The 57,671-nt window shown below is 50.0% G+C and carries 49 protein-coding genes and 1 riboswitch (2 of these 50 only partly in view); of the genes, 31 read left to right on the top strand and 18 right to left on the bottom strand.

What is annotated here, in order from left to right; genetic code table 11:
- Nucleotides 1-524 carry the 5' portion of an aminofutalosine synthase MqnE gene (gene mqnE / locus JSQ80_RS17085; RefSeq protein WP_206096104.1) on the bottom strand. It extends 583 nt beyond the left edge of the window, so 524 of the gene's 1,107 nt are visible here — the first part of the coding sequence; the start codon lies at nucleotides 522-524; the stop codon falls past the left edge of the window.
- Nucleotides 525-824: 300 nt separating this feature from the next.
- On the opposite strand from mqnE, the gene JSQ80_RS17090 reads away from it, so the two are divergent.
- Entirely contained in the window at nucleotides 825-1,184 is a 360-nt protein-coding gene (locus JSQ80_RS17090; RefSeq protein WP_087435954.1) for a HesB/IscA family protein, read from the top strand.
- 583 nt (nucleotides 1,185-1,767) lie between these two features.
- Here the strand turns inward: JSQ80_RS17090 and JSQ80_RS17095 are convergent.
- From JSQ80_RS17095 to JSQ80_RS17110, 4 genes are all read right to left on the bottom strand, one after another.
- A complete protein-coding gene (locus JSQ80_RS17095) occupies nucleotides 1,768-2,166 on the bottom strand; it encodes a DUF2871 domain-containing protein (protein ID WP_087435955.1) in 399 nt (132 codons plus the stop codon).
- Nucleotides 2,167-2,254: 88 nt separating this feature from the next.
- A complete protein-coding gene (locus JSQ80_RS17100) occupies nucleotides 2,255-3,637 on the bottom strand; it encodes a sensor histidine kinase (RefSeq protein WP_206096105.1) in 1,383 nt (460 codons plus the stop codon).
- On the bottom strand, nucleotides 3,634-4,314 hold the full coding sequence (locus tag JSQ80_RS17105; protein WP_087435957.1) for a response regulator transcription factor: 681 nt from the start codon (nucleotides 4,312-4,314) through the stop codon (nucleotides 3,634-3,636). The genes JSQ80_RS17100 and JSQ80_RS17105 overlap by 4 nt, the downstream gene beginning before the upstream one ends.
- 111 nt (nucleotides 4,315-4,425) lie before the next feature.
- On the bottom strand, nucleotides 4,426-4,683 hold the full coding sequence (locus JSQ80_RS17110; RefSeq protein WP_240463701.1) for a hypothetical protein: 258 nt from the start codon (nucleotides 4,681-4,683) through the stop codon (nucleotides 4,426-4,428).
- Between the two features lie 157 nt (nucleotides 4,684-4,840).
- Between JSQ80_RS17110 and JSQ80_RS17115 the strand changes: the two genes are divergently transcribed.
- Both JSQ80_RS17115 and sda read left to right on the top strand, forming a co-directional pair.
- A complete protein-coding gene (locus tag JSQ80_RS17115) occupies nucleotides 4,841-5,503 on the top strand; it encodes a YheC/YheD family protein (RefSeq protein ID WP_087435958.1) in 663 nt (220 codons plus the stop codon).
- 284 nt (nucleotides 5,504-5,787) lie between these two features.
- A complete protein-coding gene (gene sda / locus JSQ80_RS17120) occupies nucleotides 5,788-5,937 on the top strand; it encodes a sporulation histidine kinase inhibitor Sda (protein WP_087435959.1) in 150 nt (49 codons plus the stop codon).
- A 370-nt stretch (nucleotides 5,938-6,307) separates the two neighbouring features.
- On the opposite strand, the gene JSQ80_RS17125 is transcribed toward sda, so the two are convergent.
- Nucleotides 6,308-7,315 (bottom strand): NAD(P)/FAD-dependent oxidoreductase, encoded by a 1,008-nt coding sequence (locus JSQ80_RS17125; protein ID WP_206096106.1) that lies wholly within the window; start codon nucleotides 7,313-7,315, stop codon nucleotides 6,308-6,310.
- 525 nt (nucleotides 7,316-7,840) lie between these two features.
- Here JSQ80_RS17125 and JSQ80_RS17130 point away from each other — a divergent pair.
- From JSQ80_RS17130 to JSQ80_RS17140, 3 genes are all read left to right on the top strand, one after another.
- The gene (locus tag JSQ80_RS17130) at nucleotides 7,841-9,037 is read left to right on the top strand and encodes an NAD(P)/FAD-dependent oxidoreductase (RefSeq protein ID WP_087435961.1); all 1,197 of its coding nucleotides are present in this window, start codon (nucleotides 7,841-7,843) and stop codon (nucleotides 9,035-9,037) included.
- A gap of 3 nt (nucleotides 9,038-9,040) precedes the next feature.
- Entirely contained in the window at nucleotides 9,041-9,283 is a 243-nt protein-coding gene (locus JSQ80_RS17135) for a hypothetical protein (protein WP_087435962.1), read from the top strand.
- 220 nt (nucleotides 9,284-9,503) lie between these two features.
- Nucleotides 9,504-10,925 (top strand): MFS transporter, encoded by a 1,422-nt coding sequence (locus tag JSQ80_RS17140; protein WP_206096107.1) that lies wholly within the window; start codon nucleotides 9,504-9,506, stop codon nucleotides 10,923-10,925.
- A 48-nt stretch (nucleotides 10,926-10,973) separates the two neighbouring features.
- Here the strand turns inward: JSQ80_RS17140 and JSQ80_RS17145 are convergent, their stop codons facing one another.
- Entirely contained in the window at nucleotides 10,974-11,852 is an 879-nt protein-coding gene (locus JSQ80_RS17145) for a LysR family transcriptional regulator (protein ID WP_206096108.1), read from the bottom strand.
- Between the two features lie 140 nt (nucleotides 11,853-11,992).
- Here JSQ80_RS17145 and JSQ80_RS17150 point away from each other — a divergent pair, with 140 nt between their 5' ends.
- The gene (locus tag JSQ80_RS17150) at nucleotides 11,993-13,159 is read left to right on the top strand and encodes a 2-methylaconitate cis-trans isomerase PrpF family protein (RefSeq protein WP_206096109.1); all 1,167 of its coding nucleotides are present in this window, start codon (nucleotides 11,993-11,995) and stop codon (nucleotides 13,157-13,159) included.
- A gap of 142 nt (nucleotides 13,160-13,301) precedes the next feature.
- On the opposite strand, the gene hemQ is transcribed toward JSQ80_RS17150, so the two are convergent.
- Nucleotides 13,302-14,054, bottom strand: coding sequence for a hydrogen peroxide-dependent heme synthase (gene hemQ / locus JSQ80_RS17155; RefSeq protein ID WP_087435966.1), 753 nt, complete (start codon nucleotides 14,052-14,054; stop codon nucleotides 13,302-13,304).
- 260 nt (nucleotides 14,055-14,314) lie between these two features.
- Here hemQ and JSQ80_RS17160 point away from each other — a divergent pair, with 260 nt between their 5' ends.
- The 5 genes from JSQ80_RS17160 to JSQ80_RS17180 all read left to right on the top strand — a co-directional run bounded on the left by JSQ80_RS17160 (nucleotide 14,315) and on the right by JSQ80_RS17180 (nucleotide 20,002).
- Nucleotides 14,315-14,608 carry a YuiB family protein gene (locus JSQ80_RS17160; protein WP_087436126.1) on the top strand — a complete coding sequence of 98 codons (294 nt, stop codon included), beginning with the start codon at nucleotides 14,315-14,317 and terminating at the stop codon, nucleotides 14,606-14,608.
- Nucleotides 14,609-15,094: 486 nt separating this feature from the next.
- Nucleotides 15,095-16,834, top strand: a complete 1,740-nt coding sequence (abc-f, locus tag JSQ80_RS17165) for a ribosomal protection-like ABC-F family protein (protein WP_206096110.1) — start codon at nucleotides 15,095-15,097, stop codon at nucleotides 16,832-16,834.
- Between the two features lie 161 nt (nucleotides 16,835-16,995).
- The gene (locus JSQ80_RS17170) at nucleotides 16,996-18,513 is read left to right on the top strand and encodes a replication initiation and membrane attachment family protein (protein WP_206096111.1); all 1,518 of its coding nucleotides are present in this window, start codon (nucleotides 16,996-16,998) and stop codon (nucleotides 18,511-18,513) included.
- A 42-nt stretch (nucleotides 18,514-18,555) separates the two neighbouring features.
- A complete protein-coding gene (gene dnaI / locus JSQ80_RS17175) occupies nucleotides 18,556-19,512 on the top strand; it encodes a primosomal protein DnaI (RefSeq protein ID WP_087435969.1) in 957 nt (318 codons plus the stop codon).
- 94 nt (nucleotides 19,513-19,606) lie between these two features.
- Nucleotides 19,607-20,002, top strand: coding sequence for a hypothetical protein (locus tag JSQ80_RS17180; protein WP_087435970.1), 396 nt, complete (start codon nucleotides 19,607-19,609; stop codon nucleotides 20,000-20,002).
- 140 nt (nucleotides 20,003-20,142) lie between these two features.
- Here the strand turns inward: JSQ80_RS17180 and JSQ80_RS17185 are convergent, their stop codons facing one another.
- Nucleotides 20,143-20,292 carry a YqzM family protein gene (locus JSQ80_RS17185; RefSeq protein WP_206096112.1) on the bottom strand — a complete coding sequence of 50 codons (150 nt, stop codon included), beginning with the start codon at nucleotides 20,290-20,292 and terminating at the stop codon, nucleotides 20,143-20,145.
- A gap of 248 nt (nucleotides 20,293-20,540) precedes the next feature.
- Between JSQ80_RS17185 and trxA the strand changes: the two genes are divergently transcribed.
- From trxA to JSQ80_RS17210, 5 genes are all read left to right on the top strand, one after another.
- The gene (gene trxA, locus JSQ80_RS17190) at nucleotides 20,541-20,861 is read left to right on the top strand and encodes a thioredoxin (RefSeq protein WP_087435972.1); all 321 of its coding nucleotides are present in this window, start codon (nucleotides 20,541-20,543) and stop codon (nucleotides 20,859-20,861) included.
- Nucleotides 20,862-21,032: 171 nt separating this feature from the next.
- Entirely contained in the window at nucleotides 21,033-23,084 is a 2,052-nt protein-coding gene (gene uvrC, locus JSQ80_RS17195; RefSeq protein WP_272491140.1) for an excinuclease ABC subunit UvrC, read from the top strand.
- Nucleotides 23,085-23,295: 211 nt separating this feature from the next.
- Complete coding sequence (locus JSQ80_RS17200) at nucleotides 23,296-24,495, top strand: phosphoenolpyruvate hydrolase family protein (RefSeq protein ID WP_206097643.1); 1,200 nt, start codon at nucleotides 23,296-23,298, stop codon at nucleotides 24,493-24,495.
- Between the two features lie 106 nt (nucleotides 24,496-24,601).
- Nucleotides 24,602-25,810 (top strand): Tm-1-like ATP-binding domain-containing protein, encoded by a 1,209-nt coding sequence (locus JSQ80_RS17205; protein WP_206096113.1) that lies wholly within the window; start codon nucleotides 24,602-24,604, stop codon nucleotides 25,808-25,810.
- 20 nt (nucleotides 25,811-25,830) lie between these two features.
- A complete protein-coding gene (locus JSQ80_RS17210) occupies nucleotides 25,831-26,664 on the top strand; it encodes a phosphoenolpyruvate hydrolase family protein (RefSeq protein WP_206096114.1) in 834 nt (277 codons plus the stop codon).
- A 104-nt stretch (nucleotides 26,665-26,768) separates the two neighbouring features.
- Here JSQ80_RS17210 and JSQ80_RS17215 read toward each other — a convergent pair whose 3' ends face one another.
- Nucleotides 26,769-27,407, bottom strand: coding sequence for a hypothetical protein (locus tag JSQ80_RS17215; protein WP_206096115.1), 639 nt, complete (start codon nucleotides 27,405-27,407; stop codon nucleotides 26,769-26,771).
- Nucleotides 27,408-27,805: 398 nt separating this feature from the next.
- Nucleotides 27,806-29,494, bottom strand: a complete 1,689-nt coding sequence (locus JSQ80_RS17220) for a CPBP family intramembrane glutamic endopeptidase (RefSeq protein ID WP_206096116.1) — start codon at nucleotides 29,492-29,494, stop codon at nucleotides 27,806-27,808.
- A gap of 237 nt (nucleotides 29,495-29,731) precedes the next feature.
- Nucleotides 29,732-29,891, top strand: a riboswitch (cyclic di-AMP (ydaO/yuaA leader).
- Between the two features lie 58 nt (nucleotides 29,892-29,949).
- On the opposite strand from JSQ80_RS17220, the gene JSQ80_RS17225 reads away from it, so the two are divergent.
- Nucleotides 29,950-31,308 carry a TrkH family potassium uptake protein gene (locus tag JSQ80_RS17225; RefSeq protein ID WP_087435979.1) on the top strand — a complete coding sequence of 453 codons (1,359 nt, stop codon included), beginning with the start codon at nucleotides 29,950-29,952 and terminating at the stop codon, nucleotides 31,306-31,308.
- Between the two features lie 38 nt (nucleotides 31,309-31,346).
- The gene (locus tag JSQ80_RS17230; RefSeq protein ID WP_087435980.1) at nucleotides 31,347-32,015 is read left to right on the top strand and encodes a potassium channel family protein; all 669 of its coding nucleotides are present in this window, start codon (nucleotides 31,347-31,349) and stop codon (nucleotides 32,013-32,015) included.
- An 82-nt stretch (nucleotides 32,016-32,097) separates the two neighbouring features.
- Here the strand turns inward: JSQ80_RS17230 and JSQ80_RS17235 are convergent, their stop codons facing one another.
- Nucleotides 32,098-32,934, bottom strand: a complete 837-nt coding sequence (locus JSQ80_RS17235) for a hypothetical protein (RefSeq protein ID WP_206096117.1) — start codon at nucleotides 32,932-32,934, stop codon at nucleotides 32,098-32,100.
- Between the two features lie 83 nt (nucleotides 32,935-33,017).
- Nucleotides 33,018-33,932: a LysR family transcriptional regulator gene (locus JSQ80_RS17240; protein ID WP_206096118.1), complete on the bottom strand. Its 915-nt coding sequence runs from the start codon at nucleotides 33,930-33,932 to the stop codon at nucleotides 33,018-33,020.
- A gap of 329 nt (nucleotides 33,933-34,261) precedes the next feature.
- On the opposite strand from JSQ80_RS17240, the gene JSQ80_RS17245 reads away from it, so the two are divergent.
- The 4 genes from JSQ80_RS17245 to JSQ80_RS17260 all read left to right on the top strand — a co-directional run bounded on the left by JSQ80_RS17245 (nucleotide 34,262) and on the right by JSQ80_RS17260 (nucleotide 38,349).
- The gene (locus tag JSQ80_RS17245) at nucleotides 34,262-34,936 is read left to right on the top strand and encodes a succinate dehydrogenase cytochrome b558 subunit (protein WP_206096119.1); all 675 of its coding nucleotides are present in this window, start codon (nucleotides 34,262-34,264) and stop codon (nucleotides 34,934-34,936) included.
- Nucleotides 34,937-34,952: 16 nt separating this feature from the next.
- Nucleotides 34,953-36,734 (top strand): succinate dehydrogenase flavoprotein subunit, encoded by a 1,782-nt coding sequence (gene sdhA / locus JSQ80_RS17250; protein WP_206096120.1) that lies wholly within the window; start codon nucleotides 34,953-34,955, stop codon nucleotides 36,732-36,734.
- A gap of 2 nt (nucleotides 36,735-36,736) precedes the next feature.
- Entirely contained in the window at nucleotides 36,737-37,501 is a 765-nt protein-coding gene (gene sdhB / locus JSQ80_RS17255) for a succinate dehydrogenase iron-sulfur subunit (RefSeq protein WP_087435985.1), read from the top strand.
- Between the two features lie 497 nt (nucleotides 37,502-37,998).
- Entirely contained in the window at nucleotides 37,999-38,349 is a 351-nt protein-coding gene (locus JSQ80_RS17260) for a hypothetical protein (RefSeq protein WP_254912333.1), read from the top strand.
- 180 nt (nucleotides 38,350-38,529) lie between these two features.
- Here JSQ80_RS17260 and JSQ80_RS17265 read toward each other — a convergent pair whose 3' ends face one another.
- Complete coding sequence (locus JSQ80_RS17265; RefSeq protein WP_206096121.1) at nucleotides 38,530-39,900, bottom strand: aldehyde dehydrogenase; 1,371 nt, start codon at nucleotides 39,898-39,900, stop codon at nucleotides 38,530-38,532.
- A 907-nt stretch (nucleotides 39,901-40,807) separates the two neighbouring features.
- On the opposite strand from JSQ80_RS17265, the gene JSQ80_RS17270 reads away from it, so the two are divergent.
- Nucleotides 40,808-41,560 carry a metallophosphoesterase family protein gene (locus JSQ80_RS17270; protein ID WP_087435988.1) on the top strand — a complete coding sequence of 251 codons (753 nt, stop codon included), beginning with the start codon at nucleotides 40,808-40,810 and terminating at the stop codon, nucleotides 41,558-41,560.
- Nucleotides 41,561-41,718: 158 nt separating this feature from the next.
- A complete protein-coding gene (locus JSQ80_RS17275) occupies nucleotides 41,719-42,693 on the top strand; it encodes a DMT family transporter (protein WP_087435989.1) in 975 nt (324 codons plus the stop codon).
- A 176-nt stretch (nucleotides 42,694-42,869) separates the two neighbouring features.
- On the opposite strand, the gene JSQ80_RS17280 is transcribed toward JSQ80_RS17275, so the two are convergent.
- Together JSQ80_RS17280 and JSQ80_RS17285 are read right to left on the bottom strand one after the other, a co-directional pair.
- Nucleotides 42,870-43,682 (bottom strand): histidinol-phosphatase, encoded by an 813-nt coding sequence (locus JSQ80_RS17280; RefSeq protein WP_206096122.1) that lies wholly within the window; start codon nucleotides 43,680-43,682, stop codon nucleotides 42,870-42,872.
- A gap of 10 nt (nucleotides 43,683-43,692) precedes the next feature.
- Entirely contained in the window at nucleotides 43,693-44,595 is a 903-nt protein-coding gene (locus JSQ80_RS17285) for a LysR family transcriptional regulator (RefSeq protein WP_206096123.1), read from the bottom strand.
- A gap of 325 nt (nucleotides 44,596-44,920) precedes the next feature.
- On the opposite strand from JSQ80_RS17285, the gene JSQ80_RS17290 reads away from it, so the two are divergent.
- Nucleotides 44,921-46,231 carry an MFS transporter gene (locus JSQ80_RS17290; protein ID WP_206096124.1) on the top strand — a complete coding sequence of 437 codons (1,311 nt, stop codon included), beginning with the start codon at nucleotides 44,921-44,923 and terminating at the stop codon, nucleotides 46,229-46,231.
- 104 nt (nucleotides 46,232-46,335) lie between these two features.
- Here JSQ80_RS17290 and JSQ80_RS17295 read toward each other — a convergent pair whose 3' ends face one another.
- Complete coding sequence (locus JSQ80_RS17295; protein WP_206096125.1) at nucleotides 46,336-49,038, bottom strand: calcium-translocating P-type ATPase, SERCA-type; 2,703 nt, start codon at nucleotides 49,036-49,038, stop codon at nucleotides 46,336-46,338.
- Nucleotides 49,039-49,419: 381 nt separating this feature from the next.
- On the opposite strand from JSQ80_RS17295, the gene JSQ80_RS17300 reads away from it, so the two are divergent.
- Nucleotides 49,420-51,177, top strand: coding sequence for a glycoside hydrolase family 13 protein (locus tag JSQ80_RS17300; protein ID WP_240463703.1), 1,758 nt, complete (start codon nucleotides 49,420-49,422; stop codon nucleotides 51,175-51,177).
- A gap of 53 nt (nucleotides 51,178-51,230) precedes the next feature.
- Here the strand turns inward: JSQ80_RS17300 and JSQ80_RS17305 are convergent, their stop codons facing one another.
- Nucleotides 51,231-52,208, bottom strand: a complete 978-nt coding sequence (locus tag JSQ80_RS17305) for a zinc dependent phospholipase C family protein (protein WP_206096126.1) — start codon at nucleotides 52,206-52,208, stop codon at nucleotides 51,231-51,233.
- A gap of 204 nt (nucleotides 52,209-52,412) precedes the next feature.
- On the opposite strand from JSQ80_RS17305, the gene JSQ80_RS17310 reads away from it, so the two are divergent.
- The 4 genes from JSQ80_RS17310 to JSQ80_RS17325 all read left to right on the top strand — a co-directional run.
- A complete protein-coding gene (locus tag JSQ80_RS17310; protein WP_087435997.1) occupies nucleotides 52,413-54,155 on the top strand; it encodes a sensor histidine kinase in 1,743 nt (580 codons plus the stop codon).
- Complete coding sequence (locus JSQ80_RS17315) at nucleotides 54,152-55,762, top strand: response regulator transcription factor (RefSeq protein ID WP_206096127.1); 1,611 nt, start codon at nucleotides 54,152-54,154, stop codon at nucleotides 55,760-55,762. Before JSQ80_RS17310 ends, JSQ80_RS17315 begins: the two co-directional genes overlap by 4 nt.
- A gap of 348 nt (nucleotides 55,763-56,110) precedes the next feature.
- Nucleotides 56,111-57,442: an extracellular solute-binding protein gene (locus JSQ80_RS17320; RefSeq protein WP_087435999.1), complete on the top strand. Its 1,332-nt coding sequence runs from the start codon at nucleotides 56,111-56,113 to the stop codon at nucleotides 57,440-57,442.
- A 127-nt stretch (nucleotides 57,443-57,569) separates the two neighbouring features.
- A protein-coding gene (locus JSQ80_RS17325; protein ID WP_206096128.1) for a carbohydrate ABC transporter permease crosses the window boundary here: on the top strand, nucleotides 57,570-57,671 show its start. It continues 783 nt past the right edge of the window; 102 of the gene's 885 nt are visible here — the first part of the coding sequence; the start codon lies at nucleotides 57,570-57,572; its stop codon lies beyond the right edge, outside the window.

The following is a 57,671-nucleotide window of genomic DNA, read 5'->3' on the forward strand; positions in this document are numbered from 1 at the left end:
CCCGCATCCATCAATTGGCGCAGCACTTCCTCGATGCTCAAGCCGCTAATGCGTGTATAGAAATCAATTTCCGCCGCAGTATATGCCTTGAGCGTCACATTCGGATAGGTCTGATTGAGAATGCGCAAGGAGTCCACATAGTATTGGAACGGAACGTGCGGGTTGTGTCCGCCTACGATGTGGAATTCGCGCACGTCAGGATGAATATGCTGATCCACATAGTTGATCATTTCCTGTCCGGACAGCGTGTACGATCCGTCTTCGCCTTGATCACGGCGGAAATTGCAAAATGCGCAGTGCGCTTCGCAGACATTCGTGAAGTAGAGCGACATATTTTCTATAAAGTACACTTTTTTACCGTTTTTGCGCAGATTCGCAAGGTTGGCCAATTGACCTAAGGTTAACAAATCGTCTGTCTCGTATAAATAGACGCCGTCTTCCAGCGTCAAACGTTCACCGCGTTCGACTTTATCCGCGATTGCAGCCATGCGGGCATCCGCATGTCGTGTCATGACTGTGGTCATACACAGGCCTCCTTTGTTATTCATGCCTTGCATAGGTGATGGCAAATTTGCGAATGGCACTATGAAGCATGTCCGGTATTCGTCTTTGGTCTCCAAACAAAATAAAAACTCCGCGGCGGAGACGTTCCGTCGGAGATTGCAGTGAAACGTATCACATTAGCTAGTCATTTCCATTATACTCTTGCCTCTCAGATGGGGCAATACATGAGAGGATCTGGTAGGGTGTATTTTCCATAAACTTCGTTCTCTTGTATCTGCCAAGCCGGATGGTTATACTTAGAAATACGAGGAGGGATTAGAATGATTACAATCAGCGATACTGCGGTTGAAAAAATACAAGAAATGCTGGCTCAAGAAGAAAATGAGGGACTGTTCCTTCGTCTGGGCGTGCGCCCGGGCGGTTGCAGCGGCTTCTCCTACGGAATGGGCTTTGATGACGAAGAGAGCGAAGCGGACGTTCATATGGAAGTGAGCGGCATGAAAATCGTCATTGATAAAGAAAGCATGCCATATTTGAATGGCCTCGTTATTGACTTTAAAGAATCCGGCATGTCGGGCGGATTTACGATCGACAATCCGAACGCCATTGCAACATGCGGGTGCGGCTCAAGCTTCCGTACGGCGAAGGACGAGGGCAAAGCGGAGAAATGCGACGATTAAGCGCGGGACAGTTAATGGCAGACCTCTCTAATGGTTAATGTTGATATTAATCATTAGAGAGGTTTTTTAATTTGAATAGCATATGGTCTCGTGTTCTATAATAAGTTGAACTATTGAATTTCTTGATTAAAGTTTTCCCCTTCGGTCAGTAACAACGATTCAGCATCGCCAGGACGCTCTATGGTGTGGTCGAATGGTTGTTATAATAGCGGGAGGGAGGGTCTCCAACTGCAATTATGCATTTGAGAGTACCTTACTCACGCCGTTCGTCAAGCTGGACTGCAATCGTGCAGTTCATTTTCATATAATTGCATAGATAGTGGTAGTCTCCTCGCTTTGCAATGCACATTTGCAGTTCAAACGCCGAAAAAGGCGGTATTTCGCCAAAACAACTGCACATTAGCAGTTCGTCGGCTTGTTAACTTGCGTCTCTGCTTGCTTGCCCAGCATCTTCGGTTGTTCTGCCGCTTTATTGCCGAGCAGCCTGCTGCGAGTCCAGTGAAATCTTTGTCATAGATTCAGATAACGCTGAAAGCTTACATTATAATGCTTGCGAAAGAGGAAACCCGTTAGTGAAAACCTGCTATTCTTTTATTTTTTTGCCAAGCAGCACCATAAACCAAATGATAGAAGCGCCTAGTATAGCGTGCCCCAAGCCCGCGATGTGGCTCAATCCGTTCATATCCGTTCCGTTTACTTGCAGGATGCCGCGGACCGTCATGGCGATTAAAGTAATCATGAGACCGCCATTATATACGAGATACCACGGACCGAATGAACGAGTTTCATGGACGCGGAAGCTTTTGGCGAGCAGCGTGAGGATAAGAAAGAAAATGAATCCCAACACCAAAATGTGAGTATGCAACGGTTTGAGTGTCGTGTATGCCGTGAAATCGTTTATTTTAGTAAACTCGCGAAAAAAGATACCTGCCACTAATCCGAGAATGGCATAGACAAAAGAAGTTACATATAGTTTTTTCAACGTGATGCTCTCCTTTTCAATTTCATGCGATTATGTATCGCTTGTATGGAGTATAGTCGAGAACTGTGAACTGAAGATGAATGGACGGTTACAAATCCGGAAGCCTGACTGTAAATGCCGCGCCCGCACCGGCATTGTTAGTCGCACTAACGGTTCCTTCGTGCAATTCAACGATTCGTTTCACGATAGACAATCCGAGTCCGGTTCCGTGGGTATTTCCCTTTCGTTTGTCGTACTTGTAAAAACGGTCAAATAAATAGGGAAGCGCCTCAGCGGGAATTCCTTCGCCCGTATCCGAAAATATCACCTCTACTTCATGCAGCAGTTTTCTACATTTTATATGGAGCTGTCCTCCGGGTGCAGTGAATTTGATCCCATTGCTGAGCAGATTGCTCCAGACTTGATGAAGCAGGCCCGCATCACCTGGAATGATGACTTCTTCAAGCTCCAAGTCCAGCTGTAAATCTTTCTCGCTCCATAATGGCTCCTGAACGATTATGATCTGTCTCAGCTGCTCATCCAAGCGAAAGGGGGCGCGCTTCAACGATTCTTTTCCCCGCTCCAGCGCAGCAAGCGTCAAAAGCTGACGTCCCAGACCGGACAGCCGCGAGCTCTCATCGTCGATAATCTGCAAATACTTCCGCTCTTGCTCCGGCGGGAGCGGATGATCCAACAGCTGTCGGGCCAAGCCTCGAATGGAAGTGAGCGGAGATTGGATTTCATGTGACACGTTCGCCACGAATTGCTTCTGCATGGCGTCCACTTGTCCCAGTACGGCTGCCATGCGGGTAAATCTGCGCGCCAGCACGCCGATTTCATCTTTGCGTGTAATGTCGAGCCGGACGTCATAGTTTCCATTTTCCAGCTTCATCGTCGCGTCGGTGAGCCGATGGAGGGGACGCACGAGATATCGCGTTTTGATGGCGATCAGCACAAGGCTGATGACGAAGGTGCCGATGAGCAGGACAGCGACTAGTATGCGCACTTCTTCGGTCTGCTGCACCATATCAGGCCGCACGAACAAGGCATGTCTTGCGCCAGCGAGCTCGACCGGAGTTCCATAGCTTAGCTCGAGACGGTTCTCGAATACGGTTGGAACAAACCAGCTTTGCTTGTGGATACGCATGCCTTGATAGGTGCCGCCTTGCAACACGGTGTCGATAATTGCGGGCGACAAAGATACGTTATCGAATGCTCTTCCATACGTCTTGATGTGTCCGGCCTCGTCGATGACATAGAGCTGATACCCGAGCTTCGACAATGAACCGAGCAGTTCGTCGACAGAAGAGGGGCTGCCGGTCATCTGTTCGCCTAGTTCGGAAAGCGCAGAACCGACTTTTTCCATTTTTTGTTCGTAATTATCGGTTAGGGTGTGGCTATATGCAAAATTAGCTGCGAAAAAGGCGGCGGTAAAGCTGACGATCACGATGACGGCGGAAAACAGGACAATGCGCGTATATAACGTGTTCATGCATCGCGTACCTCCAATTTGTATCCTAATCCCCGGATGGTGACGATGTGAAAGTCGCTGCCGCTGTCGTGAAACCGTTCGCGCAGCCGCTTGATATGTACGTCAATCGTGCGGGCATCGCCCTCGTAGTTGCTGCCCCATATCCAATCGAGCAATTGATCCCGCGTAAAGATACGGCCAGGGTAGGCGGCCATTTGGGCGAGCAGCTCAAATTCTTTGCGCGGCAGCACGTGCTCCTGCCCGTTTACCATTACGGTATAACTCAGTCTGTCGATTACGGTATGCGGAAATCGTATCATCGAATCCGACACAATCTGATATCTTCGCAACAAGGCTTTCATGCGGAAAAGCAGTTCTTTCGGTTCAAATGGCTTGACCATATAGTCATCGGTTCCTGCCGCAAATCCCGTTTCTTTATCTTCCAGCTCGCCCAAGGCGGTCAGGAGAATGACGGGAATATCGTAGGACGTCCTAATTTCAGAGCAGAGCGCCCAGCCGTCTTTAACCGGCATCATCACATCGACGATCGCGATATGGACGGTCTCCCGCTGCAAGATGTCCGCAGCCGCCTGTCCATCGGCTGCTTCGAGCACATGATACTGTTCCGATTCAAGAACGAGGCGCAGCAGGGCACGGATATTCGGATCGTCGTCTGCTGCTAGCACATTGATTTTCATATATTACAACCTCCTGGAGAATACAATCTTATGATATCCGCCGCCAACTGCGGTTATAACGAATGAAATCCTTGCTATCCACAAGCGGATACCAAGGATTTCGGGACGTAGCTACATAAACGTCTTATTAATCATGATGGAGATAAGATAGAAGCAAAATAAGGAGAAGAGCCAGCAACCTATCCCCAAAACTCGTTTCTGCTTCTTCCAAAATTGAAATCCGATCGCCAATATCCCCACATTCACGAGCACTAACACAACGGACATGGATACGATGGCTATCCAATATAATACTTGAAATACAGCTGCGGTAGTCATGACGGTCGCTCCCATCTTCATAAATGCGTAACTCATCATTTCTTCATTCATCTTATACGATACCATCCGAAACTTGGAAAAGACAAGCATCAAAGCTTCTCATTCTACTCTAGTCTATTGAAATAAGGCTGAAGCCGTGGACAATCATACAAGAATAGCGAAAGTCCTGTGAGTATGTATAAGTATAATGACGAAAGGGGATGTGCGCATGGAAAGCAGACAACTGGCCAGCAAGTGGCTGAAGACCGAGGCGCTATTGTCGGATGCCCGCGCGGCCGCCCATATTCCGGCGACACGCATATATAATTCATCCAACCTGCACCAAATGCTGAATCAGTACGGCTTTGTCGTCATCAAGCCGGTCGTGGGCGGCGGCGGGGCGGGTGTCATTAAAGTGACAAAGGAAGGAGCGACCTACCGGCACACATACATGTCGCGTACCAAGTCTTTTAACGACTTTGACGCCTTGATGCGCTCGTTAGCTTCCGTAAAGAGAAAGCGAACGTATTTGATTCAACGCGGCATTCAGTTGGCGGCAGTCGGCGGCCGCCCTATCGATTATCGCGTCAAAGTTGTCAAGACGAACGGACAATGGGTATTTCGCTCCATGGTAGGAAGAGTGGCGCGGAAGGGGCTATTTGTGACGAACTTGTGCAAAGGCGGCTCGATGCTTACTGCGGCCCAGGGCATCGGGCGTTCGCTATCCGGACGTCAAGTGCGCTCGAAAAAAAGCGAAATGCGGCAGTTGACCCGGTTGTGCACAAGTATTTTGGAAGGCAAGTATCCGGGAATCGGACAGCTCGGGTTTGATTACGGCATCGATCGCTCGGGCCGAATTTGGATATTTGAAGTGAATACGCGTCCACAATAGCGGTGTTGTCAGGCAAATCTAGTTTGCTATTACTATATGATAGATTCCATTTGTTGTGCTAGGCTAATTGATTAAAGATTTTTATTATAGACACGCCAAAAAAGGGTGTGCATAAGCATATCCACATCATCCCCATTGGTATAAAACGATTTTCGACGGTTATCAACAATTTAACCACAATTTTTCCACAGTCGCCTGTGGATAATGGAAACGCTTGTTCTATTTTTTGCACCCGTGCTATGATGAGAACGGACAGGAAACATTTAGGAAAGGTTGTGATTGAGATGGCTTTGCTTTCCGACGAGCTGCTTATGGATTCCTATGAGCAAGCAATCCAGCTCCAATTGGACGATGAATTCATCGCTTTGCTGCTTAAGGAAATTCGAAGACGCCGCCTTCATCCGACCCTCTTCCAGAAGCCGGTACGCAGATAGAATGGCCGGAGCTTTGCCGTGACTTTACTCCCAAGCCATTCCATTGATATGCATCATGGTATGGCAATGCTCACAGTACACGATATGCAAGCATGTGTCGTTTGTAGAACCGTCTGCCTGCAATGTGAATTGAGCATCGGATCGGTCATCCGGTTGATAGGGAGCGTAAGGTCCCAAATAATCTTCCAGTTTGCCCCTGTCGATGGCTGGGTTCAAACAGTTCGAACATTGAAACGCAGGACTGATTATGCCGTTGCATAGTGGACAAACATGAAACAAGGGTATCCGCCTCCATTAAATAAAGATGTAGGAGTAGGATACCCTTTCTTTCGTTCTATCATGAAATTGGAATGCTCGTCTGCATCCTTTGTTACATCTTCATGTTGCTGCTGTGTCCCGGAGACAGCTTCGCTGTCGGATCAATGTACACTTTCGCGTTATTGATTGCCGTCGGCGCTTCACCGAAACCTACGGCGATAAGCTTCAGCTTGCCGGGATAGGTCGTCACGTCACCGGCTGCGAAGATGCCTGTAATATTCGTTTCCATACGGGAATCGACTACAATGGATCCGCCCTCAATCGTAAGGCCCCACTCAGAGATCGGGCCAAGGGATGATACGAAACCAAAGTTAACAATGACGGCATCGATATCGATGTCAAGCGATTCTTTCGTCTTCGTATCCGCAATCGTAACGCGTTCGATACGGCCGGCCTCGCCGTGAAGGTGCGTAATCTCTTTTGGTGTCAAGATTTGAACCTTGGAGTTCATCAATTGCTCTACGCTGTGCTCGTGCGCACGGAATTTGTCGCGACGGTGAATGAGCGTCACTTGCTCCGCAATCGGTTCAAGCATAAGCGCCCAGTCTACCGCAGAGTCGCCGCCGCCGCTGATGAGTACGCGCTGGCCTTTGAATTGCTGCAGGTCGCTGACAAAATAATGAAGATTCGACTTCTCGTACTGCCCCGCATTCGGCAAATCCAAGCGGCGAGGCTCGAAAGCGCCCACTCCGGCTGTAATAATGACCGCCTTCGCTTGATGCACTTCTTTATCTGTAGTTACTTCGAACAGTCGCTCGTCACGTTTCTCTACCCGCAGCACCTTCTCTTCCAAGCGCACATCGGGATGGAAATGGTCCATCTGCTGTTTTAATTGATTTACGAGCTCTTGCGCCGTTACTTTGGGGAAACCGGCAACGTCGTAAATGTATTTCTCCGGGTAAAGCGCAGCCAGTTGTCCGCCAAGCTGCGGCATGCTTTCGATTAGTCGAACGGAAGCTTGGCGCATGCCGCCGTAAAATGCGGCAAACATTCCGGCAGGGCCGCCCCCGATAATTAAAATATCTACTACATCTTGTTGCGATGCAAGTTGAGAATTCAAAACAGAGCACCTCCAATGGCGATGTCGACCATGTGATTATGGTCATTGTGTAATTAGGCACATCTATCATTATAAACCTAGTGGAGCAAGAAGGAAACTATCCTTTTCGAAAAATTCCCAGAATGTGCAAGCTAGAAAAAAATTTAAGTTAAACCGCTTACATTATGGGGAGTGGCTAAAAAGGTGCTTGTAATTTAGCTGGAAACTCGATATCATTGCATGTGAATTGTATACAAATTGTCGAGAATTTGTCGATGTTGGACAAATGGGTGACCATACACGCTTTATCTTAGCGTAAGCGGGTTGTTTTAAGGTAAATCGTTCATAATAACGTTGTGTTTGGTTGATGATTTGTATAACATCACATAGAGAGATATAGGCAAGCTATACTTTTTTTTGTGGAGTTTTTCACAACTGCGCAATGATTGATGGGGATAAACGGAGTATGAGGAACTAACTAGTTACTTAACCGAGAGGATAAGTACCGACACAAAATGAGTTACCCGATTGGAAGGAGCATATACGATGAGCAACATACCTAAAATCGTAATTCTGGGCGCAGGTTACGGTGGCATCATGGCAGCGCAACGTTTGCAAAAAGAATTGAACTATAATGAAGCGGACGTAACGTTAGTCAACAAGCATGACTATCATTACTTTACGACTCATTTGCATATGCCGGCTGCCGGAACGGACTCTTACGACAACGCTAGAGTGTCCATCTCGAAGCTAATCGATGAGTTCAAAATTGATTTCGTCAAATCGACCGTTAAAGAAATCCGAATTCAAGACAAGAAGGTCATTCTTGAAGACGGAACGCTGTCGTTTGACTATCTGGTTATCGGCCTTGGCGGAGAGCCGGAGACGTTCGGTATTCCAGGGCTTGGCGAGTATGCGTTCAGCATTCGCAGCATCAACTCCGTTCGCGTAATCCGTGAGCATATCGAGCATCAATTCGCCCTTTACAAGCAAGACGAATCCCGCAAGGATCGTCTGAACTTCGTCGTTGGCGGCGCGGGCTTTACGGGAATTGAATTCGTAGGCGAACTATCCGACCGTATTCCGCTGCTGTGCAAGCAGTTCGATGTGGATCCGCAGCTGGTCAACATTTACAATGTCGAAGCGGCGCCGACCGCCCTTCCAGGATTCGATCCGGAATTGGTAGAGTACGGCATGGATGTGTTGAAGAAGAAAGGCGTAGACTTCAAGCTTGCCACTGCGATTAAAGAGTGCACTCCAGAAGGCGTTATGCTTGCGACAGGCGAAGAAATCAAAGCGGCTACGGTCGTATGGACCGGCGGTATCCGCGGCAACCGTCTGATTGAACAAGCAGGCTTTGAAGCGATGCGCGGGCGTGTCAAGGTTGATGAGCATTTGCGCGCTCCGGGACATGACAATATCTTTATTATCGGCGATAACTCGCTGATGATTAATCCGGAGAACGAGCGTCCGTTCCCGCCGACGGCGCAAATGGCGATGCAGCAAGGTCCGGTGTGCGCAAGCAACATCGTGGCTTCGATTCGCAACCAACCGTTGAAAAAGTTCGAATACCACAACAAAGGTACGGTAGCTTCCTTGGGCAAAGGCGAAGCGATCGGCGTGGTCGGCAAGAAGAAGCTGAAAGGCTTCTGGGCAGCCCAGCTTAAGAAAGTGATCGACATCCGTTGGCTGTTCATCATCGGAGGCGTCTCGCTCGCGCTTCGCAAAGGGAAATTCTTCTAAGTCATGCGCCACTGCAGCGTGCAGGTACGAGGGCTATTGACGCGCGGCGAATTGGATCGCTACAATGCCCTGATGGATGTGGGCGGCTATTTGGAGCAGCAGAATCGGCACGATCTGGCCTATACGGTGCAAACAGAAGTCGATCTGCTCATTCAGCCGGCGATCGAACGGTTGAAGGAAAAAGGCCGCATGCGGGATCGCATGACGGCGGAATATTTAGCTTCCTTAGATGATGAAGAGGATTAATCAAGACGGTCAAGCCGTCGCCGCAGCTTATTGCGGCGACGGTTTTTTTTATTGTAAAGGAAATTTGAAATAAAAAATAATTATTAATAATGATTTAAAACATTTATTTTTTCTATATCATAATTCGTGCTATAGTGTACCAATCAGCTGATACACGAGCTCAAACCATCATTGTTCGATTAGAAATCAGGTAGGAAATACAATTCGGAGGTGGAAGCTTTTGCGTATCACGCCAAATGAAAGCGATATCAATATATCTGGCCGATTGGATCGCCTGCCGATTGGTTCGATTCATCGAAAGACGTTAATGGCGCTTGCGATTATTTATTTTTTTGAGTATGCGGATTTGAATACGTTCTCTTTCGTAGCTCCTGTATTGAAAAAAGAATGGGGGATGTCCGTCACTGAGATTGGTTGGATTACATCGAGTTCCTTTCTCGGGATGTTCATTGGTTCGGTATTTGGCGGATGGTTCGCGGATAAATTCGGAAGAAAACGGGCCATCATCATCATGACGTTATTTTTTTCGATATTTTCTATGAGTACGGCTCTGGCATGGAATCCTGTCATCCTCGGAATACTCCGTTTTTTTACAGGTGTGGGAGTATCGGCAGCGCTAATCAATTCGAGCACCTATATCAGCGAGTTTTTTCCCTCCGCTTCCCGCGGCAAATTCCAGGGTATCGCGCTTGTTATCGGATTATTGGGCATTCCGGTGACCGGATGGATTTCGACTTGCTTCATTTCTCTAGGACCCCACGGGTGGAGATATGTTTTCGTATGGGGCGGTATGGGGATACTCGGACTTTGGTTTCTGCGCAATATCCATGAAATACCACGCTGGTATTTATCTCGGGGGGAGAGTAAAAAAGCCGAGGAAATCATTCAGCGGGTCGAGGAAGAGGTGCGCCGCGAAAAAGGACAACTGCCCCCAATCGCGGACACTGCGATAAGACCGAAAACCGAGATGAAAACAAAGGCCTACAGCGAGTTGTTCAAAGGGAAATATCGCGGCAGAACGGCAATTTTGACCTTCGCCTGGATTTTTCAAACGCTGGGCTTTTACGGCTTCGGGTCTTGGGTTCCCACGCTGCTCGTGCAGAACGGGATTGTGCTCGATAAATCGCTGCTGTACAGCACTCTTATTACGATTGGGGCTCCGCTCGGCGCATTGCTGGGAGCTCTTATCTCCGACCGCTACGAACGGAAGTGGAATTTGATTGCCTCATCGCTCTTTATAGCCATTGCCGTGTTTTTGTATGGCATGACTGTAAATCCGGTGTTCCTTATCGCGTTCGGATTTTTAGTGAACATGATCGAGAGAACGTATTCCTCCAATTTATACACATATACGTCTGAATTGTATCCTACACATATTCGCGGATCAGGTTATGGACTTACGTACGGATTGGGGAGATTCTCCAATGTGCTTGGCCCGATGCTCATCAGCTTTATGCTGCTTGAGTTTGGAAGCTTCAGCGTATTCGCCTTAATTTCCCTCTGCTGGATCGGGTCGGCTGTCGCATTGAGCTTTGGTCCCAACACGAACAGGCGCAGCTTGGATGAATTAGAGAACGACGAGGATAGCGGCAGGCCGTTAGAGTTAACCCAACCGATACCCGCGATTGCTAAGAACGATTGAGCAAGAACGCAAGAAGAAGATATAAGGAGAGCCTGCGCGCTTGTCACTTTATCTTCTTCTTGGCGTTTCCAAGTCAATATGTTTGATGAAATCCACAAATTCCTTAATTAGATTTAAATAAAGCGACTCCTTCCTATAGATCATCCACGATTTCCGCTTTAATGGCTCACCATGCTTGGAAGTCAAATTAATTTTGTACAAATCCTCTTGACCGCCGAGCACGATGGTCGGCAATATGGCATATCCGAGTCCGTTCAACACCATTTCTTTTCCCGTCTCCATTTTGTCGACTTCCATGGCTACGTTAGGGGGCAGCGAATACCGTTCTTTCCACCACAGATCTATCGTATTTTGCAGGGAAGGCTCTGTTTTATAGTTGATTCTTGGCAGGTTGGGCAGGTCTTGAAGATGAATTTCGTGTTTGGAGACGATGCATATGTTCTCTTCCATCATTAAGTGTTTATCGTCCGGCCAATCATAATCTCCCCGAATCATTCCAATATGCACATGTTGGCTATACACGGAGGGAACGAGATCCGAGCTCCAGTCCGTCATGACCCTCACTTCCACGTCTGGATACTGTTCAAGAAATCGTTTCAGAATGGCAGGAAGGATATAAGTCGCAATATTGCTGGCTACCCCCAACCGAAGGATCCCCGTAACCTTGTTATCCATATTTCTCAGGTATTCTTTGGTTTGCCGCAATTGCAGCCGCATTTCTTTCGCGTATTTGACCAGATGCTCGCCCTGAGCCGTAAATTGAATTCCTCTTCTTCCACGGTTTACAATTTTTATCCCGAATTCTTTTTCCAACTGCTGTACCCGATAAGTTAATGCAGGTTGAGAAATGTAGAGCCGCTCCGCCGCCTTGGTAATGTTCTGTTCGTTGTGCAGAGTCTCCAGGATGATCCAATCTTTATCCTCCATCTTATAGCCCTCTCTTTAGATATTGAAAAAAATTATGGGAAACTATAAAAGATAAATATTTTATTTATTCCAAATACAGTAATACACTGAAACTAAAAAGTCAATTATTCACTGTGGTTACAGACAAGGAGTGAATGTCAATGTATGGATTCGGACAAGTGGCAAAAATACCAGCTGTGATGATGCGAGGGGGGACAAGCAAAGGGCTCATCCTGCGCAAGTGCGACCTCCCGTCAGATACCGTGCTGCGGGATCAAATCATTTTGCGCATGTTTGGAAGCCCGGACAGCAGCCAGATCGATGGGTTGGGCGGGGGGACCAGCCTCACAAGCAAGCTTGCGCTCATCGGGCCCCCTACAACACCGGATGCGCACATCGATTACACCTTCGGTCAAGTCAGTCTCGAAAAAAATGTGATTGATTATAAAGTAACTTGCGGAAATTTGACAGCGGCGGTCGGACTTTATGCTGCGGAGGAAGGTTATGTACCGTTAATTGAGCCGATAACGGAAGTGCGCATTAACAATACCAACATCGATAAAATCATTATCGCCGAAATTCCGGTAGAGAATGGCGCAATTAAATATGAAGGCAATTTTTCGATTGCCGGCGTTCCCGGCGTATCATCCAAAATCATGCTGGACTTTCTCGATTCGGGCGGCACATTTACGAAAAGGACGCTGCCGTCAGGCAATACCGTCGATACGGTGCAAATTAAAGATGGCAGACGTTTTGAGATCAGTATAGTTGACTGCGTCAATACCATTGTATTTGTAAGAGCGCAAGATGTGGGTGTAATAGGTACGGAGCTTCAGTCAGCCATTAACAGCAATGCGGAGCTGTTGGATACTTTGGAGCAGATTCGCGTCGAGGGCGGAATTCTGTCTGGACTGATCCAGCCGGAAGAACAGGTCGGACCGGCGACGCATTCACTCCCCAAAATCGTCATTCTTGCGCAGCCGGCCGATTATGTCACGGTGGCGAATCAAACGGTTCGATCGGAGGACATCGATATTTTTTCGCGCTATATCTCCATGGGGGCGCTGCACAAAGCGCACGCCGTCGGCGGAGCTATGGCATTGGCAGCCGCTTGCCAAATACCGGGGACGATTCCCAATCGATTGACATTGTCCTCAGGCTCCGCTGTGCGCATAGGACATCCCTCAGGCACGATGTATGCGGAGGCTGCCGTCGCAAGGAGAGAAACGGATTGGCATGTGACCCGTGCGGCTTGCGGCAGAACCGCCAGAAGATTAATGGAAGGAGATGCATATATTCCGGCGTCGGTGCTGGAAGCTCATTGCTGAGCGGCCTTTTTGCGATGGCTGCATGGCTGGATGTCTGATGGGCATGCCGGACGAGAGAACGGAAAATGGCGCAAAAAAACCGGGCCGCCCTTGCGGGCTTCCCGGTCTCTGCTCTCGCCGCGCCGTGCGGTACGAAAAAGAGCTACAATTTCATCATGTCGTTCAGCTTGTCCGGTGTGAGCAGATTCCCGACGTAGAAGGATCCGAATTCACCGTAACGCGCGCTGACTTCATCGAAGCGCATTTCATAGATCAGCTTTTTGAACTGCAGCGCATCATCGCTGAAGAGGGTTACGCCCCATTCCCAATCGTCCAAGCCTACGGAGCCGGAAATGATCTGCTTCACTTTGCCCGCGTAGCTGCGGCCAATCATGCCGTGGCTGCGCATCATCGCGCGGCGATCCTCCATCGACAGCATGTACCAATTATCCGTTAAATCCCGCTTCTTGTTCATCGGGTAGAAGCAAATGTGCCTGCTCTTCGGCAAAATCGGCTTAAGCCGGGCGATGACTTCCGGATTGTCCATCGGATCTTCCGTGGATCCCGGCTTCGCCAAGTAATTGCTCAGTTCGACAATGCTAACATAAGAATAGGCAGGGGTCGTGTACTGGGCAAAGGACGTTTTGTTCAATTCATTTTCCAACTCGACCAGTTCTTCCAACGTTTCACGCAGATGGAAAATGACGAAGTCGGCTTTTTGGCCGACGATGCTGTATACGGCCGTGCTGCCTTTTTTGTCGTTCTCTGTCTGAGTCCAATTGGACCACAGCGCCTGCAATTCTTCAAGCGCATGAGCGCGCTCTTCATCGTCAGCCTTCTTCCACTGCGTCCAGTTGATCGTGCGGAAATCGTGGAGCGCATACCAACCGTCTAGCGTTAATGCCGCTTCATTCATGTCGTTATCCTCCGTTATTTGAAGTGTGTGTTTAAAAAAGATTGTAATCACAACCGGAATTATTAGCCATACTCAAAGCCATTGTAGCTTATTTGTTATCATATGAGCAACTTTGGCGTGACAAATGTCACTGAATGTTCGTTGATTTTTCACAAGTGTGCAAGTACACTAAGACTATTCAGGGAATTAGCGAATTATGGATAATGAAGTGATGAAAAAATAGATTTGCAGATGGGTACAGGGGGATGATTGCAGACATGATGGGCTGGATTATGGTCATCATTTTGATGGTGCTCTTCTTTGTCATGATGTTCGGTATCGGTTTCATTCTCAATATGCTGATGAAGACGACATGGTTTCCGATCGGCTTCTATATTGTGATTGTGCTGCCGGCTACCGTTATTATGTTGTGGAAGCAGGATTATACCTTTTTCGGAAATATCGCGAGCTTCGGAGTGGTTGATTATTTAACGGCGGCGGCCGGGTTGGCCGGAGCGTATATTAGCGGGAAGACGATTCATTTCTTGCGTAAGAGCGGATATCAGATGTTCTGAATAACAGAGTGAGCGCAAGCGGAAGCAGATGCATTTTGACAAAGAGGATTGCGATCGCATAAAATGAACATGATTGCATCAATCAGGTGCAATGCGAATCTGAATGAAAGGGCAAGGTACACAACGCGATGGACAATTAATCCGAACTGCAGCGAATCATTTTGACAGCATTATGAAATTCAAAATGTACGTTCAGAGAGGATAGATCTGCCCATTTAGCAGGTTGTATCGGCCGTTATATAAGCATGCAGAACCATTGAGAAGACGAATGGCACACCTTCAGGGGGACTTGAAGCCGCCGGCGCCCCATTATTCATTCATGGACGATGGATAGGGACCGAGCTGCCTATCGGCATCCTGCGCGTCAGCGGAAGATGCTCGCTTCGGCGTCCGGCAATGAGGTGTTTCCACGCCTCTATTGTGCTGTTTCTGCAAGCTTGCTGCCGTGAACGCTATCCTCTCTGGGTCAACCAGGGAGGTTTTTTTATGAATGAAAGCTATGCAACGAAGACGCTGGAGGTATCCGGCCGTCTTGTAATGGAGGCCTGCCAGCTTGCCGCCTATGTCGGCGATCGCCGCTTGTTCCAATTGCAGGACCCGCTGCGCATTTATGCGGGGGAGCGTATCGGGCTAATTGGAGCAAACGGAGTCGGAAAGACTACGCTCCTGCGAATAATGGCCGGGATGATCGAGCCGGACGCAGGCTATGTGAAAAGCAATGTATCGTCTTCCTTCGTGCCGCAGCTCGACGACGTGCGGGAAGAAGAGGCGGAAGAAGCGACGCTCAGCGGCGGCGAACAGACGAAGCGCCGCCTGAACGAAGCGATGAATGGCGGAGCGGAGCTGTTGCTGCTTGACGAGCCGACAAGCCATCTGGATGTCGAGGGCTTGGAGTGGCTGGAGGAACGCCTCATCGACTATACGCGGAACGGGACGCTGCTCTTCATTTCCCACGATCGGACGCTTCTGAACCGGGTCGCTACGCGAATATGGGAAATGGAAAATGGAGCGGTTCATATGTATAGCGGCGGCTATGAGGATTACCGCAGAGAGAAGGAGCGGCTGCGGACCGAGCGGCAGCGCGCTTACGAGAATTATGTGGCGGAGCGGCAGCGGCTTCAAGAGGCGATTGCGGAGAAGAAGGCACACGCCCGGAAAGTCGGAAAGCCCAGGTCCAAGAAAGGACTGACAAGCAAAGAGATTCGCTCGGCCCGTCCGCATTTTAACCGCAAACAATCGAAGGTCGAGAAGACGGTCAAAGCGATGGAGAAACGGTTGGAGCAGCTGAAGGTCGTCGAGCAGCCGTTCGAGCTTGCGCCGGTGCTGTTCGATGCGAATTGCCATGCTCCGCTGCGCAGCAAAAGCGCGGTTGAAGCGCAGCAGCTTCAGCTTCGCGTTGAGGAGCGTGAATTGGTGCGGGACGGGGCCTTTCGCGTACGGCCGCAAATGCGCGTAGCGCTTGTCGGGCCGAATGGAGCGGGCAAGACCACGCTGCTTCGCCGCTTGATGGAAGCGTACGAAGCCCGCGGGCACGGAACGGAGCCGCAAACGGAGACGGAAGCCGGGGTAATCCGTTACGCGCCAAGCGCCCGCATCGCCTATTTTGATCAGAAGCTGTATGCTTTGAACTTGCAAGAGAGCGTGCTTGATAATGTCCTGAAGTCGAGCGCATATGATCAAACCTCTGTGCGCACGGTGCTGGCCCGGCTTCGGCTGCGCCGGGACGACGCCTTAAAGCCGGTATGGCAATTGAGCGGCGGCGAGAAGGTAAAGACACAGCTGGCCAAAATGTTCATGAGCGAAGCGAACGTGCTGTTATTGGATGAGCCGACGAACTATTTGGATATCGACACACGCGAGGAGCTGGAGCGGGTGCTGCAGGCGTATCCAGGCACGCTTATCTTTGCCACGCATGACCGCGCGTTGATGGATCGGACGGCCACGCATGCCATCGTGTTCAACAATGGTCAAATGGACTGGCTGACGATCGAAGCGCTGCGCGAGAGGTTGCGGCTGAATGCGGACGGCGCACGCAGTCCGGCGTCTGCTTCCACAGGGGACGTTCCAGCGGACAGCGCCCCGTCATTGTGTGCGGAAGAGCGCATGAAGCTGGATCTGGAATGGGCGGATCTGTTAGCCCGATTGTCGTCTCCGCGCAAGAATGACAAGGCCGAAGAGCTGGAGCGGCGATATGCGGAGCTGCTGGAGCTGCGACGCCGGTTATAACGCAATCTGATCAGGTACCATGGCCTGTTTCTTTGCCGTGCAGATAGCCAATTCAAGAGCCGGAACCGTCCGCAGTTACCACGATTTTGTCGGACGGGCCGGCTCTTTTTATGATACAATAGGAAAACATGATCAGTTCGGGAGGACAAGGAGAGAATACGATGCGGATGTCAAATATGCACCATTTTACGGAACACCATCGGTATGTGACTTACCGGGAATTCAGCTTGAGCGAGTTGGATCTGAAGATGCTTTCCCATGTGTATCAGCCGATGGTCGGAGCATTCGCAATCGGGATGTATCATCTTCTGAATCAGCACGTTGCTGCCGATCGGACCGGGTACTCTGGCATCGACGCGCAGCGGCGTCTGTTTATGCTGCTCGGATTGGAGCCGAGCGAGAAGGGAAGAACGTATTTTGTAGAGCAGACCTCGAAGCTGGAAGCGGTCGGACTGCTGCAGACCTCGCGCGTCATGCTGCCGGATATGGACGAATGCATGTACGAGTATGAGCTGCAGCCTCCTCTGTCGCCCAATGAGTTTTTTGAGACGCAGCATTTGACGCTGCTGTTGCGGGATAAGGTGGGGAAGTATGCCGTTCTTTCGTTAAGGGAGCAGTTCTGCACAAGCGAGCCGTTCGATCTCGCCGCATGGGATGCGCATAGGGAAGATATATCCGTACCTTTTTACGAGTTGTTTCGTTTAAATACGCAAGTGATTGATTTTGAGCTGGAACAAGCGCTGCAGGAAGTTGCACCGAGCCGTTCCGCGCAGTCCTCCCGGTTCGCCCAGAAGACGGATGCGCAGGACTTGAATTATGCAGACATTATTATCCGGTTCCCGAAGCAGTCGTTGAACCGCAAGTTCGTTGAGCAACTGCGCTATGATAAGGAAGGAATGGGCATGATCAATTACGTCGTGCGCAAATTCGATCTTACGCTCCAGGAGACGTGCCGTCTGTTGGATGAGGATGGGGTATTCACCGCGGAAGGTTCCATTGCGCTCGAAGAGATGCAGCATCGCGCCCACCTGCATTTCCGCCAAAATAAGCGGCGCAGTGAATGGCGGGAGCGGGAACAGAGCCGGATTGAACAGAGCTCGCAGCCTGAGGAAGCGAACGAACAGGAAGTGGCGGTGCAGATGGAGTTCTATGTCGAGGTTCCGCCTCAATTCCGCGATAAGTGCGATGTCCACCAATACAATATGATGCTTCGCAATACGCCGTATACGGGACTGCTTGAGAAATTCTTCCCGGGCGCCGTGCCGGATTCATTCCTTGATATGTTTACCAAAATGGACTTGAATTATAAGATGCCGGACGAAGTGATTAATGTCCTTATTCATTACTTGATGACGATGCTCGTTCAAGGAGCGGAACAGCGGTTGAACCGGAATTTTGTCGAGGCGATCGTGTCGAACATGCTCGTGAAGCAAGTCGGCACTTACGAGCAGGCGGTTATGTATATTCGCCAGCAAGCTCAAGTGAATGACGGAGACCGATCCAGGACAGGCGGTTCTGAAGCCGCGAAATCGCCGCGTTCGCGCAGCCGGTACAATAAGACGGCCAAGCCGGCGATTCCGGTCGTTCAGCGCACGGGAAGCGGCGGCGCCAAGTTAACGCCCGAGGAGCTGCAGCGCGCACGGGACTTGGCGCGGCGGTTGGATGAAGGACGAGTATAGATCGAGCAGATGCATGGATATAAGAGTGTGGAGGTGCAGCGAATGGAATCTATCGGGGACATATTGAAGCAGCTTCCGGTTAGCAGCCGGAGAGCGCAAGCAGAACAGAAAATGACGGAGCTGTTGAATGACCCGCTCATCGTTCAATTCCGAACGAAATATCCCGAGCTGGATGACCGCAGCCTTCGCATCAATTTGAATAAATTGTACCAGTACGTTACGGAATATCGGCGCTGCATGCAATGTCCGGGCTTAGAGAACTGCCCGAATGACTTCCGCGGACATTATACGAAGCTGAGTGCCGAGACGGTGAACGGCCATGCGCTCGTCTATGATCGCAAAGTGCCGTGCAAGAAGCTTATTTCCTTTGAGCGGCAGCAATCCATTCAGAATCGCGTACGTTCCTTCTATGTGGATGAAACGGCGTTGAAGCAGGGATATTCAGCGTCGGAAATTTTGGAGAACGATATTGAGCGCAGCGACGCAGTCTTAACCATTATCGAATATATCGAGCATACGAAGAAACAAGGCTTGCACCCGCAGGGGCTCTATTTGGTCGGTCCATTCGGCACGGGCAAGACGTTTCTGATGAGCTACGTCTTATATGAACTGGCGCGCGCCGATTGTACAGGTGTTATTGTATATATGCCGGAGTTCGTGGAAGAGCTGAAATCGATGTTCCAGGAGCCGCAGAGATTGCGCGACACGATCGAGATGATGAAGGAGACGGATTTGCTCGTTTTTGACGATATCGGGGCGGAGAACATCACGCCGTGGGTCCGCGATCACGTTCTTGGTTCCATCTTGAATTACCGGATGAACCGCAAGCCGACCTTCTATACGTCAAACTACGATCTGGACGCGTTATTGAAGCATTTCAGCTATACGCGCGAGGGCGAGGATATTCACAAAGCCGAGCGGTTGATGAATCGCATCCGTCCGTTCGTAAACGTAGTTCAAGTGGATGGCAGGAATAAGCGGGGCAGTATGGATACGTAATGACAATATTTGCATACTCACTTTGTTGCAAAAAAATTACATTCCTCATGTATAATGTAAAGGCAGTATGTTTTTTGCACAGGGAGGAATAATTGTGAATTCAAAATTTTTACGCAAGCAAATGATTTGCGGCTTGATGGCTGCGCTGATGGTCGGCGCGTGGGCGTTGCCCGCTTCCGCTCAGACAGCGGCAGCTTCCGATGCGGCAGGCACAGCCGTTACGAGCGAGGTTAACGGGACGGCGGAAGAGGAGCAAGCGACTGCCGACATCGAGGTGCCAACAGTTACGGACCAACCGGACGTTGTGAAGGAGCCGGAAATCCGTCTGGATCTGACTGCAAAAACCGTCTTTTACCGTGGTATCGGCCAAGAGTCTATCGGGTCGCTGGGAGCACAGACGGTATACGTAGAACGGACAGAAACGGACGCGAAGGGGCAGAAGTGGGGCCAAGTGCATACGTGGCTCGGGTACGTGTGGATTCGTCTGTAGAGAAATAAAGTGCCATGCAGTATCGGCAAGCTATACGAATAAAAGTCCGGCCGCTATATAGCGGACCGGACTTTGTTCGCGTTGGGCTTATGTCAGCGAAGACAAGCCGCCCTTCGGGCTTACGGAACGGTGAATGAGCGTTACGAGATAATGAACTTTACAATCACCATACCAAAAAAGACGACGAACATAAATCCGGTCATGGCGCCGAACCCGAAAATCAAATCTGAAAAATCGTTGCGTGGCTCTTCATTCACATGCTGGCGCGGGTCGATGCTTCTTGCTTCCATTGCGGGTCCTCCCATCTGTCGTGTCTCAATGCCATGATTTACGTCACAGCATAGACAGGTATTTTAACCCAATTATCCGCTTATAGTATATCGAACTGCAGCAGGACTGTAAAGAGCGGGCCTTTCTTATCGTGTGACAAAGTGGAAACAAAAATCCCGGTCAATTTCACATAAAACAGCGAACTGTGGTATACTTTACATGTTGACTCAGATTGCAAAGCTTTTCACCATAAAGGAGGAACCTTATTATGGCTATCGTTAATGTATCCGACCAGACGTTCAAGACTGAAGTTGAAGGTCAACAAGGCGTTGTATTGGTCGATTTCTGGGCGCCTTGGTGCGGTCCTTGTAAAATGTTGGCTCCTATCTTGGACGAATTGGACGGCGAAATCAGCGGCCAAGCGACAATTGCAAAAGTAAACGTGGATGAGAATCCAGAATCCGCATCCCGCTTTGGCGTTATGAGCATCCCTACCATCATCGTATTCAAAGATGGCGAGGCTGTAGATAAAGTGGTTGGCGTAAACTCCAAGGATGCGCTGAAGAACTTGGTTGGCAAGCATCAATAATGAACGGCAATACGGAAGGACAGCCCGTGCGGTTGGTTTCCGTACATAATTGCAAAGCACTGGCGCTAGCCAGCCTTATGCTGTCAAGCCTTCCCATTCGGGAGGGCTTTTTCTTCTGCGTCAGCTCGTATACAATAGAGAAGGAAAATAACGATAGAGGGGGGGAGGACGATGAACGACGATGATATGAATCACTCCAATTGGCGTGCCGAGCGCTGGAAAGAACGCTGGAATGAACGCTATGCTCCGGAAGAGGAGATGGAAATGACACCGGAAGAGCTTGCCGAACGGGGACAATCGTTAGAGCGCATTCACAACAAGCTTGCGCTGCTGCCGGATCAGCCGGGTTGTTATTTGATGAAGAACCGGGAAGGCACGATCATTTACGTCGGCAAGGCGAAGGTGTTGAAGAACCGGGTCCGGTCCTATTTCTCCGGCAGCCATGACGGCAAGACGCAGCGCTTGGTATCTGAAATACGCGACTTTGAATATATCGTCACTTCCAGCAACATGGAAGCTCTCATATTGGAATGCAACCTGATTAAGAAGCATCATCCGCGTTACAATGTGTTGCTGAAAGACGACAAGACGTTTCCATATATAAAAATTACGAATGAGCGCCATCCCCGGCTTGAAGTGACTCGGCGCGTGTTGAAGGACAAGGCCAAATATTTCGGACCTTATCCGAACGGCTTCGCCGCCCAACAAACGAAGAAGCTGCTTGACCGCTTGTATCCGCTGCGCAAATGCGGCACAATGCCGGACCGGGTGTGCTTGTATTACCATATTGGCCAATGCTTGGCGCCGTGTGAGTACGAGGTGACCGAATCCGAGTACGAGAATATGGTGCAGGAGATCTCCAAGTTTCTGGGAGGCGGGCATGAAGAAATCAAGAAGGAGTTGCGCCGCAAAATGGAAGAAGCTGCAGAGGAGCTGCAGTTCGAGCGCGCAAAAGAGTTCCGTGATCAATTGATGTCCATTGAAGCCATAATGGAGAAGCAAAATATTAACACGGCTGATCAACTGGATCGGGACGTGTTCGGTTTTGCCGTAGACAAAGGCTGGATGTGCGTTCAGATTTTATACGTCCGCCAAGGCAAAATGATTGAGCGACATGCGACTAAATTTCCATTTTACGGCGAAGCGTACGACGATTTCATGTCCTTCGTTACGCAGTATTACAGCGAAAACCCGGCGCTCCCAAGAGAAATACTGCTTCAAGATCCCGAAGCGATCCGGCTGGAGGAGTCCGTGGATGAAGCGGGGCCGGCGGAAGCCCCGTTGTCGGCGTCTGACGCCCAAGAGTCGGAGGAAAATAAAGCGGGCGCCGAAGCTTTGCAGGAATGGTTGAAGGTAAAGGTTCACATTCCGAAGCGGGGATTGAAGAAGCAAATGATCGCAATGGCGATGGAAAATGCCCGCGTCACGCTGGATGAGAAATTCAAGCTGCTTGAACGCAGCGAGGAACGGACGCTGCGGGCAGCCGAACGTCTCGGCGCTGCGCTCGGCATTGGCTCGGCAAGCCGAATCGAAGCGTTCGACAACTCGAACATTCAAGGGGCGGATCCGGTGTCCGCGATGGTTGTCTTTATCGACGGCAAGCCGGCCAAAAAGGAATACCGCAAGTATAAGGTGCGTACGGTTCAGGGCCCGGACGACTACGAGACGATGCGTGAAGTCATTCGGAGACGATATGAACGGGTGTTGAAGGAGCAGCTCGAAATGCCTGATATGATCGTGGTGGACGGAGGCAGAGGACAGATGTCAGCCGCGTTGGACGTGCTTGAGAACGAGCTGGGCTTGGCCATTCCGGTATGCGGCTTGGTGAAGGACAACAAGCATAAGACGGCGCAATTGATGGCGGGCGATCCGCCGGAGGTGGTGCCGCTTGGACGCGACAGCCAAGAATTTTATTTGCTGCAGCGCATCCAGGAAGAAGTGCACCGCTTTGCCATAACGTTCCACCGTGAACGCAGGGCGAAATCGATGGTCACCTCTGCGCTTGATTCCATTCCAGGCATCGGCGAGAAACGACGGAAGATGCTGCTCAAGCATTTTGGCTCCTTGAAGAAAATACGGGAGGCTGCGGTCGAGGATTTCCGTCAGGTCGGGATCGGCGAGAAGCTGGCGCGGACCATACTGGTCTCTCTGCGGGATGAGGCGGCGCAATCGGCACAATCTGCCACGGACGATGACACGTACCAACAACAGAGCAGTGAATAAGTGAACAAAGCAGCTTTGACGGGTCTTCCTGCAAAGCTGCTTTTTGATTTGGATGGATTTCTGATTCGGGAGAAGGTTCTGATGGATAGACAATGAAAGATTAGGAATATAGACCGGCAATATGGAGAATGATATGATGTTCACAAAAGTGTGTCAGCCCAAAATCACTTCGTCAGGAACTGGTTTTGAACCAAAAAAAGGGTGTGTTTTCGTGTATTTTGATCGCGAGACAATAAGGAATAAGCTACAATCGCAAATAAAAACAAATGGACATCTTATTGGCGTAGCGTCTGGAGCGGGCATTACGGCAAAATATGCGGTAAAGGGCGGAGCGGATTTCATTTTAGCCTTAAATTCAGGTCGTTTTAGACAGATGGGATTGAGCTCGCTTGGAGGATTGCTACCATTTGCTAACAGCAACGAACTGGTTATGGAATTTGGCTCCAGAGAGATTATTCCTATCGTAAGAGACGTTCCGGTCATCTTTGGACTCTGTGCGACCGATCCAACCATTAACTTAGAAGAATATATAGATTCCATTCGTGAAAAGGGCTTCTCTGGAATAAATAACTATCCAACCGTAGGATTAATGAGCGGACAATTTGGTGAGGCTTTGAAGGAAGAGGGGAATTGCTTTGAGAGAGAAGTTGACGCGATCAGAATGGCGAATGAGAAAGGCCTGTTTTCGATTGCTTTCGTGTTTGACCAAGACCAGGCGCGTAATATGGTTGCTGCCGGAGCGGATATCATTTGCGCCCATTTAGGATTTACAAAGGGCGGAATTTTAGGGGCGAAAAAAGTTTTATCCCTAAAAGCAGCTGCAGAAATGGCGAGAGATATTTTTGCTGCCTGTGATGAAATGAACCCCGATGTCATGAAAATGATCTACGGCGGTCCGGTAAATACACCTTCTGATGTGAAGTATATGTATGATAATACAAAAGCTGTAGGGTATTTGGGCGGTTCTTCATTTGAACGAATCCCTTCCGAAGCAGCGATTACGAAAACGGCTATCGATTTCAAGGAGGTTGGACTTACTGAACAAGACAAGCTCCTTCATAAAATGCTTGAGGGTGTGACCAAGCACTATGATTATGTTCAATTCGTCAAAGAGTATGTAGCTGCGAATTACATGAATGAGATTTCTTTTGCAGAACTGGCTCTGGTAGCTCATATTTCAAGGACGTATTTAAGTTATTTGTTCAAAAAAGAAGTTGGATGTACGTTTCCTGAATATGTAACGAGGTTTCGAATCAATCAAGCAACGGAGTTAATGAAGCAGAATCATATCGAGTTATCTGAAGTTTCCGCACTTGTGGGATATAACGACTACGCTCATTTTAGTAAAACGTTCAAGAAACAAACGGGGCTTTCCCCGCGAGAGTATCAACGACAGTACAAAAACACATAAACACCATACAAATCTACATGAATCATTACACCTAAATCTCTATACTTGAATTGTAAGCCGGCTTAGTAGTCCTTCATACTCCCACTTTTACGAGGAGGTCGTTATATTGAAAACAGTTGCGATAGTCGGAACATTTGACTCCAAAGGAAAAGAATTTTCTTTTGTGAAGGATATTCTGCAAGGTCTTGGGCTGAATACGCTTACCATCCACAGCGGAGTATTTGAGCCCATGTTTGTCCCGGATATTTCGAATGAGGAAGTAGCCAAGGAGGCACATGCAGATATTCGTGAAATCGCCTCCAAAAAAGACAGATCTTTAGCAACGGAAATTCTTGCAAAAGGTATGGAAAAACTAATTCCGAGACTTTATGCAGAAGGAAAATTTGATGGAATCATCTCGTTTGGCGGCAGCGGCGGCACATCCATTGTCACGCCAGGAATGAGAGCGCTGCCAATAGGCGTGCCGAAAGTTATGGTATCTACCGTCGCTTCCGGGAACGTCTCGCAGTATGTAGGGACTAGCGATATTATGATGTATCCATCTATCGTTGATGTATCAGGGTTAAACTCGATTTCAACGAAAATCTTTACGAATGCGGCCCTTGCCATTGCAGGCATGGTGAAATATGAGGTCGATCATAAAGTTGAAAAAAAACCGCTGATAGCCGCTACAATGTTTGGACTTACAACACCTTGCGTCAACCAGGCCAGGGAGTACTTGGAGGAGCATGGGTATGAAGTGATCGTGTTCCATGCCACAGGCACTGGCGGCAAAACGATGGAAAGATTAATTGAGTCCAATTACTTCGATGGCGTGTTGGATCTAACCACAACAGAATGGTGTGACGAACTGGCAGGCGGTGTGTTGAATGCAGGACCGCATCGGCTCGAAGCAGCCGGGCGCTCTGGTGTGCCTCAAGTTGTATCGACAGGGGCATTGGATATGGTCAACTTCGGGCCGTTTGACACGGTGCCGGAGAAATTCAAGGACAGAACTTTTTACAAGCATAACCCGACCGTGACGTTAATGAGAACGACGGTTCAAGAAAACAAAGAGTTAGGCAAGATTATATCCGAAAAACTAAATAAAACGACCTCTCCAACCGCATTAATGCTGCCTTTAAAGGGCGTTTCCGGGCTGGATGTGGAAGGACAGCCTTTCTATGGAGCAGAAGAGGATCGCGCCTTATTTGATACGCTCAGAAATAATATTGACCGAAACGCCGTAGAGCTCATCGAACTGGACTATGACATCAATGATAAACATTTTGCTTTAGCAGCAGCTAAAAAGCTTATTGAATTGATGCAGAAATAGAGAATTGAGGAGGAAGCAAAATGAAACAAACTCGTCAAGAAATCATAAACCAATTGAAAGAACAAGTAGCTAAAGGCGAAATGATTTTAGGAGCCGGAGCAGGTACGGGGATTTCTGCAAAAAGCGGTGAAGCGGGCGGAGTGGATTTAATTATTATTTACAACTCGGGAAGATATAGAATGGCTGGCCGAGGATCGCTTGCAGGATTATTGCCTTATGGGGATGCCAACCAAATCGTTGTAGACATGGGAGCGGAAGTATTGCCGGTTGTGAAGCATACTCCAGTGCTTGCCGGCGTATGCGGTACAGACCCCTTCAGAATGATGGATGTTTTCTTGAAGCAGTTAAAAGAACAAGGGTTTGCAGGCGTGCAAAATTTCCCGACCGTTGGCTTGATTGATGGTGTATTTAGAGCGAACCTTGAAGAAACCGGGATGGGCTATGATTTAGAGGTTGATATGATTCGGAAAGCACACGAGCTTGATTTGCTTACTACCCCATATGTATTTGACGAAGAGCAAGCTATTAAAATGGCTAAAGCGGGTGCGGATATTTTGGTAGCGCACATGGGCTTGACAACAAAAGGGACAATTGGCGCGAAAACCGCATTGACGCTTGAGGATTGCGCTAAGCGCATACAAGCCATTACCGATGCGGGCAAATCTGTAAATCCACATATTATGGTCATTTGTCATGGCGGTCCGATTGCGGATCCGGAAGATGCTCAATATATTTTCGAAAACACAACTGGCGTGGATGGATTCTTCGGCGCTTCAAGCATTGAACGATTTGCCGCAGAGGTTGGTATTAGACAGCAAGCAGAAGCATTCAAACATGTTAAATTAAAATCGTAGAATCCCTGCTAGATAGAGCAAAGCAGCTTTGAGGAGATCTTCCTGCAAAGCTGCTTTTTTAGTGATCTTCCCTTGTATATCATTGAACCACGAATAAAGAAAACTTATCCATTAACTGGATCTCTGAAGTCAGTAATCAATATGCTGTTGCCAAAGTTTTCAGTAGGTCTTATTGCACTAAACTGTGCTTTTCCTGATTTGAAAAGGTAATTTTCGGCAACATTCCATGTCCAAATTTCTCCTTGTTTGTTAGGAGGGATTTCTACTTTAAAGGTATCTTCGTAAGTCACAGTCTCTCCCCATTCTTTGTTGACGGACGCTTTAAAAAACTTGTTGAAATCAGCGCCGACTGATATTGATGTTTTACCGGTAGAAGATCTTGTAATTTTACGATCCCATTTAAAAGTTTTATTAGATCTATTCTCAGTATAATTAACCTTATAGTCGTAATTGAATGTACCCTGATATCCAACGTATGTATAATCTGAAGCGAATGCAAAATTTTGTATATCATTTGTTTTTCTCATGCCGTTTTGTTCCATGTATTTTTGTGCTTTAACAGGATCGCTAATATAAATTACAGGGATTGTTCTGCCTTGTTCACTGGTAATGTATTCGATCTTATCTGGTTGAATGAAACTCTCTGTCACTTCGCTAGCGTAAGCGTTGTTGTTTGAAAAAACAGTGCTCATGCTAAAAAGAAGAGTGGTTGAAATAGATAGTAATACCATTTTTTTAAACATATTCAATACCTCCTAATAAATGTAATGTCTCAACTCTATCATAATTTGGAATAATATGCTATACTTTTTGCAAGGAATCTCAAATAAGGGGGGTAATTGTATTTTTAAGTGCGGAATTGGCTTGCTTTATGGAGCCTTGACTCATCTTTTGCTGGCTATGTTTTGGGATGACTATATGTTTGTAGAGAAGCTTAAGGTGAAGGGAAATGCAATAGAACATACTTTTAGCAATATAAACGAGAATTTCTGGATTCTGTTCTATAGTGAATTAACTCTAGCTCTGGTTTTAATAGTCTTTTCCTTTATCATAAAAAAAGAGCCGAAATAATTATTGCTGCGTGTGCGGACATCGCTCTTGCTTGGTTTGATTAACCGCACACGTCTTCGATTTATTCTTTTTACTGCACGGAGGACATGGCGTTTTTGCTCTGGTGAAGATAGCGGATTCCATATACGATGACGGCAGGCAGGGTCAAATATACCGCGCCAAGCGTCAAACCGGAGACGGTTCCCTCCAACAAATAAGACATGCTCATCAGTAAATTATCCAGCATGAGGTGAGCGAACAGCGCCGTCCAGAATCCGTGCCTCAGCATGATGTACAAGAACATCATGCCCATAATCAACAGCTCGACCGGCCGGGAGTAGAACGGGAATATCGGATAAGTGACATGTCCGAAGGCCCAGATGAGCGTAGGGATAAGGCCGGCAATCCATGGACTGCTCACCCAGCGCTTCAATAATCCCGTGCCGAACCAGCGATAGACGCCTTCTTCCGAGATAGCAGCCATCCAAGCAAGCAAAGGATATAACGCCGGCAACCTCAAGTTAAGCGGAGATTGAGACGCATCCGTCGTCGACCATGCGCCGAATCCGGTCTCCAAGGCGGTGAAGATAAACGTCTGCACTCCAAGCAAGAGCCCCGCATATACCGTGCCGAGCCAGAAGGCTCGGGGCAGCACCGCACCGAATTCCGGACTGCTCCAGGTCGGCATCAAGCGCCGATGCACAGTCTGATCCCAGAAACGTTTGCCTCCCAGTAAGGAAAAATAAAGCACGATTCCCTGTATCACTGTAATTCCGCCCTGAACAATCAAAGCGTATTCCATACGGATCTGTGCGGCAGGCACCTCGAATTGAAGCGAGATGAGGCCAGGCAGCAGGTTCCAAATATGAAGCAGGGAAATACCGCACGAGACGATGGACAACGCGATTATCGTACCGGAGCGGAAGCGGACAAGCTTGCGATAACGAATGCACGCGACGAGCGCGAAAATGCTGAGCAGAAATGACATCCACGTATAACCGAACTTGTAAATGGACGAAGCGGTGGCTGTCTGCCGCAGCTCCTCGGTCTTATAGCTTAGCGGGACTTCCCATACGGGTGTGGCTGTGACAACGTCGTTGTTATGAAAGTGCACGACGAAGTCAAGCGCTGCGTCCCCGACTTTGGCTTTGGGCACCGTAAAGTGCATTACCTCCTTGTTGTTCAATCTTTCCTCACGTAATGTCAATTCGGAGGCTGACCAGCCCAATTGGGCTATAGTCTGTTCCGCAGCCGCGCGATAGTCAACCGTACGTGCGGAGACGGAGTCATCTGCGGCAGCTGCCGGGCTTCCGGTGAAATGGAAGCCGATAATCTGGCCGTTCATCATATTGACATCGACGCTCAACACAGCGGGTCGGTCCCCGCGCATGACTGATAGCAGCACTTGATACTTGTCATATGGGGCCTTGCGGCTCCAGGGCTGGAAGGCTTCCGCCAAGCGTTCCTTGCTGATATATCCGGCCAGCGTAGAATCCGTCTGGTACACGACGGTCGGGTCAACGCTCCGGAGCGACACGTCTGTTCGCCAAGACTGCTGCTTCATGAATTGCACCGCCTTGTCAGCCGCCTCCCCCTTCGTAATTATCGAGAGCTGAGCCCTATCCTGCCGGCTCTCAACATGCAGCAAGGGAATAATAACCTGCACGGCGAGAAACACTATAAACCCAACAATGGAAGCAATAAGCAAAGGCTTGGTTATGTGATAGGAAGGTGCGGACTTATTATGAGCATCACGGTGTGCTTGATGAGTCAAGGGCATCTTTTTTCCTCCATTTAGTCGTATGTACAACTTCCTTTATTATTGTATCCACTTCATTTGTGTAAAGTCCAGCAGAGGAATGAAGCTACGCTTTGATAATTGAAGAGTTCCCGATACAATTCAAGAAAATGGGGTTTTGTAAGCGCTATTTAACGTTATTTTTCAGCCTATTCAACTGAATTTGTTCGTTCTTTGACTTTGTGTGCGAGTAGGGAAACGTATATAATCTCGTTATGAATTGCATACATGCCGAGTTTCGTCCACGGACGAAAGCGGGGGAACCGATTAATGGGGTGAATTTCGCTTAATGACGGTCATAGAGATCCGTCTGCGAATAGGGCAGCCTGAACGTGCCCGAATCCGTCAGCTAACCTCGTAGGCAAGTGCGTCAGGATACCAGCGATAGCATTGGATTTCCAGTGCTTTTTTTCGTGGACAAAAAGAGGTGACACCCCTTGAAACTTTCAAGGAAAAGCAGATTTTTGCATTTAACGCCGTCACGCATACTTGTCGTTGGATTTGCATTAATTATTTTATTAGGCACGTTTCTGCTTATGCTGCCAATCTCCAATGCCGACGGGGAACCGCTGCCTTTTGTTGATGCGTTGTTCACGGCAACATCGGCAACCTGCGTGACTGGGCTAGTTGTGGTCGATACAGGCACCCACTTTACGGTGTTTGGGCAAGTGGTCCTCATGCTGCTCATTCAAGTCGGCGGGCTCGGCTTTATGACGATGGCGACACTGTTTGCGCTTGCCTTTAAAAAAAGAATTTCGTTAAAGGAACGCCTCATTTTGCAAGAAGCGCTTAATCAGGGCAGTATGGAGGGGATTGTCCGGCTTATCCGCAAGGTGCTGCTGTTTGCCTTCTGTATCGAGGGGACCGCCGCAATTCTGTTTGCAACCCGTTGGGCGTTCGACCTGCCGCTGGGACAAGCCGTTTATTTCGGGATATTCCATGCGGTGTCCCTGTTCAACAATGCCGGATTCGATCTATTCGGTTCGGTATCCGGACCGTTCTCCAGCTTGACGAGCTACGTAGGAGATCCGGTCATCAATACGGTGGCTATGCTGCTTATCGTGCTCGGGGGAATCGGTTTTATCGTGTTGTCCGATGTGGTGGATTATCGGCGCACCCGCAAATTGTCGCTGCATACGAAAATTGTGTTGACGATGACCGGGCTTCTAATCGTTATCGGCACAGTCGTTATATTTATTTTCGAATTCACAAATACACGAACGCTTGCTGGTCTCAGCGGGTGGGAGCAATTCTGGGCTTCCCTGTTTCAGTCTGTCAGCCCGCGCACGGCCGGCGCGAATACGATCGATATCGGCGCCATGCGCCAAGCGTCCCAGTTTTTCATGATCGTCCTGATGTTTATCGGGGCTTCGCCCGGTTCAACCGGGGGAGGGATTAAGACAACGACGTTCGCCATCCTTGTTGGAGCGGTCATCACGATGATTCGGGGAAAAGAGGATATCGTCATCTATCGTTATCGCTTGGCGAAGGACAGAATATTCAAAGCTGTTACGTTGACTTTGTTGGCATTGTTCCTCGTCATTATGGTCTCGATGATATTATCGATGACAGAGGATCACCCGTTCCTCATGATTTTGTTCGAGACGACGTCTGCGTTCGGCACGGTCGGCTTGACGATGGGCTTGACGACAGATTTGACCGATGTCGGCAAGGTGCTGCTGTGCCTGACGATGTTCGCCGGCCGGCTCGGGCCAATTACATTGGCGTATGCGCTCGGACCGAAGAGCGAACGGGAATTGTATCGCCATCCGGAAGGCAAGATTACGATAGGATAAATAGACAATAGTAATGGACGAAGGAGTTAATAGCTATTATGGAGTTGCAGCAGTTTGCAGTAGTCGGGATGGGACGATTCGGTTCGGGCCTCGCCAAGGAACTGGTCAGGTTGGGACATCAAGTGCTGGGCATCGATAAGGATGAAGAAGTCGTTGCGGAAATGACGGGCGCGGTAACGCACGCCGTCGTGGCGGATGCGACGGATGAAGATGTGCTTCGCTCGCTCGGCATTCGCAACTTTGATTGCGCGATTGTCGCGATTGGCGATGACATCCAGACGAGCATTCTGGTCAGTATTCAGATGAAGGAGCTGGGCGTAAAGAAGGTAGTCGCGAAGGCGCTGTCTGAGCTGCACGGCCGCGTGCTGGAGCGGCTGGACGTCGACCGGGTTATTTATCCCGAGCGCGACATGGGAATTCGCGTTGCCCATCAGCTTGTGTCACCGAATTTGCTCGATTATATCGAGCTGTCGAAGGAATATACGATTGCCGAGCTCAGTGTGCCCGGCTGCATGCAGGGGATGTCCTTGAAGGAATTGAATCCGCGGGCAAGATTCGGCTGCAGCATCGTCGCGCTCAACAAGCCGGAAGGCATTATTATTGCCCCGTCGGCCGAGGATGTCCTGAATGAGCGGGATATTATGGTCATGATCGGAACCAACCATCAGATTGAAGAATTCGAAGAGTCCATTATGCTGAAAAAATAAGGAAACCGCCGCCTGCGTTGCCCGTCTATTGACGGAGCGAAGCGGGCGGCGGTTTTATCTGCTTCTGCCGGCAAGCCAGCTGTTACAGAAAAATCTTCGTTAAAATGAGCAGCAGCACGAAGTAAAGGGCGATGCTGCTTGCGACGTACAAAAACCGGTTGGCGCGCGTCACTTCCGCCTGCTCCATCGTCTCGGATACCGTCATGATGACGGAGGTGAACCAGACGATGCCGGCAATCGCGAGCGACAAGGAAGTGAAGCTGATGAGCATCATGAGGAAGGCGACCAAATAGGCCGGACCGTATGGCATCTGCATCGCAGCCAAGCGCACGAAGAACGTCTTCACGTCCGAACGCTGCACGCCCTTCCAGCGGCTGACGAGCCAGAGCGCGCCAAACAAGGCGGCGAGCGTAATAATGTGAAGCAAGACGAGCTTGATAAACAAACCGATAGACTCACCTGCACTCGGATAAACGCCGAAAGGAATCATCATGGACATGAGACCGCCGAATATGCTAAAAGCAAATAAGGCAAAGCCAATTGCCGAAGCCGCCACTGCTATGACGCCGTACAGCCAGTCGGAGGCTGGCTGAAGAGCAGAGGCTTCCGTCGGATGCTTCATCAATTGAACGGCGCGCTTCATGTCAAAAGCCGATTCGCGCTTGGCGCCGAATGAAGCTCCACCGTACAAATCGGAACCATTGGCGTTCAATGGTTGGTTAGGCACTTGGCCCGGAGCCGCATAAGGTGCCGAAGCGTCCATCGCTTCAGCAGCGGCAGCAGTTTCCCGATGACTCGCGATCTCTTGGCGGACCGCCGATTCCTTCTGATCGGAAGTGCCGCTTAGCGCTGTCTCCTTGGAGCAGGTGTGGGGCTCGTGCCCGTTCAATTTCTCCCCGCAAAGGTTGCATACATCCATCTAACATCATCCTCCTGAAAAGCCCCTAGATTAGCAAATTTTACTTTTTTCTTTTTCTACTTCAATTTCGACAACAAGCGACTTTATTCCTTCTTGAAAATGTGATTCCATGTCGTTGCCGCCTGCGCCGTTTCTTCAATGAACCGCTTAGCCGCGTGGCTTAAGGCGGCTTGCTCGGAGTATACAATGGAAGTGATGCGTTCGGTTTGCTTCAGCTCTTTTAAATGAATGGCGACCAATTTGTTGTCCTGCAGCCATTCCGGGCGCAGATAAGACTTCGGCAGCAGCGCAGCGGCATGGCTCGTCGACAGCAGCCGCACGATCGCCTCGAAGGAGTCAATCTCCATCCGGATGTCCGGCATAATGCGGTAGCGGCGGAACAGATCGTCGATGAGCTTGCGGTACCAGGTGCCTTTGGAGAACAGCAGCATCGGCAGCCCGTTCAAGCGGGCCATGGACCAATCGCGGCAGCCGGCCAATTCATGATTTTGCGGCAGCACCAGCTGCAAATGGTCTGCGAATAGCGGAATGCATATGAGCCCCGGTTCGCGTATGGCATCGGCTACAAGCCCAAGATCGACCGATTGCTCGCGCACTCGAGATACGATTTCGTGGGTTTTGCCTGTTACGGCCTTCAAGTTCGCCTCCGGATGCTTTTTCACATAAAGAGACACAAATAACGGCAGCGTCGTCTGCAGCGTCGTTAAGCTGGCGCCGATCGTGACGGTTGCATGTCCTTCCGCCTTGTAGTCGGCGATAGACTTCAAGAAATCGAGCTGACGGTTGCGGATGTCAAGCGCGAACTCATATGTAAGCTGACCGACACGGGTCAGTTCCAGCCGCTTGCCGTGCCGGATGAACAATTCAACTCCCAGCTCCGCTTCCAGCTTCGCGATTTGGCGGGATAGAGCGGGTTGAGATATGTTTAGCCGTTTGGATGCTTGGTTTAGACTGGTCAACTCGACGACCGATGCAAAGGACTCCAGCAGATCCAGCATATTGTGAGACCTCCTCGTTTCATTGGTAATATGAAAACGTCAAATGTCAATGATCTCATGCTTATACCTTAAAGTTATAAAAATTATAATAATATTGCAATTCCATTATAAGAAAAAAAGGAGTAACATGGAAGTGTCACAAGTTGTTCACATAGGAAGCGGTTACAAGAGAAACGCATGAGCACTGTCGTAGGAAGCGGCTTCAAGGTTTTCCGGCCTTGACAAGAAAGTGACAAAATGTTGACGCTTTCGACAGGCACAGGTAAAATGAGGATGTTTAATTACCAAAATCTACTGGGAAGCAAATGGAAAGGGGAAACGGCACGCTTATGAAACGAGGTTATTTTTACTCGCGAAAGTTGCACTCGCTTCTTGGGGTTATCCCGCTTGGATTCTTTCTCATTACTCACATGGTATCCAATTATTCCGCGTATGAGGGCGGCAAGGAAGCGTTCCAAGAAAAAGTCGCATTGATCAACGGGTTGCCATTGGTGTTTTTCATGGAAATGTTTTTCATCTGGCTTCCTCTTCTGTATCATGGCGTATACGGCCTATATATCGCCTACACGGCCCGCAACAATGTAGGGAATTACAATTATGGCCGGAATATAGCTTTTCTGATGCAGCGTATTACCGGGGTCATCACGTTTATATTCGTGACTTGGCATGTCTACGAAACGAGAGTGCAAGTAGCGCTTGGCAACATTACGCATGAAGAGCTTGGCTCTCATATGAACAGCATCGTTACGCAGCCAGTCATGTTTATAATCTATTTGGTTGGTGTTGTAGCGGCAACCTATCACTTCGCCAACGGCATGTGGGCTTTTTTGGTCAGTTGGGGAATTACGGTTGGTCCGCGCTCACAAGCGATTTCTGCTAAAATTTGCATGGGGCTGTTCGTGATTATGTCCGCGCTGTTCATATTGGCATTGTTTGCCTTCCGCGGGGCAGAGTTTGCAGCATCTACGGCAGTAATAAATTCAGTATTAACTATCATCGGTTGAGGGAGAGTGGCGCAAAGTGGCTAAACAGAACATTATCGTTGTCGGCGGGGGCTTGGCAGGTCTGATGGCAGCAGTTAAAGCAGCGGAAGCAGGCGTTCACGTCGACCTTTTTTCTTTAGTTCCAGTGAAACGTTCTCACTCTGTCTGCGCACAGGGCGGCATTAACGGTGCGGTGAACACGAAGGGGGAAGGGGATTCGCCTTGGGAGCATTTTGACGATACCGTGTATGGCGGTGACTTCTTGGCGAACCAGCCTCCGGTCAAAGCAATGTGCGAAGCGGCGCCGGGCATTATCCACTTGATGGATCGCATGGGGGTTATGTTCAGCCGGACATCGGAAGGTTTGCTTGATTTCCGCCGTTTCGGGGGGACGCAATATCACCGGACGGCATTCGCGGGCGCGACAACAGGCCAACAGCTGTTGTATGCGCTTGACGAGCAGGTCCGGCGTTGGGAAGCGGCAGGACTCGTGAAGAAGTATGAACATTGGGAATTCATGTCCGCTGTCATTGATGATGAGGAGATTTGCCGGGGCATTACAGCTCAGGATCTGCGCACGATGGATATTAAGTCATTCGCGGCGGATGCGGTCATTTTGGCGACTGGCGGCCCGGGCATTATTTTCGGGAAAACGACGAACTCCGTCATTAACACAGGAACGGCGGCGAGCGCGGTATATCAACAAGGGGTTCGTTATGCGAACGGGGAATTCATTCAGATTCACCCGACGGCGATTCCGGGAGATGACAAGCTGCGCCTGATGTCCGAGTCGGCGCGTGGAGAAGGCGGACGCATCTGGACTTATAAAGACGGCAAGCCATGGTATTTTCTCGAAGAGAAATATCCGGCATACGGGAACTTGGTTCCGCGTGACATCGCGACCCGTGAAATTTTCCACGTCTGCGTAGACTTGAAGCTGGGCATTAACGGGGAGAACATGGTGTACCTTGATCTATCCCATAAAGATCCGAAGGAACTGGATGTGAAGCTTGGCGGCATCATAGAAATTTACGAGAAATTCATGGGTGACGACCCGCGCAAAATTCCAATGAAAATATTCCCTGCCGTTCACTACTCGATGGGCGGAATGTGGGTCGATTATAATCAAATGACAAACATTAAAGGCCTGTTCGCCGCAGGAGAATGCGAATATCAATACCACGGCGCGAACCGGCTTGGCGCGAATTCCTTGCTGTCGGCTATCTTTGGCGGCATGGTGGCCGGCCCGAAAGCGGTGGAGTATATTCGCGGTCTCGACAAATCAGCCGAAGATGTCGCTGCCAGCGTATTCGAACGGGAGTCTAAGCTCAGAACGACTAAATATGAAAGCCTGTTAAGCATGAACGGGACGGAGAATGCGTACGTGCTTCATAAAGAGCTTGGCGATTGGATGACGAACAACATGACCGTCGTCCGTTATAATCATAAGCTGGAAGAGACGATTCTGAAGATTAAAGAGCTGAAGCAGCGCTACAACAACATCAATATGACGGATACCGCCCGCTGGAGCAACCAAGGCGTAACCTTTACGCGCCAGTTATGGAACATGCTCGAATTGGCGGAGGCGATGACACTGGGCGCGCTGCTGCGCGACGAAAGCCGCGGGGCGCACTACAAACCGGATTTCCCTGAGCGGAACGACGAGCAGTTCATGAAGTCGTCGATTGCGGCATGGACGCCGGATGGACCGAAAATCAGCTATGAAGATATAGACGTATCGTTGATCAAGCCGCGCAAGCGTGACTACACGACGGATAAGAAGACGGATAAGAAAACGGATAAGAAGAAAGGAGAATAACGATGGCGGAAGCTGTGGCTCAATCTAAAAAGATCAAGTTCATTGTAACGCGTCAGGACGCTCCGGACGCGCAGCCGTATACCGAGGAGTTCGAAGTTCCGTATCGTCCGAACATGAACGTCATTAGCGCGCTTATGGAAATTCAACGCAATCCGGTCAATGCCGGCGGCAAGCATACATCTCCGGTGTGTTGGGAATCGAACTGTTTGGAGGAAGTGTGCGGCGCATGCTCCATGGTCATCAACGGGAAGCCAAGACAAGCTTGCACCGCGCTCGTCGATAAGCTGGAGCAGCCGATTTCTCTGGCGCCGATGAAGACGTTCCCCATCGTGCGCGACCTCGTCATTAGCCGTGAGCGCATGTTCGATGCTTTGAAACGCGTTAAGGCTTGGATTCCGATCGACGGCACGTATGATCTCGGTCCCGGACCGCGCATGGCAGAGACGAAACGCCAGTGGGCGTATGAGCTCTCCAAGTGCATGACGTGCGGTGTATGTCTGGAGGCTTGCCCGAACGTTAACGACAAGACGAGCTTTATCGGACCGGCTCCAATCTCCCAGGTACGGCTGTTCAATGCGCATCCGACGGGCGAAATGAATAAGGATGAGCGCTTGGAGGCGCTGCTTGATGACGGCGGCATCGAAGGCTGCGGGAACTCGCAGAACTGCGTTCGTTCCTGCCCGAAAGAGATTCCGCTCACGACATCCATTGCGGAAATGAACAAGGATACGACGAAGCTCATGTTCAAGCGTTGGTTTAAGATGTAGCGCTTCGCTTGTGATGAACGATATAGCAATAATTAGAAATGACCAGTACGATATAATAATGGCGCCTCGATTGCGGGGCGCCATTTCTTTTAATAACAATGGTGAATGGAGCGATTCCGGCCTTAGCCGTGACAATAAGCGGGGACTCAGCACAGCCTTTAAGCGCCCCAATTGCGCGGCATCCGCATCGATTCTTTGCCAAGTTCGGCCCATATATATTTCAGCAGCAGCTCTTGCTTTAACGGTTGGGAAGCGGCATCAATGTGAGCGTCGGGATATCGCCGTCTCATTATAGAGGGAAGTATGTATTAAATAAAGAAATCGACGATAGATGTTAAAGGGAAAAAGAAATTATGAATATTTAGTGAAATTTTTAGTATTCGAAAGCTCCGTTTTGCCTTATAGTAAAAAGTAAATATATTACTGTCAAAAATGTCTCCCGCATCCTTGAAGCGAATCGCATTCCGGCAACTGCGATGAAAGCCCAAAAACAGGGGGTGTTATTCATAATTATCCATTTGTCTGAGAAGGACAAACACAGATGGAAGCAGAATTGTCTGTTTAGACGGTTGAAGGCGATTGTCGATGAATGGGACCCACTAGGCTTATTGGCGCTGGGCGCGCCGGACGATGAATACGACTGCTTGACCATACATATGGTCGAATTGTATGAAAGTCAGTTAGATATGCTGGAAATGGCGGAGCGATTGGAGCAGTGCATGGAAGATCATTTCGGGATTGGGCCGAGCATGATGGGGCTTGAACGATCGCAGGTATGGCGGGAAGGAATCGATTCTTTTTGTAAGCGCTTAGAATGGGAGCGACAGAGCCTGGCTGAGAATCAATGAATCTCAGCGGAAAGGTTAATGCGTTTATCTTTGAGCTGGTAATGTACTCTTGTCCTTAGGGTATGTTCCGGCTCATTTTGTCGTTCATGATCGATGTTGCAAATAAAGGCGAAAGCGGGCTCAGGGGAGTAGAGCCCGCTTTTATTCATAATCAAGTCATAACACTTTGTCTCAGGCGCACTAGCGCATCAAGCGCTTCATAATGCCCTTCCGGTTCTTGGCACCGGGATAGCGGAAGGAAATATCGAACCAAGTAGGCTGATACAGCACGCTCTTCTCGTGGCTGAACGCATCAAAGCTGTATTTTCCATGATAGCTGCCCATGCCGCTCTCGCCGACGCCGCCGAACGGGAGGTAAGGTGTCGCGATATGCATGAGCGTGTCATTGATGCATCCGCCTCCGAAAGAAATGCGTCCGACCACCCGTTCCTCCAGCCTGCGGTCTGTTGTGAAGAGATAGAGCGCGAGCGGCTTCGGACGCGCCAGAATGGCCCGCTCTGCTTCTTCATACGATTCGTAAGCAAGGACTGGCAGTATCGGGCCGAAGATTTCTTCTTGCATCACCGGCATCTCCCATGTCACTTCAGTCAGAACGGCAGGGGACATGCGGCGCCGATCCTTGCTGATCTCGCCGCCGAAGGCAATGCGGCCATCCTTCAGGAACGATTGAAGCCGTTCTGTATGCCGCTCGCTCACAATGGACGCGTACTCCGGACTCATGAGCGGATCATTTCCGTAAAATCGCCGTACTGCTTGTTTCAACTCGCGTACGAACTCGTCGTGCCGTGAGCGATGGACGTAGACATAGTCCGGCGCGACGCATGTCTGGCCGGCGTTGGTCCATTTACCGAAGGCGATGCGCCGTGCTGCAAGCGCAATATCGGCATCTTCGTGGACAATACACGGACTTTTGCCGCCGAGCTCCAGCGTCACCGGAGTTAGCCGCTTCGCCGCCGCACTCATAACGATCTTGCCGACATGGACGCTGCCGGTGAAGAATATGAAATCAAACGGCAAATCGAGCAGTTGCGCGCTCATCTCAACTCCGCCTTCCAACACGGCCACATGGCGCGAATCGAACGTATCCTTAATCAACCGCGCGATGCAAGCGCTCGTATGCGGCGTCAGCTCGGATGGCTTCACCACTGCCGTGTTGCCGGCTGCCAGAGCTCCGACGAGCGGTGCCAGCGCCAATTGGAACGGATAGTTCCAGGGCGCGATAATCAGCGTGCAGCCGTACGGCTCCGGCACGATCTTGCCGCGGCTTCCTATATGCGTCAGTGCCGCCTTGACCTTGCGCGGCTTCGCCCAGCGCTGCGCCCGCTTGGCCGCGAGCCTGGCTTCCTCCAGGACGATGCCGATTTCGGTCATATAAGCTTCGGCTTCGCTCTTGCCCAGGTCCAGGTGAAGCGCACGGACGATGTCGCCCTCCATTCGGGAGACGGCATTGTGCAGCGCTGTCAGTGCGCGCCGGCGCAAGGCAATGTCACGGGTGTTGCCTTCATTGAAGTACGAGCGCTGAGAAGCAAGTATATCTTCCTGTATAGACATGAACGTCAGCCTCCTGTCCGCAATAGGGTTGCGTATTTCTGCGAAAACTAGTGCTTCTCGGTAAAGGGTTACCTTTTAAGCACGCATGATGAGATCATTAAACCATATTATGCGGGCATTTGCATTGCTTTCCCCGCTGATTCATAATAAAAGCAATAAAGTAATCGACTGGGAGCCGACAGGAGTGGAGTCGACAACTGCAAAAGTGCAGTTGTTTTTGCGAATTAGCGCCCTTTTCGGCGTTTGAACTGCAAATGTACAGTTCGAAGCGAAGGGGTTACCATTATTTATGCGATTATGCGAAAATGAACGGTACGATTCAGGTTGTTGAGAAACCCCGCATGAAACAAAAAAGGGTGGAGGGTGTCCGCTGGAGAGACCTGGCGATCGCCTTTGAATCCGAGTCATCCCCGCACCGTCTCATCCCTAATGACTTGGATTCAACAGCGACGGAAGCGGATACCCCACCATACTTGTTTCTTTTTACATTTTGGGTTTCTCAACAAGCTCACGATTGCAGTCCAGCGTGACGAAAGACGTGAAAAGGGAACTTCCAAATGTATAATTGCAGTTGGAGACGTTCATCAACCGTTCGCCAACACTATAGAGCGCTTGGGCGTTGGCGAAATTCGTTTGTACTGACCGAAGGGGAGAGTAACTGGAAAGGGCAAACGGAGAGTTTCTCCTGCCTCTCTTACTATCTTGAGACAAGTAATTTGAAGCTGTAATCAAAATTTAACCATGGAATTCAATAGTTCAATTAATATAGGATTAGCATAAATCTTGTCGATGAAGCATAGCAAAGAAAATATGGATCGATAGCCATCAACTCGTTAGGACATGTTTCACCAATTTACATTGCAGAGAAGCTGCAAATGATTGCTACATAGAGAGGAGACGATGCGAAATGCAGTCCATTGCCATTATTTCAGATATACATGGAAACTTGCAGGCGCTGGAAGCGGTGATCACCGACATTAAGCGTCAGGGCGCTGATCGGATATATTGCTTAGGAGACCTTGTCGGCAAAGGACCGAATCCGGCAGAAGCGGTCGACCTCCTGTTCGAGCATTGCGATGTGATCGTGCGGGGGAATTGGGACGATCTCGTCCTGCAAATCGAGGACGATGATCAATTCCGCTGGCATGCGAAGCAGCTTGGAAGCAAGCGATTGGAGATGCTCGGCAAGCTGCCGTTCTCGCATGATTTCATTATGAGCGGCCGCCACATTCGGCTCGTTCACGCTTCGCCGCAGAGCGTCTATCATCGCGTTCAGCCGTGGGATGAGCTGGAGAAGCGCCTTGAGATGTTCGAATTTACATCTTCTTTAACCGAGCCGCTGCATCCATGCCAACCACCGGATGTCGTCGTGTACGGAGACATCCATAACGCTTATTTACAGCACCTGCAGGGCCGGACGTTAGTCAATTGCGGCAGCGTAGGCAATCCGCTGGATCTGACGCAAGCATCCTATATTATGCTCCAGGGTCATTGCGGGCAAGTGCATGCGAGCGAATTCTCCATTCATTTTCACCGCGTTCCATATGATATCGAACGTGCCGTGCGTGCGGCGGAAGAAGCGGGCATGCCCGGTCTTAAGCCATATGTGCGCGAGCTGCGAACCGGCGTATACCGAGGATTGCAGAAGGCTGAGGAGTAATCTGAAAATGGTTGTGCAAACAGCGCCCCTTTTGATTGCGCGCGAAAGTTACTTTTCCTCTTCCCAAGCGCTTATCATGGTGATACGATAGTATCCGTTGCTTTCATAACGGAGCGACTTCATTATGTAATAAGCGAACGGAAAGGTGGAGACATCAAGTGAAAGCGCAGCATTGGTTCACCCATCCTGTCGGGATGACGGTCAGCGCCGTAGTCGCCGCATTATTGTGGGGAAGCGCCATGCCAGCCATCAAGATCGGGTATGAAGAGCTTGGCATCGCATCGCAGGCGACGCATCAGCAATGGGTGTTCGCGGGGTACCGTTTCCTTCTGGCTGGACTCATGCTCATGCTGTTCGCGGCATGTGTCAACCGTGCCGCCCGTGCGGGGAAGCCGGCGATTCAGGCCAAGCCGCGGCGCACAGGATGGCGTGTGACACGCCTTGCCTTCATTCAGACTTTTCTGCAGTATCTATGTTTTTATATCGGCTTAAGTTTAAGTACGGGCATGAAGGGAGCTATCATTACGGGAGCAACCTGCTTCTTCCAAATGGTCGTGGCTCGTCTCATGGATCGCAATGAAAGCTTTACGCCCGGTAAGACGTTAGGATTGTGTCTTGGATTTGCGGGCGTTATTATCGTCACGCTGAATCAGGGCGGAATGGCGATATCGCTTGGCATCGGAGATGTATGTCTTATTTTGTCCGCATTGTTTGGCGGATGGGGCAATGTGCTGGCCCGCCATGAAGCCAGAGATCTTCCCGTATTATGGCTAACCGGACGTCAGATGGCGCTCGGCGGATTCGGACTAATCGTCATCGGAGCATGGCGGGCCGGCTGGTCGCCTTTCCATTGGGACACCGCTTCGGTTATGCTGCTGTTGTACTTGGCCTTCCTATCGGCAGCGGGATTCAGTCTATGGAACATGGTCATGAAATATAATAGCGTGGGCAAAGTATCGATGTTCTTGTTCCTTATTCCGGTATTTGGCGTTTTGCTGTCCGCGTGGCTGCTCGGGGAAGCATGGAATGAGTGGACACTCGTATCGCTTGGACTTGTGGTGGCAGGAATTCTCGTCGTCAACCGATCGGCGGTTGCGGAGCAGCGCGAGGCGACGATTCGCAAAGCCTCTTAACATCATTTTAACGATTTGTTACACAACGGTAATATTCCTGTTAACGTCGGTTAATATTGAGAGGGTATATTGGTAACAAGACCCCCTTTTGATGAATATATATATCCCTTGAGTCGGACCTGAACGCTTCAGGTCCTCTTTTTTTGCCGTTCTTCCGCATAACACAAAAAGCCGCTCTAATCGAGCGGCACCTCATGCTTATGCTTCTCTTTGTAATATACCCAGCGCGCAAAGCCGATTTCCTTCAAGCGCGCACGGACCTGTTCCCATTCGTCGCCGACGCGGGAAGGGATATGCGCATCAGAGCCGAATGTCACATCGACCCCAAAATGAAGCGCACGCTCCAATATTTCATCCGACGGGTACCAACCGCCGCTCAGCTTCGTCTTGCCGGACGTGTTAATTTCAATGGCGACCTTGCATTCGGCGATGACTTTTAGCGTGTCGTCGATGACATCCCAGGCCTCGATCTCGGAGAACGCCGGATAATTGCCCTTCATCGCATCGATGTGGCCGAGAATCTGGAACATGCCGGACCGCGCAGAATCGCGGATGAGCTCGTAATAGACGCGCTTTTCGGCAACCTTCCGCTCTGTGGACAGGTTCTTCCACCGGTTTTTATTGAATATGCTGACGCCGCCCGTACTATGCACCGAACCGATGATGTAGTCGAACGGGTAGCGGGACAGCGCTTCGCGATACAGCTCCGCGTACTCCGGGAAGAAATCAGATTCGATGCCGAGCAGCACATCGATGCGTCCCGCATATTCCTGCTTCAGCTGCAGCACTTCCTCCACATAATTGCTGAACTCGCCTTTCGCCATGGTAATATTGGGGAACGGATGCTCCTTGTCGCTCCCGAAATATGGAGTATGATCCGAAATGCCGATAACGTCCAACCCATGCTTGATTCCGGCTTCGATATAATCGCGAATGTTGCCGTCGGCATGGCCGCAGCGAAAATGATGCGTATGCAAATCAAATTTCATACAAAACCTCCTACTCTGAACCGATGAATTGAGTTTCCGGCATGCCCTTCAAGTCACTTAGAAATTGCTGCATCGCCGAGTTTAAATATCGGCCCGTTCGGTACATGACGCCAACCGGGTGGGTCGTCTCCAGCTCATGAATATGCACGATTTGCAGCGTTCCGCGACGCAGCTCATTGCTGACAGACAGCTTCGAGATGATGGCTGCGCCAAGATTGAGCTCCACCATCCGCTTCACCTCTTCGCTGCTCGACAGCTCCATGACGATGTGCGGCTGAATGTCGTATTTGCGGAAGACCTCGTCCGCGAATTTGCGTCCCAACGTGTCGGGAGACAGCACGATGAGAGGGATTTCCCGCAGCATTTCCACCGTGCCGTGCTTATGTGCGGCCAGCGGATGATCAGGGCTTACGACTAACTCGAACGTATCGTAATAGAGTGCGGAAGAGACTAAATTCGGGTTCTTTTCATTTAGATAACCGATGCCGATATCGACCGCACCATTTTCGATATGGGCCATAACCTGTGAGGAGGACATCGACAGAATCTTCGTCTTAATCAACGGAAATTGGTCTTGAAAATAGGAAAGCACCCGCGGAAGAATCTGAATTGCAATCGATGTCGTTGTGCCCAACACAATGTGTCCTTGCGGAATTTGATTCAAATCGGCGAGCTTTTGCTTCAAATCATCGACAATATGTAGGATGCGCGCTGCATGTTCAAGAAATACTTGACCGCTATCCGTTAAGGTGACCGGCTGATTGCGGTCGATGAGCACCGTCTTGAACTCATCCTCCAAGCTCTTAATCTGTGCGGACACTGCAGGCTGCGTCAAATTAAGCAATTCCCCCGCCTTACGGAAGCTCATCGTCTTAGAGATGGTGGTGAGCGTTTCTAATTGACTTAAATTCATGAGGGCTCCTCCTTTCCCATGCAATGATCTTTGTTGCTTTGGCGATTGTTTTAAAAGAATTTATCATTTTTATCGTAGCAATAAAATTGTTTTGTCACTATACATCTGATTATAGAGGAAGCGGACGGCTTGAGCAAATGTTTGCCAATTTATTAGTGCGCTATTTCAAGGAAGATTATACTTGGCACGATAGCTCCGGAAGCAGTGTTGGCGAAGACTTGCCAAAACTTAATATTTGAAACAGTTGACCCATTGCCGCGCGATCACGCACAATGATTGAAGACGTTCTCATGAGAACGCTCATATCGAAGGCAGGGGGAGTGCGATGCGCACGAAGGAAGTTCGCAGCTGGATGATGTACGATTGGGCCAACTCCGCGTTCGCCACCACGATGCTGGCGGCGGTTCTGCCCATCTTTTATCAGACCGTGGCCGCATCGAATTTGCCGGCCCATCAAGCAACGAGTTACTGGGCGTTTACGCAGACAATTGGCATGATTCTCGTAGCGCTGCTGTCGCCGATTCTCGGCGCCATCGCTGATTTGTCGCAGCGAAAAATGGCCTTTTTACGCGTATTTGCTTGGGCGGGCGCCATAGGCTGCGCGCTGATGGCATTTGCGGGCGAAGGAGATTGGATTTACGTATCGGCATTGTTCATCATTGCTACGTTGGGCTTCTCGGGAGGAAACACGTTCTATGATTCGCTGCTGCCTGACATTGCGGCGCCGCATGAGCGGGACGAGGTATCCGCCAAAGGCTACATGTACGGGTATATCGGCGGGGGCGTGCTGCTCGCAATCAATATTGTCATGCTGGAAATGTGGGAGCCGCTCGGGTTTGCAAGCAAGATAGCCGCGACGCAAGCCGTGTTCCTGACCGTCGGAATATGGTGGCTTTTGTTCTCCATGCCGCTGTTCAAAAATTTGCGCGATCCGGTACGAATCGAACGCCGGCCGGCCGCGTATTATGCGAAGCACGGCTTCGGGCGTATTTTTCACACCATGAGGAGAATCAAGCATTATCCGGAACTGGTTAAATACATTTTCGCCTTTTGGTTTTTCAATGACGGCATTTCCACCATCATTGGCATGTCAGCTATTTACGGGGCCGAAATCGGAATTCAGACGAGCCATCTCATTATCGCGTTGCTGATTACCCAGTTCGTCGGCATTCCGTTTACGTTCCTGTTCGCCAAGTTCGCCAACCGGCTCGGTTCAAAACGTTCGCTCTATATTTCGCTGAGCACCTATATCGTCATCGTGTTTCTCGGTTACTTCATGACGACGGCGCATCACTTCTACATTTTGGCGTTCATGGTCGGGATGGTTCAGGGCGGAAGCCAGGCCGTGTCCCGTTCGGTGTACAGTCAAATGGTGCCGCGCAGCCGCGCGTCCGAATTTTTTGGTTTCTTAAGCCTGTCGAGCAAAGTATCGGCTTCCATCGGCCCGGCCGTATTCGGGGCCGTCGGTTTGTTGACCGGTTCAACGCGGCTTGCCATTCTGTCCATATTGCTCTTCTTTATTGTTGGAATCCTGCTGCTTATTTTCGTAAATATCGAGAAGGGGCGCATGGAGGCGGATCGGGAAGATGAAATACTGTGCGCGACTTCAGCATCGTCCATGGTGCCTTTGAATTAGGGCGGAAATAGGAAATAGAAACACCGCTTTATTGGATATTGAACGCTGTCAACAACAATAAGGCGGTGCTCTATAAGCATTGCTGCAGGGCGATTGAAGCAGGGTCAGGCTTGTTTGTTCAGCGACCGGTTCGCCAGCTTGACGATCTCCACAATCGGAATAATCGAGAGCGCTGCCGCGATGACGATGATCCATTGCTCCGTGTTCAGCATGACAACATTGAATAAATCGTTCAAGCCCGGGATGACGATGACCAAGATGACGAGCAGTGCGGAAATAAGCGCCGCATAGTTCATCTGCTTGTTCGAGAAAAATCCGATCTTGAACAACGAATGCTTGTTGGAGCGCACGTTGAACGCATGGGTAAGCTGGATTAAGCCTAAAGTGGCGAATGCCATCGTTATCGCGACGTTCTCGGAATAATGCGTATGTCCCCAGTAATAGGCGAACAGCGTAAGAGCCGCTTCCAGCAACCCTTGGTATATGATGCCGCTGCCTACCCCATCCGCAAATACGCTTGTCGAGGCTTTGCGCGGCGGACGCTTCATCATGTCGGCTTCCGCTCGCTCCAACCCGAGCGCGAGCGCAGGCAGCGTGTCGGTTACTAGGTTAATCCACAAGATATGAATCGGGAATAATATTTTCCAATTCAACAACGTAGCGATGAAGAGCGTTACGACCTCGCCTAAGTTCGCCGACAGCAAATATTGTATCGTCTTGCGAATATTGGTGTACACTTTCCGGCCCTCTTCCACGGCAACGACGATGGTGGAGAAGTTATCGTCGGCCAGCACCATATCGGACACTCCCTTGGACACGTCCGTACCGGTAATGCCCATGCCGACCCCGATATCGGATGCCTTCAGCGCCGGCGCGTCATTCACGCCGTCGCCGGTCATGGCGACAATCTTGCCCTTCTTCTTCCAAGCCTTCACGATCCGGACCTTATGTTCAGGCGATACCCGCGCATAGACGGAATACTCCGTCACTTTGTCAGCGAAGTCCTCGTCGCTTATCTGATTCAGCTCGGTGCCGGTCAATACGCCGCTTTCATCTTGGATAATGTCCAATTCCTTCGCGATGGCTGCGGCTGTATCCCGGTGGTCGCCGGTAATCATAACGGGGCGGATGCCCGCCATTTTACAGATGCGCACCGCTTCCTTCACTTCTTCCCGCGGCGGATCGATCATCCCGACTAGGCCGCTGAAGACGAGCCCCTGCTCCACAGCTTCGGCGGTCAGCTTTTCAGGGAGCCGCTCCGCATCCTGATAAGCAAGCGCCAATACGCGCAACGCCTTGCTGGCCATTTCTTTATTCGCTGCGGCAATGTCGTGGCGGTGTTCATTCGTCATGGGCACAACGGCGCCATGCATGAATATATGGCTGCAGCGATCGAGCAGTACATCAGGTGCGCCCTTCGTCATGATACGGTAGGAGTTGGCCGTTTCGCCACTCCGGTTCGACATATCATGAATCGTCGTCATTAGCTTGCGATCGGAGTCGAAGGGAATTTCGGCTGCCCGCGGATACAGCCGTTCGCCGTCGCGCTTGTCCATTCCTTTTGCCAAGGCGAAGCCGACAAGCGCCGTTTCCGTCGGGTCCCCGATGAGCGATATGTCATTTTGCGATCCGGCCGCGCCATTCGCTTCTTCCGTAATCTTCGAATCGTTGCAGAGCGTCATCACTTCCAGGAACGCTTCATATCCCTTGAGTTGCTGCAATGGTTCTTCCGCCGGGTGCAGAGCGCCGTCCAAATAGATCTGCTTGACGGTCATCTTGTTCTGCGTCAGCGTACCTGTCTTGTCCGAGCATATAATTTCGGTGCTGCCGAGCGTTTCCACCGCCGGGAGCTTGCGGATGATCGCCTTGCGTTTTGCCATCTTCTGAACGCCCAACGCCAGAATGATCGTAACAATCGCTGGCAAGCCTTCCGGGATGGCGGCTACCGCCAGCGATATGGAAGTGAGAAGCATTTCGAAAATTTCCCGGCCCTCGACCAATCCGACGACGAAGATGACGATGGCAACGCCGATAATAATAAACGTAAAATATTTCCCCAGTTCGTTCAGCTTGGTCTGGAGCGGGGTCGCCTCATCCTCCTCTTGCGATATGTAACCGGCAATTTTGCCGACTTCGGTCTCGGCTCCGGTCGCCGTTACGACGCCGATGCCCCGTCCATAGGACACATTGCTGCTCATATATGCCATGTTTTTACGATCACCGATAACGAGATCGGCCTTATCTAACGCTTCGATCCCTTTCTCTACCGGAACGGATTCCCCCGTTAACGCCGCTTCTTCAATTTTAAGCGACGCGGATGTGATAATCCGCAGATCCGCCGGCACAACGTTGCCTGCTTCCAGCACGACGATGTCGCCCGGTACGAGGTCTTCGGCTTTAATGTTCATCGCTTTGCCGCCCCGCATGACCTGGGCATTAGGGGACGACATTTGCTTCAGCGCCGTCAGCGCCTGCTCGGCTTTGTTCTCTTGAATAACGCCGAGCACCGCGTTCAATATGACGACAACCAGGATGATGATCGAATCCGTCCACTCGCCCAATAAGCCGGAGATCAGCGCCGCGATTAGCAGGATGATAATCATCACATCTTTGAATTGCTCCAGCAGCTTCGCGAAGACAGATTTTCTCGCGGCTTCCTGCAGCGCATTTTTGCCGTAACGCCGCAGCCGTTCCTCCGCTTCTGCGGCAGCCAAGCCATCTTTGTTCGTTTGCAAATGAGCAATGACCTGTTCGGCCGTTAACGTATGTAACGGATCGACAGGTTTTTTTGAATCGCTCTTCTCCATGAGAGCCCATCTCCTATCCATTCTATATAACTTGAACTGCGGTGTAATCTGTGCTGCTGCTGCATCGTCTTAGAAGCAATGGTTCTAGAGACAAGTACACCAAAATTAATCTCACCAGAGGGATGCCCCGTCTGAACGAGAGGGAGTATCGGGAGAAGTCCTTGACCGCGAACCGTTGTTGGCTGGAAATCTGTTCTTTCATTCCATTTATATAGTGTGACGGTTTAAGTGAAAAGTTATGTATACGCGCAAGTATGAGCATTTATCCTTATATTAACGCTGTAAGTCCAGTTTGAATCGTGTATCATTGGGGAGAGATAGCGAAAGAGTTGGGCGTCAGGCCAAAGGCAACATCGACTAGATTGAAGGAGAGGCATTCACATGAACGAGAATGATCGAGTGATTCCAACGAACGAAACGAATGGCACGAACGAAGCGGATGGGACGAAGCGCGCGTTCTGGAAGGAAGCTGTTGTCTATCAAATTTATCCGCGCAGCTTTAAAGACAGCAACGGAGATGGAATTGGCGATTTGCAGGGCATTATTTCCAAGCTGGATTATTTGAAAACGTTAGGCATCGATGTCATTTGGCTGTCGCCGGTATATGAATCGCCTAACGACGACAACGGCTATGACATTAGCGATTATCGGGCCATTCACGAAGAGTTCGGCACGATTGCCGATTGGGAAGCGCTAATAGACGGGATGCATGCGCGCGGAATGAAGCTCGTCATGGATTTGGTCGTCAATCATACATCTGATGAGCATGCTTGGTTCGCCGCTTCGCGCGAGTCGGTCAATAGTCCGTATCGGGATTACTATCATTGGCGTCCGGGACGCGGCGACCACGAGCCGAACAACTGGACGTCGGTATTCAGCGGTTCTGCGTGGCAGTATGACGATCGTTCGGGCGAATATTATTTGCATTTATTCTCCACGAAACAGCCTGATCTGAATTGGGAAAGTCCGCGCGTGCGCGATGAAATCTACGATATGATGCGGTGGTGGCTTGATAAAGGCGTCGACGGCTTCCGCATGGACGTCATCAACTTCATATCGAAGACGCCGGGACTTCCAAGTGTCGGTGAGGAGCGGTATGCGTGGGGCGGAGAGCATTTCATGAACGGGCCGCATTTGATGGAGCATTTGCAAGAAATGAAGCGAGAGGTGCTTGACCGTTACAACGTCATGACGGTCGGCGAAATGCCGGGCGTCACGGTGGAACAGGCGCGCGACATTACAGATGAGCGGCATGGCGCTCTTAACATGGTGTTCCAATTCGAGCATATGGAGGTCGATTCAGGAGCCGGCGGCAAGTGGGATGTGACGCCGTGGAAGCTGCATGATTTGCGCTCCATTTTGCACAAATGGCAGACAGGACTGGCAGACAGCGGCTGGAACAGTCTTTACTTGAATAACCATGACCAGCCGCGCATGGTATCCCGCTTTGGCGATGACGGCGCATACCGGGTGGAATCCGCCAAGATGCTGGCGACGCTGCTGCATACGTTGAAAGGAACGCCGTATATTTATCAAGGGGAAGAGATCGGAATGACGAATGTCCGCTTCGATTCCATCGAGCAGTACAAAGACATTGAAACCCTCAATATGTATCGCGAGCATACGGAGCAATACGGGAAAGATCCGGCCGACGTGATGAAGTCGATTTACGCCAAAGGGCGCGACAATGCGCGCACGCCGCTACAGTGGGATGCCTCCCCGCATGGCGGTTTCACGTCGGGTACGCCTTGGTTGCAAGCCAATCCGAATTACACGGACATCAATGCGGAGCAGGCGCTCTCGGATCCAGATTCGATTTTCTTCTATTATCAAGCGCTCATCCGGTTGCGGAAGCAGAATCCGATTATGGTATACGGCGATTACCGCCTATGGCTGGAAGAGGATGAATGCATTTATGCTTATACACGAAGCTGGAAAGGCAAGGAATGGGTCGTCCTGATGAATTTCGCGGGTCGTGACGCGGCGTTTCACTGTCCTCCAGAATGGCAAGGACGTGGCTATGCGCGCATCATTGGCAATTACGAAGACGTGCCGTTCGAAGTGTTCGCGGATGCATCGCTGCGGCCATTCGAGGCGCTGGTGCTTGAGCTTCATAATGAAATGAGAACTTCCGTATAATCAAAGCACGGACTCTCCTCACACGGTTAATGTGCGAAGAGAGTCCGTGTTGTTCACCCTATGCGCCATATTGGATCTTCAACCGTAATGGGGCGATTATGTTCTAACTCCAGCCCTGTCTCATAAGAGCGATTGCCGATCGCTTCTTGCAGCGTGACATAGGCATGTTCGATGTCCTGTTCTGCATCTGGGCCGTTCGCTGCCTGAGCGTTGTCTCGGACCTTCCAATAATCGATTGCCGCCGCCAGCACGCATGCCGCATCCTCTCGCGCCGTTTCCCACATATCCCATATGCTTGACGTATATGTTTCGTCCGTTCCCGTCGGATCGGGCCACGCTGTGCGGGTTTCGTTCAATACATCGTATGGCGGAATATTTCGTTTATAGACAAATGGCTCGATTTGCCTGAAGGTTAACGCTGTCTTCAAGCCGTATGGGTCATGGAATAGTCGCTGCGCCCGCAGCATATCGCGGTTCGCGTCGTTCCAATATTCGGGTTTGGCCTTGTGGGCAAGCTCCGGATAATATTTGTCAGACAGCTCCATGAATAAACGCACGATCTCCTGCGGAAATTGTCCGCCTGTATTAATTTCCTTCCACACCGGCGTCTTCCATGTCTCCATACTTGTCTTCCTGCGGACGATATGGGTGTCCATGAGCACCTCGAACCGCTGATGGTCCCATTTCCGGAATCCCGATCGGACGAATACATAAGGGTGCATATGGCGATCAAGGATATGATGGAGCAGAAATCCCAAGGCGTATACGCGGTTCTCCGGCTGCCGGGACGGCACGGAAGAGAGCAGATCGAGCAGAAACGGACCGCAATGCTCGTTATGCATCGCTGCCCCGATTTCATTCATGACGGTGATGCGCTGCCAAGGAAAAAACTGATGATAGAACAGGAAGTCGGGCCCCTGACATCCCATATTGAACAACCGTTTCCGGTTCTCATCCTCAATCCATTCGGCGAGTCCCGCCTCAGCCAGCGCTTCTTGGCCGAACAGCAAATGCGTCCATATGTTGGGCATGATTGCCCTCCTTTTTGATAGTAACTATTCAATGAGAATTTATTTCTTCGTATCCCTTGTGATCACACAGCCTCTATAAACAAGATGACGGGTTGTAGGCAAAAATGTCAACCTTTTTGTATAATGAGTAACGTTGGACAACCTCTAATATGGTACGGAGGAACATGTTCGAAAGACGATAACTACAGCGAAGGAGACGACTCCATGATACGCGCGCGAACATTTGTCAGCCTGCAGCACAAAATTTTTAAGTTTACCGTTCTGCTCGTATGCATTCCGATATTGCTCATTGGTTCCATTTCCTATTGGAGATCGGCAGATATTTTGCAACAAAAAGTATCGGTGTCGGATCTCAACACGGTTACGCAGGTTGGTCTGAATGTGCAGTTCATGACAGATTATGTTCACGATACGTCGCTGTTCCTCATTCAATCGGATGAGGTCCGGCGGTTCCTGTTAAGCAATTCCGGATCGAACGAAAGCCTCGAGCGTGAAATTTCATCCATGGAACGCTTCTTTCTTCATCTCACTAATATGAAGGAATTCATTCATTCCATCTACTTGCAGGGCGAGAACGGGGTGACGTTCAGCACGCACCCAGAGGCCGTCAGCTTGAACGGCATGATGCTGGAAGAAGTGAAGCGTCTGCGCGGCAAGCCGATGTGGTTTATACAGAAGCATAACAATTATGACACGTTGTCCTTCGTCCGGGAAATCCGGGATGTGAACAATGTCGGGCGCCGCCTTGGGATGGTTCAAGTCAATATCGATCTGAACTATGTGCGCCAATTATTGAACCAGCAGCGCATCGGCACCCGCGATAGCTTCTATTTGCTGAATGAAGAGGGGCTTGTGCTGACGTCAACGGGAAATGCCAGCAACTACTCCCAGCTTCCGACCAGCTTTGAATTTTCCGATCAGGCCCATGGGGACCACGGGTACTATACAGTAGCTATGGATAAGGAACGGTATCTGATCACGTATGCGGGCATTGCCAAGACCGGCTGGAGGATCGCGCATGCCGTTCCGCTTCAGGAGATGCTGGCAGAGAATGCCGTCATCACGAAAATGATGCTTATCGCCATGATCGCGTCGCTCGTCGTGTGCGTTGTCACCGCCATCTTGTTCTCGAAGCGGATTATCCGCCCGATTCAACATTTGCGCAGCTTGATGCTGCGGATGGAACGGGGGCAGTTCCAAGGACGTGTGCAAGTTCAGAGCAATGACGAGATAGCCCAGCTCGGGCGCAGCTTCAACCGGATGAACGAGCGGCTTCATGAGCTGGTCAATCAGGTGTATGAAGCGGAATTGAAAAAGAAGGAGGCGGAGCTTAAAGCATTCCAAGCCCAGATCAATCCGCATTTCTTATATAATACGCTTGATACGATTTATTGGATGAGCCGGATGGAGAAAGCATATGAGACGGCTCAATTGGTCGAGGCGCTATCCAAGCTGTTCCGTCTCAGCCTGAACAGCGGCAAAGAGCTGACAACGGTTAACGACGAGGTCAATCATTTGAAAAATTATATGATTATTCAACAAAAACGCTACGAGGATATGATAGATTTTCATTTGGAAACCGATAATGAAGATACGCTTCATGGACGAACCGCGAAGCTCATCCTGCAGCCGTTCGTGGAAAACGCAATTGTTCACGGCATCGAAAAGCTGGGCGAGCCAGGCTGTATTCGAGTGGATGTGTTCCGGCGAGAGGACACGCTAATCTATCGCATCTCCGATACGGGCACCGGAGTCGACGTGGCGGAGATGGAGCGGCTCATGCAGGAAAGCGGGGCTAATAACCGCGGCTTTGCGATTAAAAATGTAAATGACCGGATTCAGCTTTACTTCGGCGATGACTACGGAGTGACCTTTAAAAATAACGAGGCTGGCGGAACGACCGTCGAAATCATACAGCCTTGGAAGACGGGAGAGGATATGACATGAGTGCGATAAAAGTATTGATTGCAGATGATGAAGTCATCATTCGAAAAGGCATTCGCACCTCTATCGATTGGGAGCCGCTTGGCATCGAGATCGTCGGCGAGGCGAGGAACGGGCAAGAAGCGTTGGAACTGGCGGAATCGCTGCAGCCAGATATCGTCATGACCGACATCCGCATGCCGCTGATGGACGGGCTGGCGCTTGCGGCCAAGCTGAAGGAGCAGAAGCCGCACATTAAGCTCGTAATTGTGTCCGGCTATGACGATTTCGATTATGCAAGGCAAGCTCTCAAAATCGGTGTCAGCGAGTATTTGACCAAGCCGGTTGGGGCTGGGGAAATGACGAAGCTAATGTCGAAGCTTAGCGATCAAATCCGTGCGGAACGGGAGCGGCACAGTGAAGAATGGCACAACGGCATGCTGTTGCGGGAAAGTATGCCGTACATTCAGGGAAAATGGCTGAACCGGCTTCTAAAGGGCGAACACCAAGACGAAGAGATGATTCGCAACCGGGCGAGGCAGCTCCATATTGCGCTGGATGGACCCGAATATGCCGTAGTCGTCATCGATATTGACGATTACAGGCTCATTATGGAGCAGTCTACAGATCGGGAGAAGGAACTTATACAATTCGCCATTCAAAATATTGCAGAGGAGCTGTTCGGAGAGAAGTTCACGACCGCGGTATGCCGCACGGAGGAAGATACGCTGGCAGTGCTCTTAAGTGTGAACATGAGCAATAAGCATCTTATTACGGCATGCTGCGAGGAAATGCAGCAATGTGTGCGCCGTTATGTCAAGCTATCGGTAACGCTTGGCATCGGCAGCATTATCTCGTCACTCGCCAACGTGCAGGCGAGCATGGAGGAGGCGATGTCTGCGATTCGAAGCAAGGTGTATCGCGGCAAGGGGCAAATCATCGTGTTCGATGCGAAAGAGCATGCCCAAATGAAATCGCCGATGCTCATCCCTACCGAAGAAGAACTTGAGCTCTTGCAAAGGCTTGCGACGATGGACTTTGCAGGCATTCGGGAACGGCTGGACAAATGGTTTCGCCACTGTGCGGAGGAGGGCGTATCATACCAGCATGTTCAGACGCTCTGCGTAAAGCTAGTGGTGCTGGCGACAACCCATGTGGAGCAGATGGGCGTGAAACGCGCCGATCTGGACCCGGTGCTTCTTAACCCGTATGACGAGGTGAAGAAGTACGAGACCGCGCACGATATGAAGCAGTGGCTTCTGGAAATGTTCGACTCGTTCATCCTAACCATTTCGCAATATAAGACAAGCCGTTACCGGAATATCGTCTCCGTCGCCATTCAATACGTTCAGGAGCATTATGCGGAAGAACTGAAGCTTGAGGATATTGCGGGGCACGTCTATGTTACGCCCAATTATTTCAGCCGCGTGTTCAAGCAGGAGACGGGCGAACACTTTACGGAATGGCTGAATAAATTCCGGGTGGAGAAGGCGAAGCCGCTCCTGCGGGATGTCAGCCTCAAAGTATACGAGGTCGCGGAACAGGTTGGATATAACGACTACAAATATTTCGCTCATATTTTCAAAAAGTATACGGGCACTACTCCGAAGGAGTATCGCAATCAGTTATAACGGGACGAATGTTGATTTGCTGACATTTGGTACGGCAATCGAGCAGTATGGACGAGAGGACAAGGATGGCTTGCGGGCTATCCTGTCTTTTTTTTCGGAAAATAATCAACTGGTCAGTTGTGAACGGTCTTGCAAATGGGATTACTGACTCATGGGGAGAGCGGGGCTAAGGGGGAGACAGAGGAGAGAACAGGGGCTGAAATTGTGCCATAAATATCAGATTTACTCGAAAAGGTTAAAAAAACGGACATTTTAATAATTCTCTCTACTTATTTACTTGCATGAATTTCCTATACTTAAGATGTAAACGTTAGCAAGTCTAATGATGACACGAGGGGTGTACACAACATGAAAAAAGGGTTAAAACGCTGGACGTCCATGCTGCTGATTTCCTGCATGGCTTTGATGGTTGCAGGCTGCGGCTCGTCCCAATCCTCTTCCGGCTCAGGCGAGCAGGCAGAAGGCAAGAAAGAACCGATTAAATTCATGCATATGTTCGACAAAAACGCAGAAGGCGGCGGCCTTCACCAAGCGGAATTGCTGGACAAATTCATTGCTGACAATCCTGACATCAAATTGGATCAGGAAGTTCAGTCTCACGATAACTACGAAACGAAAATCAAGACATTGGCTGCAGCGAACGAGCTGCCAGACATCTTCCTTATTAAGAGCTCGATGGTAACGACGTTCGTCGAGAACGGACTGGTAATGCCGGTCGACGAAATGCTTGATAAAGATCCGGATTGGAAAAACGGCTTCGTGGACGGCGCGCTCGATACGTATCAAGTAGACGGCAAGACGTACGGGATTCAATTTTCCGGCGGTCCGACGCACGCTATTTATTACAACAAAGATCTCGTAGCGCAAGCAGGCTTCAATGAATTTCCAAAGACATGGGATGATTTCCTGAAGCTTATCGATAACTTGAAAGCGAAGGACATCACTCCAATCGCTTTCGGGAACAAAGGAAAATGGCTTGCTAACTCCAGCTATATGTCCACGCTTGGTGATCGCTTCACCGGCACGGAATGGTTCAATAAGCTTGTCAACAAGCAAGGCTCTAAATTTACAGACCCTGAATTCGTACAAGCGCTCACTCTGTTCCAAGACTTGGCGAAGCGCGGCGCGTTCAACAGCGACATGAACTCGATCGATAACAACCAAATGAAAACATTGTACTACAACGGTAAAGCAGCGATGTTCATCGAAGGCGCTTGGGCCAGCAACGCGGTTGAAACAGGCGGTCCGAAAGAAATTCTCGATAAGACCGAGCTGGCTATCTTCCCGGCTATCAACGGTGCCAAAGGTGAACAGAACGGCGTATCCGGCGGCGGCGGTTGGGCTTATGCCGTTAACGTAAATATCGACAAAGCCAAATTGGACGATGTTGCGAAAATGCTGAAGTTCTTGTCTGACAAAGATGCGGCGAAAGTCATTCTGAAGTACGGCGACATTCCTTCCAGCAAAGTGGAAAACATGGATGAATTGAATCTGTCTCCAATGACGAAAAAAATGGTGAAAATGCTTGAAACAACGAAGTATGTGCCAATTTACGATTCCCGCTTGTCTCCTGGCTTGACTGAAGCGATGAACGCAGCGATGCAAGATATGCTTATCGGTCAAATTACGCCAGAAAAAGCAGCAGAAGTGATGCAAAAAGAATTCGATAACGAAATGTAGAGATTAGCAAGATAGATAGTTAGATAGAGAGAGAAACGTGGATAGGATTGAGATGAATTCTCCCGGGCGCATGCCCGGGAGAATCGTTATCCCGATGAAATCGAAACAGAGAGAGGAGAGAACCGTGATGAATAACACCGCTATCCGTCCCAAACGCTGGACGTTCTTTGCATATTTGATTCCAGGCGTTGTCATTTATGCATTTATGGTGCTTGTCCCGTTAGTGCTC

This window comes from Paenibacillus apiarius (genome assembly GCF_017052585.1).
GTDB classification, from domain to species: domain Bacteria; phylum Bacillota; class Bacilli; order Paenibacillales; family Paenibacillaceae; genus Paenibacillus_B; species Paenibacillus_B apiarius.

Coding starts and splice junctions, on each gene's coding strand:
- JSQ80_RS17090 (WP_087435954.1), top strand. CDS start 825: ATGATTACAATCAGCGATACTGCGGTTGAAAAAATACAAGAAATGCTG.
- JSQ80_RS17100 (WP_206096105.1), bottom strand. CDS start 3,637: ATGAACACGTTATATACGCGCATTGTCCTGTTTTCCGCCGTCATCGTG.
- JSQ80_RS17105 (WP_087435957.1), bottom strand. CDS start 4,314: ATGAAAATCAATGTGCTAGCAGCAGACGACGATCCGAATATCCGTGCC.
- JSQ80_RS17110 (WP_240463701.1), bottom strand. CDS start 4,683: ATGAATGAAGAAATGATGAGTTACGCATTTATGAAGATGGGAGCGACC.
- JSQ80_RS17115 (WP_087435958.1), top strand. CDS start 4,841: ATGGAAAGCAGACAACTGGCCAGCAAGTGGCTGAAGACCGAGGCGCTA.
- sda (WP_087435959.1), top strand. CDS start 5,788: ATGGCTTTGCTTTCCGACGAGCTGCTTATGGATTCCTATGAGCAAGCA.
- JSQ80_RS17130 (WP_087435961.1), top strand. CDS start 7,841: ATGAGCAACATACCTAAAATCGTAATTCTGGGCGCAGGTTACGGTGGC.
- JSQ80_RS17135 (WP_087435962.1), top strand. CDS start 9,041: ATGCGCCACTGCAGCGTGCAGGTACGAGGGCTATTGACGCGCGGCGAA.
- JSQ80_RS17145 (WP_206096108.1), bottom strand. CDS start 11,852: ATGGAGGATAAAGATTGGATCATCCTGGAGACTCTGCACAACGAACAG.
- JSQ80_RS17150 (WP_206096109.1), top strand. CDS start 11,993: ATGTATGGATTCGGACAAGTGGCAAAAATACCAGCTGTGATGATGCGA.
- hemQ (WP_087435966.1), bottom strand. CDS start 14,054: ATGAATGAAGCGGCATTAACGCTAGACGGTTGGTATGCGCTCCACGAT.
- JSQ80_RS17160 (WP_087436126.1), top strand. CDS start 14,315: ATGGGCTGGATTATGGTCATCATTTTGATGGTGCTCTTCTTTGTCATG.
- abc-f (WP_206096110.1), top strand. CDS start 15,095: ATGAATGAAAGCTATGCAACGAAGACGCTGGAGGTATCCGGCCGTCTT.
- JSQ80_RS17170 (WP_206096111.1), top strand. CDS start 16,996: ATGCGGATGTCAAATATGCACCATTTTACGGAACACCATCGGTATGTG.
- dnaI (WP_087435969.1), top strand. CDS start 18,556: ATGGAATCTATCGGGGACATATTGAAGCAGCTTCCGGTTAGCAGCCGG.
- JSQ80_RS17185 (WP_206096112.1), bottom strand. CDS start 20,292: ATGGAAGCAAGAAGCATCGACCCGCGCCAGCATGTGAATGAAGAGCCA.
- trxA (WP_087435972.1), top strand. CDS start 20,541: ATGGCTATCGTTAATGTATCCGACCAGACGTTCAAGACTGAAGTTGAA.
- uvrC (WP_272491140.1), top strand. CDS start 21,033: ATGAACGACGATGATATGAATCACTCCAATTGGCGTGCCGAGCGCTGG.
- JSQ80_RS17210 (WP_206096114.1), top strand. CDS start 25,831: ATGAAACAAACTCGTCAAGAAATCATAAACCAATTGAAAGAACAAGTA.
- JSQ80_RS17215 (WP_206096115.1), bottom strand. CDS start 27,407: ATGTTTAAAAAAATGGTATTACTATCTATTTCAACCACTCTTCTTTTT.
- JSQ80_RS17220 (WP_206096116.1), bottom strand. CDS start 29,494: ATGCCCTTGACTCATCAAGCACACCGTGATGCTCATAATAAGTCCGCA.
- JSQ80_RS17230 (WP_087435980.1), top strand. CDS start 31,347: ATGGAGTTGCAGCAGTTTGCAGTAGTCGGGATGGGACGATTCGGTTCG.
- JSQ80_RS17235 (WP_206096117.1), bottom strand. CDS start 32,934: ATGGATGTATGCAACCTTTGCGGGGAGAAATTGAACGGGCACGAGCCC.
- JSQ80_RS17240 (WP_206096118.1), bottom strand. CDS start 33,932: ATGCTGGATCTGCTGGAGTCCTTTGCATCGGTCGTCGAGTTGACCAGT.
- JSQ80_RS17245 (WP_206096119.1), top strand. CDS start 34,262: ATGAAACGAGGTTATTTTTACTCGCGAAAGTTGCACTCGCTTCTTGGG.
- sdhB (WP_087435985.1), top strand. CDS start 36,737: ATGGCGGAAGCTGTGGCTCAATCTAAAAAGATCAAGTTCATTGTAACG.
- JSQ80_RS17265 (WP_206096121.1), bottom strand. CDS start 39,900: ATGTCTATACAGGAAGATATACTTGCTTCTCAGCGCTCGTACTTCAAT.
- JSQ80_RS17270 (WP_087435988.1), top strand. CDS start 40,808: ATGCAGTCCATTGCCATTATTTCAGATATACATGGAAACTTGCAGGCG.
- JSQ80_RS17280 (WP_206096122.1), bottom strand. CDS start 43,682: ATGAAATTTGATTTGCATACGCATCATTTTCGCTGCGGCCATGCCGAC.
- JSQ80_RS17285 (WP_206096123.1), bottom strand. CDS start 44,595: ATGAATTTAAGTCAATTAGAAACGCTCACCACCATCTCTAAGACGATG.
- JSQ80_RS17290 (WP_206096124.1), top strand. CDS start 44,921: ATGCGCACGAAGGAAGTTCGCAGCTGGATGATGTACGATTGGGCCAAC.
- JSQ80_RS17295 (WP_206096125.1), bottom strand. CDS start 49,038: ATGGAGAAGAGCGATTCAAAAAAACCTGTCGATCCGTTACATACGTTA.
- JSQ80_RS17300 (WP_240463703.1), top strand. CDS start 49,420: ATGAACGAGAATGATCGAGTGATTCCAACGAACGAAACGAATGGCACG.
- JSQ80_RS17305 (WP_206096126.1), bottom strand. CDS start 52,208: ATGCCCAACATATGGACGCATTTGCTGTTCGGCCAAGAAGCGCTGGCT.
- JSQ80_RS17310 (WP_087435997.1), top strand. CDS start 52,413: ATGATACGCGCGCGAACATTTGTCAGCCTGCAGCACAAAATTTTTAAG.
- JSQ80_RS17315 (WP_206096127.1), top strand. CDS start 54,152: ATGAGTGCGATAAAAGTATTGATTGCAGATGATGAAGTCATCATTCGA.
- JSQ80_RS17320 (WP_087435999.1), top strand. CDS start 56,111: ATGAAAAAAGGGTTAAAACGCTGGACGTCCATGCTGCTGATTTCCTGC.